The 57,671-nt window shown below is 41.0% G+C and carries 38 protein-coding genes (1 of these 38 running past the window's edge); 28 read left to right on the top strand and 10 right to left on the bottom strand.

Going from position 1 to position 57,671, the window contains the following annotated elements; genetic code table 11:
* From prpC to prpF, 3 genes are all read left to right on the top strand, one after another.
* A protein-coding gene (prpC, locus tag ACAY00_RS08410) for a 2-methylcitrate synthase (protein WP_371372413.1) crosses the window boundary here: on the top strand, positions 1-673 show its 3' portion. Its footprint begins 452 nt before the window's first position; only the last 673 of its 1,125 coding nucleotides appear in the window; the start codon falls outside the window, past its left edge; it ends in the stop codon at positions 671-673.
* A 117-nt stretch (positions 674-790) separates the two neighbouring features.
* The gene (acnD, locus tag ACAY00_RS08405; protein ID WP_371379635.1) at positions 791-3,403 is read left to right on the top strand and encodes a Fe/S-dependent 2-methylisocitrate dehydratase AcnD; all 2,613 of its coding nucleotides are present in this window, start codon (positions 791-793) and stop codon (positions 3,401-3,403) included.
* 103 nt (positions 3,404-3,506) lie between these two features.
* Positions 3,507-4,691: a 2-methylaconitate cis-trans isomerase PrpF gene (gene prpF / locus ACAY00_RS08400; RefSeq protein ID WP_371372411.1), complete on the top strand. Its 1,185-nt coding sequence runs from the start codon at positions 3,507-3,509 to the stop codon at positions 4,689-4,691.
* 94 nt (positions 4,692-4,785) lie between these two features.
* On the opposite strand, the gene fbp is transcribed toward prpF, so the two are convergent.
* Complete coding sequence (fbp, locus tag ACAY00_RS08395; RefSeq protein WP_371372409.1) at positions 4,786-5,793, bottom strand: class 1 fructose-bisphosphatase; 1,008 nt, start codon at positions 5,791-5,793, stop codon at positions 4,786-4,788.
* Positions 5,794-6,487: 694 nt separating this feature from the next.
* Between fbp and ACAY00_RS08390 the strand changes: the two genes are divergently transcribed.
* From ACAY00_RS08390 to pyrD, 12 genes are all read left to right on the top strand, one after another.
* On the top strand, positions 6,488-6,943 hold the full coding sequence (locus tag ACAY00_RS08390) for a GAF domain-containing protein (RefSeq protein WP_371372407.1): 456 nt from the start codon (positions 6,488-6,490) through the stop codon (positions 6,941-6,943).
* A gap of 3 nt (positions 6,944-6,946) precedes the next feature.
* Complete coding sequence (locus tag ACAY00_RS08385) at positions 6,947-7,234, top strand: hypothetical protein (protein WP_371372405.1); 288 nt, start codon at positions 6,947-6,949, stop codon at positions 7,232-7,234.
* A gap of 14 nt (positions 7,235-7,248) precedes the next feature.
* A complete protein-coding gene (gene proQ / locus ACAY00_RS08380) occupies positions 7,249-7,884 on the top strand; it encodes an RNA chaperone ProQ (protein ID WP_371372403.1) in 636 nt (211 codons plus the stop codon).
* A gap of 18 nt (positions 7,885-7,902) precedes the next feature.
* The gene (prc, locus tag ACAY00_RS08375; protein ID WP_371372401.1) at positions 7,903-9,945 is read left to right on the top strand and encodes a carboxy terminal-processing peptidase; all 2,043 of its coding nucleotides are present in this window, start codon (positions 7,903-7,905) and stop codon (positions 9,943-9,945) included.
* A gap of 403 nt (positions 9,946-10,348) precedes the next feature.
* Positions 10,349-11,800 carry a Na+/H+ antiporter NhaC gene (gene nhaC / locus ACAY00_RS08370; RefSeq protein ID WP_371372399.1) on the top strand — a complete coding sequence of 484 codons (1,452 nt, stop codon included), beginning with the start codon at positions 10,349-10,351 and terminating at the stop codon, positions 11,798-11,800.
* A gap of 77 nt (positions 11,801-11,877) precedes the next feature.
* Complete coding sequence (gene pepN, locus ACAY00_RS08365) at positions 11,878-14,457, top strand: aminopeptidase N (RefSeq protein WP_371372397.1); 2,580 nt, start codon at positions 11,878-11,880, stop codon at positions 14,455-14,457.
* Positions 14,458-14,872: 415 nt separating this feature from the next.
* Entirely contained in the window at positions 14,873-16,912 is a 2,040-nt protein-coding gene (locus ACAY00_RS08360; protein ID WP_371372395.1) for a DUF1302 domain-containing protein, read from the top strand.
* An 11-nt stretch (positions 16,913-16,923) separates the two neighbouring features.
* Entirely contained in the window at positions 16,924-18,288 is a 1,365-nt protein-coding gene (locus ACAY00_RS08355) for a DUF1329 domain-containing protein (RefSeq protein WP_371372393.1), read from the top strand.
* Positions 18,289-18,497: 209 nt separating this feature from the next.
* Positions 18,498-19,535, top strand: coding sequence for a WD40/YVTN/BNR-like repeat-containing protein (locus tag ACAY00_RS08350; protein WP_371372391.1), 1,038 nt, complete (start codon positions 18,498-18,500; stop codon positions 19,533-19,535).
* Between the two features lie 5 nt (positions 19,536-19,540).
* The gene (locus ACAY00_RS08345; protein ID WP_371372389.1) at positions 19,541-21,865 is read left to right on the top strand and encodes an RND family transporter; all 2,325 of its coding nucleotides are present in this window, start codon (positions 19,541-19,543) and stop codon (positions 21,863-21,865) included.
* A gap of 423 nt (positions 21,866-22,288) precedes the next feature.
* Positions 22,289-27,112: an NAD-glutamate dehydrogenase gene (locus tag ACAY00_RS08340; RefSeq protein WP_371372387.1), complete on the top strand. Its 4,824-nt coding sequence runs from the start codon at positions 22,289-22,291 to the stop codon at positions 27,110-27,112.
* A 253-nt stretch (positions 27,113-27,365) separates the two neighbouring features.
* Positions 27,366-28,376 (top strand): quinone-dependent dihydroorotate dehydrogenase, encoded by a 1,011-nt coding sequence (gene pyrD, locus ACAY00_RS08335; RefSeq protein ID WP_371372385.1) that lies wholly within the window; start codon positions 27,366-27,368, stop codon positions 28,374-28,376.
* A 132-nt stretch (positions 28,377-28,508) separates the two neighbouring features.
* Here the strand turns inward: pyrD and ACAY00_RS08330 are convergent, their stop codons facing one another.
* The 3 genes from ACAY00_RS08330 to gloB all read right to left on the bottom strand — a co-directional run bounded on the left by ACAY00_RS08330 (position 28,509) and on the right by gloB (position 32,419).
* Positions 28,509-29,798 (bottom strand): dipeptidase, encoded by a 1,290-nt coding sequence (locus tag ACAY00_RS08330; protein WP_371372383.1) that lies wholly within the window; start codon positions 29,796-29,798, stop codon positions 28,509-28,511.
* Between the two features lie 169 nt (positions 29,799-29,967).
* Positions 29,968-31,584: a LysM peptidoglycan-binding domain-containing protein gene (locus tag ACAY00_RS08325; protein WP_371372381.1), complete on the bottom strand. Its 1,617-nt coding sequence runs from the start codon at positions 31,582-31,584 to the stop codon at positions 29,968-29,970.
* 49 nt (positions 31,585-31,633) lie between these two features.
* On the bottom strand, positions 31,634-32,419 hold the full coding sequence (gene gloB, locus ACAY00_RS08320; protein ID WP_371372379.1) for a hydroxyacylglutathione hydrolase: 786 nt from the start codon (positions 32,417-32,419) through the stop codon (positions 31,634-31,636).
* 347 nt (positions 32,420-32,766) lie between these two features.
* Between gloB and ACAY00_RS08315 the strand changes: the two genes are divergently transcribed.
* From ACAY00_RS08315 to ACAY00_RS08305, 3 genes are all read left to right on the top strand, one after another.
* Entirely contained in the window at positions 32,767-33,540 is a 774-nt protein-coding gene (locus ACAY00_RS08315; RefSeq protein WP_371379632.1) for a methyltransferase domain-containing protein, read from the top strand.
* On the top strand, positions 33,540-35,024 hold the full coding sequence (locus tag ACAY00_RS08310) for an FGGY family carbohydrate kinase (RefSeq protein ID WP_371372377.1): 1,485 nt from the start codon (positions 33,540-33,542) through the stop codon (positions 35,022-35,024). Before ACAY00_RS08315 ends, ACAY00_RS08310 begins: the two co-directional genes overlap by 1 nt.
* Before the next feature lie 62 nt (positions 35,025-35,086).
* Complete coding sequence (locus tag ACAY00_RS08305; RefSeq protein WP_371372375.1) at positions 35,087-35,845, top strand: Nif3-like dinuclear metal center hexameric protein; 759 nt, start codon at positions 35,087-35,089, stop codon at positions 35,843-35,845.
* 122 nt (positions 35,846-35,967) lie between these two features.
* Here the strand turns inward: ACAY00_RS08305 and ACAY00_RS08300 are convergent, their stop codons facing one another.
* Positions 35,968-36,726, bottom strand: coding sequence for an ElyC/SanA/YdcF family protein (locus tag ACAY00_RS08300; protein ID WP_371372373.1), 759 nt, complete (start codon positions 36,724-36,726; stop codon positions 35,968-35,970).
* Positions 36,727-36,992: 266 nt separating this feature from the next.
* Between ACAY00_RS08300 and lysC the strand changes: the two genes are divergently transcribed.
* Positions 36,993-38,372, top strand: a complete 1,380-nt coding sequence (gene lysC, locus ACAY00_RS08295; protein WP_371372371.1) for a lysine-sensitive aspartokinase 3 — start codon at positions 36,993-36,995, stop codon at positions 38,370-38,372.
* Between the two features lie 71 nt (positions 38,373-38,443).
* Here lysC and ACAY00_RS08290 read toward each other — a convergent pair whose 3' ends face one another.
* The gene (locus tag ACAY00_RS08290) at positions 38,444-38,923 is read right to left on the bottom strand and encodes a glutathione peroxidase (RefSeq protein ID WP_371372369.1); all 480 of its coding nucleotides are present in this window, start codon (positions 38,921-38,923) and stop codon (positions 38,444-38,446) included.
* 85 nt (positions 38,924-39,008) lie between these two features.
* Between ACAY00_RS08290 and ACAY00_RS08285 the strand changes: the two genes are divergently transcribed.
* Both ACAY00_RS08285 and ACAY00_RS08280 read left to right on the top strand, forming a co-directional pair.
* The gene (locus ACAY00_RS08285) at positions 39,009-39,872 is read left to right on the top strand and encodes an NAD(P)-dependent oxidoreductase (protein WP_371372367.1); all 864 of its coding nucleotides are present in this window, start codon (positions 39,009-39,011) and stop codon (positions 39,870-39,872) included.
* Positions 39,873-39,985: 113 nt separating this feature from the next.
* Positions 39,986-40,249 (top strand): DUF3081 family protein, encoded by a 264-nt coding sequence (locus ACAY00_RS08280; protein WP_371372365.1) that lies wholly within the window; start codon positions 39,986-39,988, stop codon positions 40,247-40,249.
* A gap of 212 nt (positions 40,250-40,461) precedes the next feature.
* On the opposite strand, the gene sbcB is transcribed toward ACAY00_RS08280, so the two are convergent.
* Together sbcB and ACAY00_RS08270 are read right to left on the bottom strand one after the other, a co-directional pair.
* On the bottom strand, positions 40,462-41,916 hold the full coding sequence (sbcB, locus tag ACAY00_RS08275) for an exodeoxyribonuclease I (protein ID WP_371372363.1): 1,455 nt from the start codon (positions 41,914-41,916) through the stop codon (positions 40,462-40,464).
* Between the two features lie 357 nt (positions 41,917-42,273).
* Complete coding sequence (locus tag ACAY00_RS08270; RefSeq protein ID WP_371372361.1) at positions 42,274-43,458, bottom strand: M14 family zinc carboxypeptidase; 1,185 nt, start codon at positions 43,456-43,458, stop codon at positions 42,274-42,276.
* 497 nt (positions 43,459-43,955) lie between these two features.
* On the opposite strand from ACAY00_RS08270, the gene ACAY00_RS08265 reads away from it, so the two are divergent.
* Positions 43,956-44,993, top strand: a complete 1,038-nt coding sequence (locus tag ACAY00_RS08265) for a glycosyl hydrolase (protein ID WP_371372359.1) — start codon at positions 43,956-43,958, stop codon at positions 44,991-44,993.
* A gap of 11 nt (positions 44,994-45,004) precedes the next feature.
* Here the strand turns inward: ACAY00_RS08265 and ACAY00_RS08260 are convergent, their stop codons facing one another.
* The gene (locus tag ACAY00_RS08260; RefSeq protein ID WP_371372357.1) at positions 45,005-45,619 is read right to left on the bottom strand and encodes a DUF2982 domain-containing protein; all 615 of its coding nucleotides are present in this window, start codon (positions 45,617-45,619) and stop codon (positions 45,005-45,007) included.
* A 173-nt stretch (positions 45,620-45,792) separates the two neighbouring features.
* Here ACAY00_RS08260 and ACAY00_RS08255 point away from each other — a divergent pair, with 173 nt between their 5' ends.
* The 6 genes from ACAY00_RS08255 to ACAY00_RS08230 all read left to right on the top strand — a co-directional run bounded on the left by ACAY00_RS08255 (position 45,793) and on the right by ACAY00_RS08230 (position 56,539).
* Positions 45,793-46,125, top strand: a complete 333-nt coding sequence (locus tag ACAY00_RS08255; protein WP_371372355.1) for a DUF4870 domain-containing protein — start codon at positions 45,793-45,795, stop codon at positions 46,123-46,125.
* 78 nt (positions 46,126-46,203) lie between these two features.
* Complete coding sequence (recC, locus tag ACAY00_RS08250; protein WP_371372353.1) at positions 46,204-49,716, top strand: exodeoxyribonuclease V subunit gamma; 3,513 nt, start codon at positions 46,204-46,206, stop codon at positions 49,714-49,716.
* Positions 49,716-53,474, top strand: coding sequence for an exodeoxyribonuclease V subunit beta (gene recB, locus ACAY00_RS08245; RefSeq protein ID WP_371372351.1), 3,759 nt, complete (start codon positions 49,716-49,718; stop codon positions 53,472-53,474). The genes recC and recB overlap by 1 nt, the downstream gene beginning before the upstream one ends.
* Positions 53,474-55,396, top strand: coding sequence for an exodeoxyribonuclease V subunit alpha (gene recD / locus ACAY00_RS08240; protein ID WP_371372349.1), 1,923 nt, complete (start codon positions 53,474-53,476; stop codon positions 55,394-55,396). The genes recB and recD overlap by 1 nt, the downstream gene beginning before the upstream one ends.
* Before the next feature lie 30 nt (positions 55,397-55,426).
* Entirely contained in the window at positions 55,427-55,936 is a 510-nt protein-coding gene (locus ACAY00_RS08235; RefSeq protein ID WP_371372347.1) for a DUF3087 family protein, read from the top strand.
* A 117-nt stretch (positions 55,937-56,053) separates the two neighbouring features.
* Positions 56,054-56,539, top strand: coding sequence for a transcriptional regulator (locus ACAY00_RS08230; protein ID WP_371372345.1), 486 nt, complete (start codon positions 56,054-56,056; stop codon positions 56,537-56,539).
* Positions 56,540-56,890: 351 nt separating this feature from the next.
* Here the strand turns inward: ACAY00_RS08230 and ACAY00_RS08225 are convergent, their stop codons facing one another.
* The gene (locus tag ACAY00_RS08225; RefSeq protein ID WP_371372343.1) at positions 56,891-57,244 is read right to left on the bottom strand and encodes a DUF3718 domain-containing protein; all 354 of its coding nucleotides are present in this window, start codon (positions 57,242-57,244) and stop codon (positions 56,891-56,893) included.
* Between the last annotated feature and the right edge of the window lie 427 nt (positions 57,245-57,671).

The following is a 57,671-nucleotide window of genomic DNA, read 5'->3' as shown; positions in this document are numbered from 1 at the left end:
TGAAGAATCCTTAGGGGCACATTTTCTTAAGCTATTAACCGGCAAAAGTCCCAGTGAGTTACATCGTCGGGTTATGGATGTTTCACTTATTCTCTATGCTGAGCATGAATTTAACGCGTCAACCTTTACTGCGCGGGTCTGTGCATCCACGCTTTCCGATATGTATTCCTGTATTACCGCAGCTATAGGGAGCTTACGCGGACCATTACATGGCGGGGCCAATGAAGCTGCGATGGCGATGATCGAAAAGTTTCAATCACCTGAGGATGCAAAAGTGCAAATGGCTGCCATGTTAGCTCGTAAAGAAAAAATTATGGGATTTGGTCACGCGGTCTATCGAACCCGTGACCCACGTAACGACATCATAAAAAAGTGGTCACAGAAACTGGCGACAGAATTTGGCGACACATCACTTTATGACATTTCTGTCGCTTGTGAGCAATATATGTGGGAGAGCAAAAAATTGTTTTGTAACGCCGACTTCTTCCATGCTTCTGCTTACCATTTTATGGCGATACCAACCAAGCTGTTCACCCCCATTTTTGTCTGCTCACGTGTGACGGGGTGGGCTGCGCATGTCATGGAACAACGACAAAATAACCGCATCATCCGTCCAAACGCTGATTATATCGGACCAAAACCAAGAACAGTAACGCCTATTAGTGAGCGTTAGTGTCTCCAATTTACTCTTTGTGCTACGACACAAGAGTTTCCTGTGTTTTAACTGAGTTGGCTGTAGTACTTGAGCCAACTCAGGTTGATGTAATATAACCATGAGATGGACTTGATGATGAATTATCAATACCGAAAACCTTTGCCCAATAGTCAATTTGATTACTTTGATACCCGTGCAGCCGTTAATGCGCTTGAGCCTGGGGCCTATAAAAGTTTACCCTACACTTCCCGAGTCTTAGCCGAGCAATTGGTACGTCGATGCCCACCTGAACAACGTGACAACGCTCTGTTACAAATCATCCATCGAAAACGGGATCATGACTTTCCTTGGTATCCTGCCAGAGTTGTGTGTCATGATATTTTAGGCCAAACCGCGTTAGTTGATTTAGCCGGCTTGCGCGATGCGATTGCACTGCAAGGGGGCGATCCTGCAGAAGTCAATCCCGTTGTACCAACCCAACTTATTGTTGATCACTCACTCGCCGTTGAAGCGCCAGGGTATGATAAAGATGCTTTTGCTAAAAACCGGGCAATAGAAGACAGACGTAATGAAGACCGATTCCATTTTATTGAGTGGACTAAAACGGCGTTTAAAAACGTCGACGTGATCCCTGCGGGGAATGGCATTATGCATCAAATTAATTTGGAAAAAATGTCTCCGGTCATTCAATGCCAAGATGGCGTTGCTTATCCTGACACTTGTGTCGGGACTGACAGTCATACCCCGCATGTCGATGCGCTTGGCGTTATTGGCATTGGCGTTGGTGGACTAGAAGCCGAAACGGTAATGCTTGGTAGACCATCGATGATGCGACTACCTAAAATTATTGCGGTTGAATTAACAGGCAACAGACAAGCTGGGATCACTGCCACGGATATCGTTTTAGCCTTAACCGAATTTTTACGAAATGAAAGAGTTGTGTCTTGTTATCTTGAATTTATAGGGGAAGGGGTCCGTGACTTAACCATTGGTGATCGTGCAACAATCTCCAATATGACGCCAGAGTTTGGAGCATCCGCTGGCCTATTTCATATCGACCAACAAACCATTGATTATTTAACCCTGACCGGGCGAGAGACCGAGCAGGTTAAATTGGTAAAAACCTATGCTAGGCATACCGGTCTGTGGGCGGATGATTTTACCCAGGCAAAATATGACCGAACTTTAACGTTTGACTTATCTTCTGTTGGTCGCAATATGGCAGGTCCATCTAACCCGCATCGACGTTTGCCTACTAACGAGTTAACCACACAAGGGATCGCCAAAGATTGGCAACAAAGGGAAGGTGAATTACCCGATGGCGCGGTGATCATTGCTGCCATTACCAGTTGTACAAATACTTCCAACCCTCGTAATGTGGTGGCAGCAGGATTAATCGCCCAAAAAGCGAACGCACTGGGTTTAGTACGTAAACCTTGGGTTAAAACATCGTTTGCTCCAGGATCTAAGGTCGCCAAGTTGTATCTTGAAGAAGCCGGTTTATTAACCGAACTTGAGCAATTGGGCTTTGGAATTGTCGGCTATGCGTGCACCACATGTAATGGCATGAGTGGGGCATTAGAGCCTAACATTGAGCAACACATCATAGAACGAGATTTATATACCACCGCCGTTTTATCTGGAAATCGCAACTTCGATGGTCGCATCCACCCTTATGCTAAACAAGCCTTTTTAGCGTCGCCTCCATTAGTTGTTGCTTATGCCATTGCCGGTACCATTCGCTTTGACATTGAACAAGACGTGCTTGGTGTCGACCATCAAGGTAAACCCATTAAACTAAAGGATATTTGGCCAAGTGATGAGGAAATTGACGCCATTGTACAATGCCATGTGAAACCAGAGCAGTTTAAAAAAGTCTATACCCCAATGTTTGCGCTAAAACAAACGGAACAATTTTCGTCACCCTTGTATCAATGGCGAGAACAGAGTACCTATATTAGGCAACCACCGTATTGGCAAGGTGCCCTAGCCAATGAACGCACAATGAAAGGGATGCGGGCTCTAGCCGTGTTGGGAGACAACATTACAACCGATCACCTGTCACCATCTAACGCCATCATGTTAGACAGTGCTGCGGGCGCATATTTACAAAAAATGGGGGTGCCTGAAGAAGATTTTAACTCGTATGCTACTCATCGTGGCGATCATTTGACTGCGCAACGAGCAACCTTGGCAAACCCCAAATTATTCAATGAAATGTGTAAAGATAAGCAAGGCAACATTAAACAAGGGTCACTGACTAGAATTGAGCCGGAAGGGGTTGAAAGTCGAATGTGGGAAGCGATTGAAACCTATATGAAGCGAAAGCAACCGTTGATCATTATTGCTGGCGCCGACTACGGTCAAGGTTCTTCTCGTGATTGGGCTGCAAAAGGCGTTCGCTTAGCCGGGGTCGAAGTGATTGTAGCGGAAGGGTTTGAGCGCATTCATCGGACCAACTTAGTTGGCATGGGCATTTTACCTGTTGAATTTAAATTGGATGAAAATAGACACTTGTATCAAATTGATGGTAGTGAAACTTTTGACTTGGTTGGCGAGCCTAAACCGAACAATCCATTAACGCTACTGATCCATCGAAAAACAGGGGAAACAATTCGGGTCCCGGTTATCTGTCGTTTAGATACCGCCGAAGAAGTGTCGGTGTATCAGGCGGGCGGCGTATTACAGCGATTTGCACAAGATTTTTTAGCCACGTCTAAACCGCGGTCCAAACAAACGGCTAAATAAGAGCTTCATGGTGTTGAAAATCATGGCCAGTGACCAAGCGCTTTATCGCTAGTCACACTCGAAAGGCCAATAATAACGTGTCGTTATGCGACCAGGATGAAAAATGAGTTCAAATAAACACAGCGTCCAACAACTGAAAATACCTGCAACCTATATGCGCGGTGGTACCTCTAAAGGGGTGTTTTTTAAGCTAACAGACTTACCTTTAAGGGCTCAGCAACCTGGTCTATATCGTGATCAGTTATTGCTTCGAGTACTAGGCAGTCCCGACCCCTATGGTAAACAAACTGATGGGATGGGAGGAGCGACCTCAAGTACCAGCAAAGCGGTCATTGTTTCGGCTAGTGACAAACCAGATCATGATATAAATTATCTATTTGGTCAGGTCGCCATCGATAAACCCTTTGTTGATTGGAGTGGGAATTGTGGCAATTTAACCGCCGCCGTGGCTTCTTTTGCCATTCTCAGTGGTCTTGTACCGAAATCGCGTATTCCATTAAATGGCAGCGCCAAAGTGCGGATATGGCAAGCCAACATCGGTAAAACCATCATCGTGCATATTCCAATTATCGAAGGTGAAGTACAAGAGCTTGGTGACTTTGAGCTTGATGGGGTGACATTTCCTAGTGCCGAAGTTGTGGTTGACTTTTTACACCCAGCAGCCGAAGGCGAAGCTTTATTTCCGACGGGGAACTTAACCGATACCCTAGATGTGCCCGATATAGGAGTATTTAATGCAACGTTAATTCGAGCCGGTATCGCAACCATTTTTTTACACGCCAAAGATTTTGGTTACAACGGCTGCGAATTACAACAAGACATAAATAACGACCCGAAAGCGTTACAAAAGTTTGAACACATTAGACGTTATGGGGCATTAAAAATGGGGTTGATTGACTCGCTTGACGATCCTACCTTAACCGCGCATACCCCAAAAATAGCCTTTATTGCACCGGCTCAAGGTTTTATCACCTCAAGTGGTAAGCAAATAACCGCTGAGCAAATGGACTTACAAGTTCGAGCGCTATCTATGGGCAAGCTTCATCATGCCATGATGGGCACCGCCGCGGTCGCTATTGGCGCTGCGGCAGCCGTACCAGGTACCCTTGTCAATTTAATCGCCGGTGGTGGTGAACGTGAACGTGTCTGTTTTGGTCACCCCTCTGGAACTCTGTCAGTTGGTGCGTCTGTGTGTTTTGAAAACCAACAATGGCAAGTGCAAAAAGTCAGCATGAGTCGAAGTGCGCGGGTTCTGATGGAAGGCTGGGTTAGGGTTCCAGCTATTTAAGAACGATTTAAATTTAAAGAATAAACGCAACCTTGTGGTTGCGTTTATTTATCTTAAGACTGGCGCTGCTGCGCGTTAGTGTAACAGCATTTGATTATTGTTGTTGCGAATGTTCCCTCATCAAAGCTTCTACATCGGCAACCATTTCTTTGCTGCCACAAAAGAATGGCACTCGTTGGTGTAATTCCTCGGGTTTGGTCTCTAAGGTACGGGTAAAGCCATCACTGGCTCGACCGCCAGCTTGTTCAGCCAAAAATGCCATCGGGTTACATTCATACAACAGTCTTAACTTTCCGGTTGGTGCTGAGGCTGTTGATGGGTAGATATAAATTCCGCCTTTGAGTAAATTGCGGTGAAAATCCGATACCAAAGAGCCAATATAACGAGAGGTATAGGGTCTGTTGGTGTTAGGATCAATTTCCTGACAATATTTTAGGTATTTTTTAACCCCCATCGGAAATTTTAAATAGTTACCTTCGTTAATCGAATAAATATTGCCTTGCTCGGGAAAACGCATGTTTTCATGTGACAGATAAAAGACCCCAAGGGAAGGGTCACACGTAAAACCATGCACACCATGGCCTGTGGTATATACCAACATGGTGGATGAGCCATAAATTACATAACCTGCAGCAACCTGTTCGGTACCTGGTTGAAGAAAATCTTCTAACGTGACGGGTTGTCCAACCGGGCTAATGCGACGATAAATTGAAAAAATAGTACCGACAGAGACATTCACATCAATATTAGAAGAACCATCTAGTGGATCCATTAAAACGATGTATTTGCTATTGATGCTGCGCTCGTCATTAAAAGCCACAAAGTCATCTTCTTCTTCAGATGCGAGACCACAAATCTCACCTCGAGCTTCTAGTGCGGCTTTAAATTTTTCGTTAGCAAAAAGATCTAATTTTTGCTGGCTTTCCCCTTGGACATTTTCAGTACCCGTCGTTCCGATAATATCGGCAAGACCTGCTTTGTTAATTTCTCGGTTTACAACTTTTGTTGCTAATCGAATAGCTCCTAAAAGCGCGGACAGTTCGCCACTGGCTTCTGGAAATTCGTGTTGTTTTTTTATAATGTATTCACCTAAAGTGATCATTTTTAATCCCTTTTGTTGTTTTGATTTAGGGCGATTATTTGCGTCTGTTATTTTAGTATTTCGCCTTATCTAACAAGGCTCTAACAGAGCTTGCTAAGACAGCTGAGACACTATCATAAATGCACAAATATTACATGTTTACAAAGCATTGCGGGAGATATTAAGGCGTTAATAGCATCCGTTTTTAAACCTGTTTTTAAACATATAAATCTTAAAAATAGCTTAAAATATAGCATAAGATATTGAATTTAATGGTTTTGTTTGTGTGTAATGAAAAGTTAACAAGCAACAAAAAACGCATTGTGCTTTAATGGCATCGAATCTCAAGCAAAAAACACTTTACAATAAGTGTGATCACACTTTTGTTGTAAGCATCATTTTACTAGGGCGTAGCGCATTTCGTTCGTTTGGCAACGGCGTTGTTTATTAAGCTCAGTTAGAATGAATAATATCTGCTCTGATTCAAATATTGTCATATAGTTAATAAAGTGATCCGTTTGCGCTTAATTTTGCGACAACTTACTTATCGTTGTTTTCTTGAGCAATAAGCACAGGATAAAACTAACATTGATATAATATCCATCAAAGAAATTGAATTTTTTATGAAAAACGGCAGGTAAAGCTTTAACTTCGTTTAGTTAACAGGTATGTTATGCGCTTTTTCATGTAACAAAAAAACGTGATAGTGGATACAATGAATAAAACTGATTTTTACCAAAGCATGTTAGGCCAAGTTGAAGCGGTGATTGCCGGTGAAACCGATGCCATTGCTAATATGGCAAATATAAGCGCCATTTTGTTTCATGCCTTTGACGATGTGAATTGGGCAGGATTTTATCGGGTTAAAAATAACGAGTTGATATTAGGCCCATTTCAAGGCCAAGTGGCTTGTATTCACATTCCAATTGGCCGTGGTGTTTGCGGAACAGCGGTAGCCACTAAGCAAACCCAACTGGTGACGAATGTCCACGAGTTTGAAGGGCATATTGCCTGTGATGCAAGTAGTAATTCGGAAATTGTGATCCCAGTGTATAAAGACAATGACATTATTGCCGTACTCGACATAGACAGTACGCGTATAGGTCGTTTTGATGAACAAGATAAACAAGGACTCGAGCGAATAGTAAAAGCACTAGAAGCTCAGCTATAAGCGATGAAAGAATCTATTGTTATTCATGATTTTCTGGTTTCAGAAGCGGTAGTAGGCGACTGGGACGGGGAAGAAGAAGTTGTTGCCGAAAAGATAAATGAGATTTATCACACCATTTATCAGATGGCAGAAGATGATATCGAGCCAGAGCAGTTAACCGATTTATTGGAGCTGGTTTGGGAACATTGGATAGGTAATGAAGACCTACCAGAAATTGAATATGATGATATATATGATTGGTGTCAACATCTACTTGATAACCGTGATCAATATCTCGACCAACAAAATTAATTGAAGTAATTATTATGGAAACTAAACGAATCACCAGCAAAGAAATTATCGCACACTTAGCAGAGAAGTTCCCTGCATGCTTTAGTCTAGAAGGTGCGGTAAAACCGTTAAAGGTAGGTATTTTTCAAGATCTAGCCGAAGCCTTAGTAGATGACGAAAAAGTCAGTAAAACCCAATTACGTCAAGCCTTGCGTCATTACACCTCGAGCTGGCGTTACCTTAAGTCAATCAAAGCGGGTAACCACCGTATTGATCTTGCTGGCGAGCAGGTTGAGCTTATTGATGAAGAGCAAGCAAGTTTTGCGGCTAAGACCTTAAAAGAGAGCCAAGAAAAATTTGCTAACAAAAAAACTCAAGACAAAAAAGAAAATAGACCGTATAAAGGAACTAAAGGGGCTGTAAAAGGCTCTACTATTACAAGTAAACCAAAAAGCAAAGCGGTTAAAGCGAAAAAAGCACCCGCTAAACAGAAAGTTAATTTAACTCAGTTGGACGCAGATACCTTATCAGTTGGTATGAATATTATGGTCCAAGTGGGTAATTCCCCGTTAAATGCTACTATTACAGAAGTAGCGGGTAAAGATGTGACGGTTCAATTGTCTTCAGGCATGGTAGTTAAAACCCAAGCAGATAAAATCTTTACCAAATAAACCATTTGGAGTAGTTACATGCAGAAATTATGTCGATTAGCACTGGCCGTTTCTTTATCATTTTCCTTTAATGCCTTTGCCGAGACAGACGCAGAGGTTGCAAGCGAAAGTGCGCTTCCGGTACTTACACAACAAGTACAGCACAAAACAGCTAGTAAGCGCATATCGGCAACATATTCTCGCCAACACTACAAAAAATTCCGATTTGATGATGCGCTTTCAACGGACGTTTTTGACAATTATTTAAAGCAACTGGATTACTCGCGTAATGTTTTTTTACAGTCAGATATTGACCATTTAACTCAGTACCGTACCAAGTTCGATGACATGATTGCCTCAGGCAAGTTAGATCTTGCTTATGACATTTACAATCTTAATTTAAAGCGTCGTCTTGAACGCTATAAGTATGCTTTGTCTTTGCTTGAGCAAGAGTTCGATTTCACTGTAAAAGAAAACTATACCTTTGACCGTGAAGATGCACCATACGCCAAATCGACAGCCGAATTAGACGAACTGTGGCGCAAAAAAGTTAAATACGATGCATTAAACTTAAAGCTTGCAGACAAAGAATGGAAAGACATCCAAGAATTACTCAGCAAACGATACAACTACGCAATTAAACGCTTAGTTCAAAGTGAAAGTGAAGATGTGTTTCAGGTTGTGATGAATGCGTTCTCTCGTACTGTCGAACCACACACTTCGTATTTGTCGCCACGAAACGCTGAACGCTTTCAAATGGAAATGAATCTATCATTAGAAGGCATTGGAGCGGTTTTAAGAGCCGAAGATGACTTCACCGTGATTCAGTCTGTGGTTAAAGGCGGACCGGCCGATAAAAGCAATAAGCTAAAAGCCAAAGACAAAGTCGTTGCTGTGGCGCAAGGTGATAGCGAATTTGTTGATGTTGTAGGCTGGCGTTTAGATGATGTCGTTGATTTAATCAAAGGTCCCAAAGGCACCACGGTACGCTTGCAAATTCAAAAAGGTGAAAGTTCAAGCCTAGAGGTGGTTTCTATTGTTCGTGAAACCATTAAATTAGAAGATAGACAAGCAAAGTCGGATATATACTACGAAAAATCTGCCGACCAACAAAGCCCTGCGACGGCTAAGAAATTAGGGGTGATAACCATCCCAAGTTTCTACAACAAGCTTTCACACGATGTGGCCAAAGAAATTGCTCATCTAAAAGAGCAAAACGTTCAAGGCATTATTGTGGATCTGCGAGGTAATGGCGGTGGCTCTTTAACCGAGGCAACGTTATTAACCGGGCTATTTATTGACCGAGGACCTGTTGTGCAAGTTCGTGGTGGTGACGACAGAGTGGATGTTAACAAAGACACCGATGGTCTGAGTTATTACGAGGGCCCGTTAACGGTCTTAGTTGATCGCTATTCCGCTTCCGCGTCAGAAATTTTTGCTGCTGCTCTGCAAGATTATGGTCGCGCTATCATTGTTGGTGAAAACACCTTTGGTAAGGGCACGGTTCAGCAACACAGAGGTTTAGGTCGTATATATGACTTGTACGATAATCCCCTTGGTAGTATTCAATTTACCATCGCTAAGTTTTATCGTATAAATGGTGGCAGTACTCAGCACAAAGGTGTGATCCCTGATATTCAATACCCGACAGCAATTGACCCTAAAGAGTGGGGTGAAAGTCGCGAAGAAAACGCCTTAGAGTGGGATAAAATTGAACCGGCAGAGTATCGTCGTTTAAATGATTTTAGCCAAGACATTCAATACCTTTCATCGATGCATGCAGAGCGTATTAAGAAAAACCCAGAATTCGCTTATATTTATGAAGATATCGCATATTATAACGAACACAAGGACAAAAAGTCGGCATCTTTAAACTACGAGGTGCGCAAAGCAGAACGCGATGAAAGAAAAAATCGACGTTTAGAGCGTGCCAACAAAAGACTGATTGCCTTAGGCAAAGAAAAGGTTGCTTCGCTTGATGACATTCCAGACGACCTGAATGAACTTGATGCTTTATTAGACGAAACGGCCAACATTACCTTTGATTTAGTCAACATAGGTCAAATTGCCAAAAATAAATAACTGAATATTTACCCACCTTTGGCAGGGGGATAAAACAGTCCAATATAAAACCGCTCAGCTGAGCGGTTTTTTTACACCTTTCATATCCTAGGTATTTTTCCCTTTACTACAGTCAAATCTTCAATGTGATTGATTATCAGGCTTATTTCTTAACTTGAGCGCTAACTTAACCAAGCAAGCTTTTTATCTTAATGTTATTTATAGAAAAAAGTCTAATCTGTAATCAGTTGTTGTAGAATTGTAATTGGCGTGATTATTTATTCGCTTTTGATGCATAATTTTAGTTATACTGGCTTTCGTTAGAATTTTGGTTAAATTAATACGATACATTCTTGTTAAAAAATAATAGAATCTTTAACAATTAATTAACCAAATAAGAAGTAAAAATAGGTAAAACCTGGTTATGTCGAAATTTGCTACAACTAAAATGCCAAGCTTAATGGATGCTCTGATCCCCGTCATTGTGATGGTTTTCATGTTAACTGGAGCTGTTTTCTATTTTGGCGACAATTCTTCCTACGGCCCAAATCAAATCGCGTTATTGATAGCTTCTGGTGTTTCTTTGGCGATAGGTTTTAAAAACGGTCATGATTGGCATGATATGGAAAAAGCCATTATTAACGGTATATCCATTTCCTTAGGTGCCATTTTAATTTTACTGGCCGTAGGCTCTCTAATTGGTACCTGGCTTTTGGCGGGTACGGTTCCTACGATGATTTATTACGGCCTCAATTTGCTTAACCCGCAATGGTTTTATCCTGCCGCCTGTCTGATCTGTGGTTTAGTGTCGATGTCAATTGGCAGTTCTTGGACGACCGCAGCCACTATTGGTGTTGCGTTACTCGCCGTAGCCGATGGTTTGGGGTTATCACCTGCGATCACCGCAGGGGCTGTGATTTCTGGCGCATACTTTGGCGACAAGATCTCACCTTTATCAGAAACCACCAACTTAGCGCCAGCTGTTGCTGGCAGTGAGTTGTTTAACCACATTCGTTACATGCTTTGGACCACAATCCCATCAATTTTTACGGCCTTGTTATTATTCGTTCTATTGGGGTTAACCGAAGATGTCAGTCAAAGTTCTGAAAATGTCCTTAAAATAAATAACCTGTTAGAAAGCAATTTTGATATCAGCGTGGTCAATCTGATCCCTCTTGTGGTGTTATTGGTTTTAGCGATTCGCAAAGTACCGGCATTTTTAGCCGTATCTATTGGTGCTTTAGTGGGCGCTTTATGGGCAATTTTGTTTCAACAAGACTTTATTATGAAACTTGCCAGCGAAGGGCTGGATTCATTAACCGCGAATATTACCGTTGTGTGGACAGCGTTCTTTGATGGCGTGACAGTGGCAACAGGGGATGAAACCCTTGATAGTCTTTTAAGCCGTGGTGGCATGTCGAGTATGTTAAATACCGTTTGGTTGATTGTCTGTGCCTTAACCTTTGGTTCGATATTAGAGCATTTGGGTTTGTTAAGAAAATTAATGAGTGTGATATTGGCGAAAGTAGAAAGTACTGGTGGCTTAATTTTTTCTACCGTTAGTACCTGTATTGGTACCAATGTCGTAACAGCCGATCAATACATGGCGATTGTTATGCCTGGTCGCATGTTTAAAGAAGAATATGAGCGCCAACAATTGGATCCATTAGTATTAAGTCGAACACTTGAAGATTCAGGTACCTTAACGTCGCCATTGATCCCTTGGAATACTTGTGGTGCTTATATGTATGGTGTATTAGCAGTAAATCCGTTGGATTATATTTTTTACTGTTTCTTTAACTTGATTAACCCCGTACTTGCCGTTTTCTATGGCTACATTGGCTTTAATATCAAAAAGTTAGTTGTTAAAGATTAAAATACCGTAAGCGCTTAAATCGGTTGCATATAACTGAGGTCAGGTTAAAATCATTTTATTTTACCTGGCCTTATTTTATGAGCGATATCTCTCCCCGTTATTTAAAAGACTACCAAGCACCAGATTATCTGATTGAATCGGTTGAGCTTACTGTTGAGCTTGACGACACTGCGACTCTTGTTACCAATAAAATGCACCTGCGTGTTAATGGTTGTCATCAACGTCCTCTTATTCTTGATGGTGAACATTTAACCCTGTTATCTGTTGAACTAGACGGTACAACATTAAGCCCTGAGCAATATCAGTTGTCAAAAAGCCAACTGGTGCTTAATAGCGATTTCAGTAATAAAACGTTCACCTTATCAATTCAAACACAGATTGACCCGAAAGCGAATACGGCGCTTGAAGGTATTTATAAGTCGGGTGATGTGTACTGCAGTCAATGTGAAGCAGAGGGTTTTAGACGCATCAGTTATTTTCTAGACCGCCCCGATGTGATGGCGGTTTATACCACAAAAATCATTGCTAATAAGCAACAATATCCGTACTTACTTGCTAATGGTAATGCCATTGCACGTGGTGATTTAAGCGATGGTAAACATTTTGTCACTTGGCACGATCCGTTTCCTAAACCAAGTTACTTGTTTGCGCTGGTCGCCGGCAATTTTGATTTACTTGCTGATACATTTACAACCCGATCAGGTCGTGAAGTAACTCTAGAATTATTTGTTGATCAAGGCAATCTAAGCAAAGCTGAGCATGCTATGACGTCGTTGAAAAAGTCGATGCAATGGGATGAGCAAGAATTTAATCTTGAGTATGACTTAGATGTTTATATGATTGTCGCGGTCGACTTTTTTAATATGGGCGCGATGGAAAACAAAGGGCTTAATATTTTCAACTCAAAATATGTTTTAGCCGATGACAGCAGTGCAACCGACGATGATTTTTTCAATGTTGAAGCGGTTATTGCGCACGAATATTTTCATAATTGGACCGGCAATCGTGTGACCTGTCGTGATTGGTTTCAATTGAGTTTGAAAGAGGGCTTGACCGTATTTCGCGATCAGCAATTTAGTGCTGACATGCATTCTAAAGCGGTTACACGAATTAAAAATGTTCGTGTTTTACGCTCACAACAATTCGCTGAAGATGCCGGACCAATGGCCCATCCGATACGCCCTGAAAAGGTGTTGGAAATGAATAATTTCTATACCTTAACGGTTTACGAAAAGGGCGCCGAAGTGATCAGAATGTTGCATACTTTACTCGGTGATAAGGCTTTTAAAGCCGGTATTGCATTGTACTTTGAACGCCATGATGGCCAAGCCGTAACCTGTGATGAATTTGTCAACGCTTTAAGTGATGCGAGTGGGCGCGATCTCAGCCAATTTAAGTTATGGTATAGCCAATCTGGCACCCCAAAAATAGAGGTAACCGACAGTTTTGACCCTAAGAGCAAGCGCTATCAGATCACCCTCACTCAGTTGCATGCCAAAACTCATGATCAAGAGCACAAAAAAAATCTTCATATACCGGTCAATTACGAGTTAATCAACCCAATGGATAAAAGCATCATTGCCAGTGGCATGTGGGAGTTGACTGAGCAAACGCACACTTTTGTCTTTGACAACATGAGTTCAGCTCCGGTACCAGCATTACTTGCTAACTTTTCAGCCCCGGTTAAATTGAGTTACCCTTACACCGAAGAACAAACTGAAACCTTGATTTTTGCCGCCGAAGATGAGTTTATTCGCTGGGAGGCTTCACAACAGTTTTATCGTCAATGCATTCGTCAGTTGGTTAATGAGCCAAACGCGAGTATCCCAAGGTCGTTAGTGACTATGGTCGAAACGGTATTAAATAGCGATGCCGATCGAGCTTTTAAAGCCGAGCAAATAAAACTACCAAGCTTTGATGAAATGGCGGATTGTATTGACTTTGTGGTACCAGCCGATTTATTAACCGCGTTAGAAAAGGTTAAGGTGTTTATTGCTAACAAACTGCAACCGGTATTTATTAAAGTATACCAAGACTGTCAACTTGACACCTTTAGTAAAGATGCCACAGCCATTGGTAAACGGGCTTTAAAGAATGCCTGCCTTGAGTATTTGGCAACCAGCCAAATGGGTAATGAGATAGTCCTAAAGCAATTTCAACAAGCTGATAATATGACCGACCAATTGGCTGCATTTCGATTCGCATCGGTTAATGATTTAGCCTGTTTTGAACACATCAACGCAGCCTTTGAACAACAATGGCAGGATAACAGCCTCGTCATGGATAAGTGGTTTACGGTCAATGCCATGCATCAACATGAGCAAGTCATCGAGCGTGTTAGAGGCTTATTATCGCATCCTAAATTCAGTCTGGAAAATCCGAATAAGGCCAGATCATTAATTGGTGCATTTGCTTTTTACAACCCTAAGTATTTCCATCAAGAAGACGGGCAGGGATATGCGTTTTTACAACAACAAATAGCGATCCTAAATGGGTTAAATCCCCAAGTCGCATCCCGGATCATTACGCCTTTGATTCAATTTAAGTCGTTCTCTAAAACCCATCAAAAATTAATGAAAAGTCAATTAGAACTGTTGGCCAACTTAGATGATTTATCAAACGATCTACAAGAAAAGCTGAGCTCTGCTTTAAATTAACAAAAAGAACAGCTTACAATCGATTAAAAAATGTCATTTGAGGCACTCAGATGGCATTTTTTTTTATTATTTTTTTTATACTTAGGCAAGTTTAGAGTAACAGCTTTAAACATTGGTTTAACGGGGATTTTAACCCAAGTAATGCATGAGTTTGTGTATACACCTTATAAAACGACTACTAATGCATGTTCAAACCCGTTTAAAACACGTGTTTTAAACGTGTCTTTAGTGATCTCAAGATCAAGTAGTTAAAGGGAAGAAAGACAAACACTTTTCCTCTTCACAATTACTGTTGCCTAGTTGTAAAAATGATGTAATCATGTTGCCAGTAGCATTAGTTTGTAATTAATGCCGGACTATAAAAAATAATTAAGAACTAAAAAACTAATAAATAGTTAATTTCTGGGGATAAAACATGAAGCCAAGCTCCACGGTGAAGTTTAGAAAAAATCCACTGGCTAATGGGATCGCAGTAGGATTACTGGCGTTGGCCAGTGCGCAGGCACACGCGGTAAATTTCGAAGTAGGTGATTTTGAAATCAGCTTCGACTCTACGTTCTCTTATGGTGAATCATATCGTATTGAAAACCGTAATTGGACTGACCTAACCGGTAAATCAAACAACCTTAATAACAACCTTGATTGGATGAACAATGCCTATTCGCAAGGGCAGATTTGGGCATTGCCCGGTTCTTATTCTACGAATGGGGATTTAGGTAATTTAAATTATGACGCCGGTGAAGCGTTTTCAAAAACCTTAAAAGGCAGTCACGAACTTGATATTCGTTACGCCAACGATCATGGCGATTTTGGTTTGTTCGCCCGTGGCATGTATTTTTACGACTTTGAGATGATGGACAGTGACCGCCCATATGTGAATTCTTTAACGGGCAAAAGCACCAGTCCTTGTGATGATGAGCAAGCCAAAGACGAAGTTTGTCGTGACATACGTCTGCTCGACGCTTTTTTCTATGCTGACTTTTACGCCGATAACACTCCTATCAGTATTCGCATAGGTGATCAGGTGATCAGCTGGGGTGAGAGTACCTTAATTGCCCACGGGATCAGTGAAATTAACCCAGTGGATATCGCACGTTTACGAGCACCAGGGGCCGAATTAAAAGAAGCGTTTATTCCCTTCGGTGCTGTTTGGGCTTCGGTTGGGGTAACTGAAAACTTTAATATTGAAGCGTTCTATCAATATCGTTGGGAGCAATCCATATTACCGGCAGCAGGCAGTTATTTTGCCACCAATGATTTTGCCGGTTCAGGTGGTTATTTAAATAATATACAACTTGGTTTTGGTGGTACAGCCGATATCAATCTCGACCAGTTGATGACCGAGCTAAATGAACTTGGTGCTCAAGTTCGCGCCAATCCTGCAGCTGCCGCGTCTTATTTAACCGATTATGTCGGATTAGCAAGAAAAGCGACCCTGACGGAGAAAAACGATAGGGCGAAAGATGAGCCAGAAGATGGTGGTCAGTATGGTGTTCGTTTCTCATACTACTTCCCAGAGCTTAACGAGACAGAGCTAAGCCTTTATTACATGAATTACCATTCTCGTCGTCCGGTCATTTCAGGTTATACGGCAAACTTTAATCAACAAGCTTTAGTCTCTGATTTAGGTCTGTTAGCGCAAGGCATTAATGAAGATAATGTGACCGATTTGCAAGCTTATGCCAAAGCACGATTTGAATTCACCGAGGACATAAAGCTATATGGTTTAAGCTTTAATACTAATGTTGGTTTGACCTCACTGGCCGGTGAAGTGAGCTATCGCGAAGATGAACCACTGCAAATTGATGATGTTGAATTGTTGTTTGCTGCAGTACCACAACAATTAGCAAATTCTGATTTGGCTTTGGCACCATTCTTAGACGGTATTTCGCAAATGCCTGTATTTGAATCTGGTTCGAAAGCGCAAGGTTATGTTGAATCGGATACTATCCAAGCACAATTTACCTTAACCCATTTATTCGGTCCTACCCTTGGGGCAAGCCAATTCACCGGTTTATTTGAAATGGGTGGTATTAGTATTCAAGACATGCCAGATGAAGATGAAATTCGCCTAAATGGACCCGGTGGCGCCCGTTCGGGTACCGTAGGCAACCCATATGTAAATTTACTGTTTGGTGGCACTGAAACCAATCCATTCCCAGATGACTTTGCTTGGGGTTACCGAGTCTTAGCCAAGTTAGACTACAACGACGTATTTTGGGGCATTAACATGTCACCAAGAGTGGTATTTTCTCACGACGTAGAGGGTATTACACCAGATCCATTATTCTTATTTGTTGAAGAGCGTAAATCGGTCGCTGCAGGTATCAGCTTTGATTATCAAAGCCGTTGGTCAGCTGACATTAACTACAATGCTTTCTTTGATGGTGTTGGTACCACCAACCGAATTGAAGATCGAGACTTCATCTCTTTCAACATTAAGTATTCAATCTAAAGGTTAAACACATGAAAAAAATAACAGGATTATCTTTAGCCATTTCTTTAGCCTTAGCATCAACGGCCACGTTTGCCAAAGTTGATGCCGAGCAAGCGGCCAAACTTGGCACAGAATTAACCCCTATGGGAGCGGTAAAAGGACCTAATGCAGATGGTTCTATTCCTGCTTGGACGGGTGGCATTACAACCCCACCAGCCAATTATAAAGTGGGCGATCATCACCCAGATCCATACCCAGCAGATAAAGTTTTATACACCATTACAAAAGATAACTATAAGCAATATCAGGCGTTGTTATCACCGGGTCAAATGAAGTTATTTGAGACCTACCCAGAAACCTACAAAATGAATGTGTATCAAACCCATCGTAGTGCTTCTTATCCACAGCACGTTTATGATGAGACCATTAAGAATGCAACCCGTGCCGAGCTTATTCGAGAGGGTAATGGTATTCGCAATGCGGCGGTAGGGGTACCATTCCCAATCCCGCAAAATGGTTTGGAAGCGATTTGGAACCATACCTTGCGCTATCGTGGTGAGGCCTTGACTCGTGAAGGTGGGCAAGCGGCTCCGACAAGATCTGGTGACTACACGTACATCGGTTTTGATGAGTCTTTGCTGTTACCATATGGGGTGAAAGGTGCATCACCAGAAGAGCTCGAACAGACCAATATTTTGTTTAAGTTTAAACAAAAGGTGTCAGAGCCTGCACGCTTAGCCGGTACCGCTTTATTGGTACATGAAACCATGGATCAAATTAAAACCCCTCGCCAAGCTTGGACCTATAACACCGGCCAACGCCGAGTACGCCGAGCGCCAAATGTCGCGTATGATGCACCAGGTACGGCGTCCGACGGTTTGCGTACAACCGACGACTTCGATATGTTTAACGGTGCTCCAGACCGTTACACATGGGAATTAAAAGGTAAGCAAGAACTATTGATCCCATATAACGACTATCGCCTACACAGCGACAGCGTTAAGTACTCTGAGATCTTAAAACCAGGCCATATTAATCCTGAGTTGGTACGTTATGAGAAACATCGTGTTTGGGTCGTTGAAGCGACGCTAAAAGGCGACACCGATCATTTATACAAAAAACGTCGTTTTTACCTAGACGAAGACAGCTGGCAAATAGCGGTAACCGATATTTACGATCAACGTGATGAGCTTTACCGCGTCGGTCAGGCCCACGGTATTAACTATTATGAAGTACCAACTCAGTGGTCTACTCTAGACGTTTACCACGATTTACAGTCGCGTCGATACATCGCGATTGGTCTGGATAACGAACATAAAATGTATGACTTTAACGCTGAGTTAAGAGAGCGTGACTTCAACTCTTCGGCCCTGCGTCGAGAAGGCAAACGATAATATTATCGAGCCATAAAAACGGTTGGCAATGCCAACCGTTTTTGATTGCAAACAATTTACTATAATACAAACAGTTTATTTAAGCGCGACTTCATTTATTTGCACATTTTTTTATTAATTTAGAAATATCTTAGCTTAGTAATTGACGATTTCACTCGATTACCAACAGTTATAACGAATAAGTTGTGCGCCACTACATTTGGACAGTTATGAAGCATTACGTCTTTTTTTCTTATTTTCTCTTTCTTTTTATGAGTTTGTCATTACCCGCGATTGCATCGATTGAAACCGCGCAGACAAACCCGATTGGTCAATACAGTGATATTCAACCATTAGCACGTCAGTCTCTGTTATTAGATATTGTTAACATAAATAATAGTCGGTTAGTCGCTGTTGGGGAACGTGGTCATATTCTAACCTCGAATGATGGTCAAGGCTGGGTGCAACGACCGGTAAATACGCGCTCTACGTTAACCAAGGTCTATTTCTTTAATCAGCAATTGGGTTGGGCAGTTGGTCATGACTCGGTTATTGTGCATACCCAAGATGGGGGAGACACTTGGGCAGTGCAACAATTTTTACCCAATAAGCAACGACCTTTATTTGATATCCACTTCTTTAGCCCAACTCATGGTCTGGCTATTGGTGCCTATGGCACCAGTTTTCGTACTGAAGATGGTGGTAAAAGCTGGCATGAGGAATTTCATCTAGAGTTATTAACCGAAGATGATCAGCTATACCTTGAAGATATTAAAGCCGAAGACGAAGAATTTTACCAACAAGAAATTGCCAGTATTTTACCGCATTTCAATCGTTTATTAAAAACCGACGACGCCTTATATATGGTCGGTGAAATTGGCTTAATTGCCAAGAGTGTCGACCAGGGAAGAACGTTCACATTACTAGATGAAATATACGCAGGCTCATTTTTTGATGTTTTCCAAGCTTCCAATAACGTGCTTTATGTCGCCGGTTTACGGGGCAATTTATTTTATCGTGCCAATAGCACAAGTCACTGGCAAAAAGTCGACACCCATACCACGGCGTTGCTAAATGATATCATTGAAACGCCAAACCATAAGCTTATCGTTATTGCTAATGCGGGCAATATTTTAATCAGTGATGACGGCAAAAATTTCGACCTGCATACGCAAGCCGATGGCAAAGCATTATTGGCTGCCGTCTGGTTTAATAACACATTAATCGCTGCCTCAGAAGTTGGCATTAAAGTAATAGAAGTGAAGTAAAGGCGATGAAGAATATTTTTAATCATTTGGAACGTAATCTGTTCCGTTTTCGTTTTACCGTGGTTGCTCTGTTTGCCATTGTTACCGCCGTACTTTTTTATTTTGCAACGCAGATCAAACTGGATGCATCTTTTGAAAAAAACATTCCTTTAGAGCACGGTTATATGAAAACCTATCTAAAGCATCAAAATGACTTTGGTGGGGCTAATAACGTATTGATTTCTGTTTGTAATAAAGACTCAGACATATTTACTGAAGACTTTTTTAACAGTTTAAAAGGTGTTCATGATCAATTGTTTTTTATTCCGGGGGTTAATCGTATTTTGGTGAATTCGTTGTATTCACCATCAACCCGCTTTGTTGAAGTTGTCGAAGATGGCTTTGCTGGCGGCCCAGTTATCCCAGCAGACTTTGTACCCAATGCAGATGGCCTAGCCATTGTTAAAGCCAATATCGAAAAGGCCGGTATCGTTGGCAGTATGGTATCGGATGATTATACCTGTTCGATGGTTAAAACATCGCTTATGGAGTTTGATCCACAAACCGGTGAAAAACTCGATACCCTAAAATTGGCCAAGCAACTAGAACAAGAAATTAGAGAAAAATATGAGTCAGAGAGCTTGTCGATTCATATCATTGGTTTTTCTAAAATGGTGGGGGACATCGCTGATGGGGCTAAAGGGGTGGTTGCCTTTTTCGGTATCGCCATCGTCATTACCGCTATTATGGTGTATTTCTTTTGTCATTCTGTGACTTTAACCTTGTTGCCAATATTATGTTCTTTGGTTGCCGTGGTATGGCAACTTGGGATGTTAACGGTTCTTGGCTTTGGCCTTGATCCCATGTCGATTCTTGTCCCCTTTTTAGTCTTTGCCATTGGGGTCAGTCATGGGGTACAGATGATCAATGCGATTTCAAAAGAAGTGGCTAAAGGTCATCATGCAAAAACGGCGGCGCAGCAAAGTTTTCGTCGCTTATTGATCCCAGGCGGTATCGCACTATTGTCAGATACCGTCGGTTTTATGACTCTTCTGACCATTGACATCGGGATCATTCGTGAATTGGCGATCACCGCTTCTTTAGGTGTTGGGTTGATTATTTTCACTAACTTAGTGTTGTTACCTGTGTTGGTATCGTTTGTACGTTTTGATCCTAAAGAACAAAAACACATTGTTGATACGGCCGAACACAAATGGATGAACAGAATGTTATGGCGTAAAGCCGATTATGTCAGTTCACCAAAAGTCGCGGCTGGGATTTTGCTGGTGACTGCCATACTGTTTGTTTGGGGGCAATATCAGGGAGACAAACTCAAAATAGGCGAATTACATGCAGGTGCGCCTGCCTTGCATGAAGACTCGCGCTATAACCAAGATACGTTTTTAATCACCAATAAGTACGCCATCAGTGTGGATTATATGTCGGTCGTGGTTGAAACATATGAAGACTCTTGCATTAACCATGAGGTGTTAGACGCCATTGATACCATGCAATGGCGCCTTGAAAATGTTGAAGGCGTACAGTCAGCGGTTTCATTAGCAACCATCGCCAAACGAGTCAATTCTGGATATAACGAAGGTAATAAGCGCTGGCAAGTATTGCCTCGAAATCAATCATCATTGGTGCAGTCAATAGCTAGGGTTCCGACCACCAGTGGTTTGTTGAATCGAAATTGTTCGGCGATGCCTATCATTTTATTTATGGAAGACCATAAAGCCGAAACCATCAATAGGGTAGTGGATGCGGTCAAGAAAAATGCGGCTTTGCTTAACACCGACGATATTCAATTTAAATTAGCGTCAGGTCCCGTTGGTGTTATGGCGGCGACTAACGAAGCGGTAGCAAAAGCTCAAACTCCGATGATGATGTATGTATATGGCGCCGTTATTTTATTATGTTTGATCAGCTTTCGCTCTATTCGAGCCACCATTGCGGTAGTGGTTCCGCTTTATGTTGTTTCAACCTTAGCGCAAGCATTGATGACCTACCTTGATATTGGCTTAACCGTGTCTACCTTACCGGTTATCGCCCTAGGTGTTGGTATTGGTGTTGATTACGGTATTTATATCTTGTCGACCATGTCGGCTCGGATCAAAGCCGGCGAAGCGATGAGTGAAGCTTATTTAAATGCCCTTAAAGAGCGTGGTAGCGCAGTATTAATTACCGGTGTGACTTTAGCGATAGGGGTATCTACTTGGTTCTTCTCTGACTTAAAATTTCAAGTCGATATGGGGATTTTGTTAACCTTTATGTTTTTAGTGAACATGTTGGCGGCAATATTGGTTCTGCCGGCATTATCAACTTTCTTATGGCGACATAAAGCCAAGTAGTCAGATTAATTTTTTTGATGATAGCCCTGAAAAATTTCAGGGCTTTTTTTTATTTAATCCTTTATTCACTTTTTTGCATAATTAATCAGTAAAAACAGCAAAAATTCAGTTTCTATTTAACCCGACTGAATAATCAATTACAACTTTGTTACCAAATCGAAAAAGTTTGTACTTTTACTCTAATAAAGTACTTTCATTATGATTCAAATAGCTCTAGAATCGCCGAAAATAAACGAATTAAAATTAGTTATTTAGCAATGCGAACTAGAATATGAAAGTTGCTATGTAAGTTTTAATTGGTTGCAACATAACAAAGAAATATGTAAACGAGAGAACCGTCAATACATCGTATTATTGTTCATTCTTTGCGTGTTTATTTGAGTTATTATCAACACCATTCGCCTAGAACCAGAGGGTAATAAAATGGCGTCAATAGAAAATAAATCTTCTGTGCTTTTAAAAAATGTCAGCAAGTTGATCCATCAGAAAGTACCAGCAGACACCGCTCCTATATTAGAAAAATTTACCGAATACTTATACAGTCATGTTTCCAAAGATGATTTAGCCGCGCGTAACGACAGTGATGTCTACGGTGCAACGCTCAGTTTGTTTAAAGCCTTCAATCAGCAACAGCACAAAAAAGCATTTATTCGCGTGCTTAACCCTGAAGTTTCAAAACATGGTTGGAAATCCAGCCATACCGTTATTGAAGTGATCATAAAAGACATGCCATTTTTGGTTGACTCGACTCGCATTGCATTAAATCGTTTAGGTTTGTCTCCACACCTTATTCTTAATTGCCCATTAAAAGTTGTTCGTAATGACCAAGGCAATATTGTTGATATGGCTCGTTCAACCGAAGAACTTAAAGGTAGCTTCTGTGAAACCGTATTTTTTATTGAGATCGACCGTTTAACGGAACAATCGCAACTTGACGAGTTAACCGAAGAGCTGTATTCAGTGTATGAAGATGTGATGCTTACGGTATCAGACTGGAAACCGCTTTGTGATAAGTTTCAGCAAACGATCGATGGTTTGAAAGATTACAAAAAGCATGTCAGTGATCTTGAGTTTCAAGAATCGAAAGAGTTTTTGCAATGGATGGCCAACAATAACTTTACCTTTATGGGCTATCGCTCATATCAAGTTGAAGAAGTAAAAGGCGATGTGATTTTAACCGCAGACTTAGATTCTAGTTTGGGCTTAATGCGTAATTCAACGGGCAATGTTCGTCGTTCATTATCGGCTTATTCAGAGTCCGCGCGAGAAGTCGCTTTTGGTCCGAACTTATTGATTTTAACCAAAACCAATTCACGTTCACGAGTGCATCGCCCAGCTCATATGGATTACATTGGGATTAAACGTTTTGATAACAATGGTAAAATTGTGGGTGAAGATCGCTTTATTGGCTTATTTGGTTCGTCGTTTTATAACTCCAGTGCCCTTAATCTGCCAATTATTCGCAATAAAGTACAACGGGTTTGTGATAATTCAGGTTTTGCACAAGGTTCGCACGCATACAAAACGCTAATTAACATTCTTGAAACTTTCCCCCGCGATGAAATTCTACAGTCAAAGGAACAAGAATTAAGTAATACTGTGAAAGGTGTATTGCAGATGCAAGAAAGGGATACCACAGGGCTCTTTGTTCGTCCTGATGCGTTTAATCGTTTCTTCTCTTGCATGGTTTATGTGCCTCGTGAACGTTATAACACCCAGTTACGAATCGAAACCCAAGAAATTTTACAAGATGCCTTTGGCACCGATAAAGAAGTTGAGTTTAATACTTTTTTCTCTGAGTCCGTACAAGCAAGAACCCATTACATAGTCCGAGTTAATTCAACAAAAGCAGATATTAATGTGAAGGAAATAGAACGTAATCTAAATCAAGCAGCAAGAAGCTGGGACGATAAATTATCTGACGCCCTTAACATGAACAAGGGTGAAGTTGTCGGTAAGAAACTAAGCCGTAAATACGCCAGTTTCCCACAATCATACAAAGATGAAGTACTGCCAGGTACGGCCATCGTTGATATTGAAAAGTTAGAAGCGGTGAGTGCATCCAATCCTCTAGAAATGTTGTTTTATCAACCTCTAGAAGAGAAGTACGACAGCAAATACGTGAAGTTGAAACTTTTCCATAAAGGCGAGCCTTTACATTTATCCGATGTTTTACCAATGTTAGAAAACTTCGGTTTACGCGTTATTGGCGAGAGCCCATACATGGTGCGTAACAGTGACGGCGAAATGTGTTGGATTTTAGACTTTTCAATGTTGTTGACTTCGAATAAAGAATTTAACCTAAATCAGGTCCAATCGTTGTTTCAGGATGCGTTTGCCAAAGTATGGCATGGTGTCTTAGAAGATGATGGCTTTAATAAACTGATTTTAGGAGCTGGCCTAGCCGGACGAGAAGTCTCTATCTTACGTGCCATTGCAAAGTATCAGCAACAAATTGGCAGCACATTCTCGCAAGCTTACATTGAATCTACGTTTACCCGCTACCCTGCGTTTGCTGAACTTTTGGTTAATTTATTTGAGCTGAAGTTTAGCCCAGATGAGAAAGATCACACAAAAGCGATCAATAAGGTGTTAGCGAATATCGAAAGTGATTTAGATAACGTAGCAAGCCTTGATGATGATCGTATTATTCGACGTTATGTTGAGATCATCAATGCCACGGTGCGTACCAATTACTTCCAACCAGATGAAAATGGCAATATTAAGCCATACATCTCGTTTAAATTAATGCCTGAAAGCATCCCTGAGATGCCAAAGCCTTTACCTAAATATGAAATTTTCGTTTACTCTCCTCAAGTAGAAGGGGTGCATTTACGAGGCGGTAAAGTTGCTCGTGGTGGTCTACGTTGGTCAGATCGACGCGAAGATTTTCGCACCGAAGTACTGGGCTTAGTAAAAGCACAACAAGTTAAAAATACGGTTATTGTTCCGGTCGGAGCAAAAGGTGGGTTCTTCTGTAAGCAATTGCCAGAAGAAGGAAGCCGACAAGAAATATTTGAAGCAGGCCGAGAGTGTTATAAAACCTTTATCCGTGGTTTGCTTGATATCACCGATAATATTGTTGGCGGAGAGATTGTTCACCCAGAAAACGTTGTACGTTTAGATGAGGACGATACATACCTTGTCGTTGCTGCCGATAAAGGTACCGCCACCTTCTCAGATACGGCCAATGAAATCGCTGAAGAATACAATTTCTGGCTTGGCGATGCCTTTGCCTCCGGTGGCAGTGTCGGCTATGACCACAAAAAGATGGGGATCACAGCAAAGGGCGCTTGGGAGTCCGTTAAACGCCATTTCCGCGAAATTGGCATTAATTGTCAAACCACTGATTTTAGTTGTTTAGCCATTGGTGATATGGCCGGTGATGTATTTGGTAACGGTATGTTGTTATCAAAGCATATTTGTTTGCAAGTAGCGTTTAACCACCTGCATATATTCATTGACCCAACGCCTGATTCAAAAACCAGTTATGTTGAACGTGAGCGTTTATTTAACTTAGCGGGTTCAAGTTGGGATGACTATAATCGTGAGTTGATTTCTGAAGGTGGTGGGATATTTTCACGCGCTGCCAAGTCGATTAAATTAACCCCGCAAATTAAACAGATGTTGGGTACCAAGAAACAGTCGATGGCCCCGAACGAATTAATCCAAGCTGCACTTAAAATGAAAGTGGATTTAATTTGGAATGGTGGTATTGGTACGTACATCAAAAGTAGCAAAGAAAGCCATTTAGAAGTGGGCGATCGTGCAAACGATGTACTTCGCGTTGATGGCAAAGACGTACAGGCCAAAATCATTGGTGAAGGTGGTAACTTAGGTTGTACCCAATTAGGGCGCATCGAATACACCGCCACTGGCGGTCGTATGAACACCGACTTTGTCGATAATGTCGGCGGAGTAGATTGTTCTGATAATGAAGTTAATATTAAAATTTTACTGAATTCATTAGTCGCAAACGGCGATTTAACCCTGAAACAACGAAATAAATTGTTGTATGACATGACCAGTGAAGTCGAAGAGATTGTGCTTGAAGACTGTTATCGTCAAACCAAATCGATCTCCATTTCAGAGTCTCGTGGTGCCAGTAAGTTAAAAGAGCAAACACGCTTTATTCAATATCTAGAGCGAGAAGACAAACTCGATAGAGCACTTGAATTTATGCCCAACGACGAAGAAATCGCTGAACGTTTGGCAAACAATCGTGGCTTGACTCGTCCGGAGCTATCGGTTTTGGTCGCTTATGGCAAAATGATGCTCAAAGAGCAGTTATTGTTAGACCAAATAACCCAAGATGATTACTTGGGGCGCTTATTAGTTAAAGCGTTCCCTAAACAGTTACAGCAAGCATATCAACAACAAATGCAAAGCCACCCTTTGCGTGGTGAAATTATTGCGACTCGATTAGCCAATAATATCTGTAACTTTATGGGCGCGAACTTCGTTTATCGTATGGAAGAAGAAACTGGCGCTGATATTGCTGAAATTGTTAAGTGTTACACCATTGCCAGCACTATTTTTCAACTTGAAGATGTATGGGAACAAGTTGAAGCATTGGATAATAAGATTTCAGCCAATGTGCAAACTCAAATGTTATTCCAACTTCGTCGTATTGTGCGTCGCGCTACGCGTTGGTTCTTACGTCATCGCAATAAGTCGTTCTCAATTGCCCAATCCATTGATTTTTACCAACCAACCTTTAACGTATTGGCCAAGAAACTAGATACCTTCTTAGTCGAAGCGGAAGCGAAAGAGTTGGCGGTGGTGAAAACGAAATTATTAGAGCAAAATGTGCCAGAAAAATTGGCAAGCCGAATTTCGCAATTATCAACCTTGTTCTCATCGTTAGATATTGCCCAAGTGGCTTGTCAAGATACTCGTCAAATTGAGTTAGTGGCAGAGCTTTACTTTACCATTGGGGTGCGATTAGATTTGCATTGGTTCTTATCTCAAATAACCAAACAACCTGTCGACAATCACTGGCAAGCATTGGCCAGAGCGTCATTTAGAGAAGAGTTAGACTGGCAACAACGCGCTATTGTCTCTTCCATATTAACCGCCAACAGTGATGAAACCGATATCGTTGAATTGATCACAAGTTGGGAAGCAACCAAAGTACAGCCGCTAGGGCGCTGGAAGCAAGTGTTAACAGATTTTCGTTCAACTAAAACCCACGAATTTGCGAAGTTTTCGGTTGCTTTACGAGAGTTAATGTTGTTATCACAGTAACTTATAGGATTGCCTTGGCATTGATTTAGGTTAATGAAAAAGCAAAATATATTTGTGATTAACTTATACCGAACTGCAAAATAATGTTAAACTCCCCGCTCAGGGGAGTTTTTTATGCCCGATGTTTTATCAGCGTCGCCTTCCAATTTGCCCAAACGCTCAGGTTATGGTTATTTTGGCCTATAACACAGATATGGGTGGGTAAAACGTGGTGAAAAAATTCGATTTCTGAACCTAATCTACTTGAGATAACATGCTTTATTCAATTGCTCGTAATATTCTATTTAAATTCAGCGCAGAACAAGCGCACGATTTCACTATTAACATGCTTAAATCTCCAGCATCTTTTGCTTTAAAAGGTTGCTATGGTGCTAAAGTGGCTGCCAAACCGGTTGAAGTTATGGGGATCACTTTTCCTAATCCGGTGGGCCTAGCCGCAGGCCTTGATAAAAATGGTGAGTGTATTAATGGTTTTAGTGCCATGGGCTTTGGTCACATTGAAGTGGGTACGGTGACCCCAAGACCGCAACCAGGAAACCCAAAACCCCGGTTGTTTCGTTTACCGCAAGCTAATGCGGTGATCAATCGTATGGGCTTTAATAACCGTGGTGTTGATTATTTAGTGTCACAAGTAAAAAAAGCTAACTTTAATGGCGTTCTTGGTATTAACATTGGTAAGAATAAAGATACCCCAGAAGAAAATGCCAAAGATGATTATATTATTTGTATGCGCAAAGTTTACGAGCACGCATCTTATATTACCGTGAACATTTCATCTCCTAACACCCCAGGTTTGCGTAACTTGCAATACGGTGACGCGCTAAACGATTTACTGCAAGCGTTAAAGCAGGAGCAAGCTGAACTCGCCAAGCAACATGGTAAATATGTACCTTTAGCCGTAAAAATTGCACCAGATTCAACCGAAGATGAAATCAAATCTATTGCACAATGTCTTGTGAAAAATAATATTGATGCGGTCATTGCGACCAATACGACCTTAGCTCGTGATGGTGTAGAACATTTAGAACACGGTGATGAAGCTGGTGGTCTAAGCGGTGTTCCTGTGCAAGCTAAGAGTACCGAAGTGATCAAAATGTTGGCTAAAGAGTTAGACTCCAAGATGCCAATTATTGGTGTTGGTGGTATCAATAGTGCGGCATCGGCTAAAGAAAAACTCGATGCTGGTGCCTCATTAGTGCAGGTTTACACAGGCTTCATTTATGAAGGGCCACAATTGATAAAAGATATTGTTGACGCAGTGTAAGTAAGACCTTAAAAGTGCTTGTTAATATCGCGATAATTGAAACCTTGATTAAAGCGCTGGTTTTAGCAAGATAGGCTTTTACGGTAATACAAAAGTGTTAAAAGATGGGGAGCTGAGCTCCCCATCTTTATTTTAATCAGCAATAACCTTGTCGGTTTGCGATTTAATTTGCGCTTTTGCTAATTTCACATCATTTGCATAAGCTTCCACTTCGGACCACACACGTAGCACATTGTTAGATAAGATTTTTTCTATGTCTTGTTCGCTGTAACCACGTGCTAATAAACCATCTATCAAGTTTGGATAACTGGCCACATCTTTTAAATTGGTTGGTAAACTATCGCCAACCCCGTCATAGTCAGAACCGATGCCGACATGGTCGATACCAATGAGATTAACCACGTGATCAAAATGATCAAGCACATCGTCTAAGCCCGCAAACACGTAAGGGTTTTCTTTACGATAGGCTTGTCTGAACGCTTTGGCTTGTTCAGATTCTGCAGTGACTTCATTTTCTTGCAAAAACGCAGCAAAGTCGGCTCTTGCTTTCGCGCTGTAATCACGTGTTGCCTGTGAAATAAAACTTGAGCCAAAATTAATTTGGATCACACCGCCGTTTTCAGCCAACTTCAATAGCATGTCATCACTCATATTGCGTTCAAAACCTGGGGTAAAATGGCGAGCCGAAGAATGTGAGGCGATCACGGGGGCTTTACTGATTTCCATAACTTGATAAAAAGCATCATCGGAAATATGAGATACGTCGATCATAACCCCGATGTTGTTCATTTCGGTGATCAAGGTCTTACCAAATTCAGTTAAGCCCTTAGCTGGACGATTTTCATCGTAGGATGAGTCGGAAATATGATTGGTTTTTGAATGTGTTAAGGTGATATAACGGATGCCGCGATCGTAAAAATGTTGAAGATTTTCCATTTTCCCTTCAATCGGGCTGCCGTTTTCCATGCCCAGCGGTAAGGAAATTAAACCTTGTTTAAAATGCTCGAGTACATCGTCGACGCTAGTAGCAATAGCAAATTTATCGGGGGCATTCTCAACCATGGTTTCAATAGAATCAATTAGCTTGTCGGCTAATTCTTTACTGCCACCTTGTTGTTGAAGCTTTGCGGGAATATAAATCGACATAAACGGTGCATTTAAGCCACCAGCAACGGCCCGAGGAAAGTCAAAGTCACCACTTTCAGTTCGTTTGCTGACATCTTCCCATTGCCTTTCAAGGCGGTAGGGCACATCGATATGGCCATCAATAATGATGTATTTCTCTGCTAATTGCTGACCCGTTAAGATGCTGCTTGTTGTTGATTGGTTATTTGACGAGGTTGATTGCGGTGCATTATCGCAACCCGTTAATAGTAACGCCGAGGTGATCACACTGGCAATGATTGAATATTTAAATGACATCTTTCTCATACTTCTTATTACATTTTGAACAAATAGCTTACTTGGTTTTTAACCTAAGGTGCAATAGCAATGTTGCTGCAATGTTAAAAATAAACTCGAATGAACTTAGGAGATCAAGGAAGAAAAACTTGAACAATAAAAAAGGACCTTTAGTAGGTCCTTTTGGAGATTAAATTCGGGTGATATTAACCGACAGTTTTATTAACTGACCCGGTTGCAGGTAATTCGACCGGTTGATGTTGTTCCAACGTTCAATATCTTTAACGCTTACGTTAAACTTACTGGCGATGCGGGCAAGTGAATCACCGTTTTTCACTTTGTAATTAATGTTGCGCATCACAGAGTTACCACTTGCTAAAGGTGTATCACTGGCTTCACTAAGTGAAGACTCGGTCCAGATGGTGAGCTTTTGCCCAAGTCTTAAAGTATCTTTTGGCGCAAAACCATTCCACTTAGCAATACTTTTACTTGATACATCATATAAGCGACCGATATCCCATAACGTATCGCCTTTTTGCACGGTATAAATAACTTTATTACCATTGCCTTTTTTAGCGATCTTGTTTTTACGAACTTTTTCATAAGACTTGTAACGATCCAATGATTGAGTCGCTGTTGGGATCAGCAAATATTTACCTGTTCGAATATCGTTCGATTGCAATTGGTTAACGTCTTTGATTTGGGTGATCGTGGTGTTAAAGCGATTTGCAATCACACTTAAACTGTCACCTGATTTTATCTTATAACGTTGCCATGCTAAACGATCGTTATCATTAAGCTTTTCTAACTCAGCCGTAAATTGCTCTACTTTATTTAAGGGTAACAACAATTTATGTGGCCCTTCTGGCGCCGTAGCCCAACGGTTAAAACCAGGGTTTAAGGCATGCAACTCGTCAATGGTTAAACCCGACATGTCGGCAGCCAATGCTAGGTCAAGTTGCGCACTAATATCTACTAAGCTCACAACTGGCTTATTTGAGATTGCGTATAAACTGACATTAAAATCAGCTGGGCGTTTTACAATATCCGCTAGGGCCAATAATTTAGGCACGTAGTCACGAGTCTCTTTTGGTAATTTTAAATTCCAAAAATCTGTTGGTTTACCTTTACGCGCATTATTTCTAATCGCACGGGCAACACGACCTTCACCTGAATTGTAGGCGGCCAAAGCCAATAACCAATCGCCATCGAACCGTTTGTTCAAATAGGTTAAAAATTTGATTGCCGCTTGGGTTGAATCAACGATGTCGCGACGACCGTCATACCACCAGTTTTGTTTGACCCCGAACTGTTTTGCCGTGCCAGATAAAAACTGCCACATACCCGATGCACTACCGTGTGAGTAGGCAAATGGGTCGAAAGCACTTTCGACGATAGGAAGTAACACCAACTCCATTGGCAAGTCGTGTTTTTCGATTTCTTCGACTATGTAAAAAATAAAAGGCTCAGCACGTTTCGCCACACGATCAAGATAGGCATCGTGTTTTGTATACCAGTTGCGCTGGGCAATCACTTTATCATTTTGTGGAATATCAAAATGTAAATTATTGCGAATTCGGTCCCAAATATTATCAGACACGACTAGTTCGTCCTGATCAGACAAAGGAATTTCCACATCGTCTTTTGGGTGAATGACCTGCGCCGACTCATCAATTAATAACGCTTGATAAATCTCGACAGCCTCTGCACCATTTTTTAATTCGTGGTTAGGCTCATTTTTTAACTCGCTAAATGTTTGGCAACCAGCCAAAATAGAAAGCGATAGGGGAATTAATAACTTTTTCATGAAGTCCTTGTGATATCAATACGCACTAGGTGCTTAGATATACTTATACTTAAAATTTGTCTTTCAGTTGGCGGATATTAGCAAACACTGCAACTTGATTCGGTAACAAATTGCTTGTTTTTTGTTCAGTTTTGTTTTTAATCTCTTCTAAGTTACTGCGTAAGAAAGGATTTATTTGTTTTTCTAATCCGATGGAGGAGGGAATAGTAGACCGTCCTTTAGCCCTTAATTTCACAACTTTATCATAATATGCTTTTAATTGACTGTTATTTTCGTCAATAGTTCGGGCAAACTCTAGATTTGCCAAAGTATATTCGTGTGCACAATAAACTTTGGTATCGTCTGGCAGACTCGCAAGTTTTGTTAAAGACTCAAGCATTTGGTCAGGGCTGCCTTCAAATAAACGGCCACATCCACCTGAAAACAAGGTATCACCACAAAATAACATCCCTTTGCTGTAATAGGCTATATGATCAAGGGTATGGCCAGGTATTGCAAAGATTTCAAATTCTAAACTGTTATCAAATAACGCAACCCTGTGCGTTTCATTAAGAGTGACATCAATGCCCTGAATGGCCTGGTTGTCGGGTCCAAATACCGTCAATGGCATCCGCTGTTGCTGACAATATTGGCTTAGCTCTGTTAAACCGCCGACATGATCACTGTGGTGATGGGTAACCAAGATGGCATCAAGGGTTAATTGATGCTCAGAAATATAGTCGATGCAAACAGTGGCATCGCCTGGGTCAACCAGAACACAATGCTTGGTTTGTGGGTGGATAATGCACCAAATGTAATTGTCATTAAATGCTGGGATGGCAACGATATTAAACATAGTTATTTTTCTGTACGTCTTTTTAGCCCATTATAACGAGATTTTAACCTCAGTCAAAAGAGCCCTATTATCCTCTTAAGGAACTTCGCTATATTTATCAACCCAGTCATTATGAGAGGATCAATTATTTTATCCCGACTTTGTGTTGTTAACCGACCTCTAAAGGGTAAAAAAAATAGCCCCAAATAACTGCGCAAAGCTCAATTTTAAAGTAAAGTTTGATTTCAAATTTAACTTTATTTGAGCCCTAATGTAGCCTCACTTTGGCCTTTTGCCTTGAATTTATTAAGGCGATACATTAGCTTAGGATAAAGTGATTTTATTTAGGATTAACTCTCTTGCAATTTATGAAACCTGCTCTGGCATATAATGAACCTTGGTTGCCCAAAGGTTGGCGAGATTTGCCAAACGGACATTTAATTGCTCAAGCGATAGAGGAGCATCTAGAGCCTTGCTGGCCGCGCATTTTTGGTTATCATTTATTAAAGCTTGGCGCGTTAAGTGGCAAGATATGTTCTATAAACTCGCTTATTTCTCATCAGGTGGTGGTCACAAAATCGAGTGAATCGGCAGATGTCATAGCCGAAATAGACGATTTACCTTTTCTACAACAGTGTGTTGATGCCTGTATGCTTAACCATTGTCTGGAATTTAGTGTCGATCCTCATCATGTTTTAAGGGAAGCGGACAGGGTATTGATCCCGAACGGCTATATGATCATCAGCGGTTATAACCCTTTTAGCTTGGCAGGCTTGAACCAGTTGATCCCATTTCGCCGCCAACAAGTACCTTGGCAAGGTCGGTTTTTTACCCCAATGCGAGTAAAAGATTGGTTGCACTTGCTAGGGTATGAAATTGTCATCGATACCCGTTTTTTACATGCAGGGCTTCACAGTGAAATCAATCCCGATACTTGGTGGTTTAAATCTTGGCAAAATTTTGCGGGTAAATTCCTATCGCCAATGGGCTCAATCTATTTGATCGTTGCCAAAAAACGGGTACTTCCTCTTACCCCCATTAGGCCAAAATGGAAAATGCGGCCCAATTTTAGCCCGATAAAAGTCTCAACCAAAAACACATCGAGTGTTATCAAGTCTTTATCGAAACCGGCTCAAAGTTAATGCATAGTAAAACGCGTTATTATTTGGCCATCGATTTTGGCAGTCAGTCGATTCGAACCGCCATAATCAATCATTTAGGCCAATTTGTCTTTTGTTATAAGCACCCAATAGCCAAGACCGCATTAAGCAACATGGGCGAATCTGAACAGCCAGCTCAATGGTATCAACAGCAATTAGACAATGTCTTTCAAGCGCTTGCACACGCATTAAGTGAAGATAAAATAGCGAGCGAGGATATCGTCTCGATAAGCGTTACGACAATAAGAAATACCTTGTGCTTTTACGATCAGAACCTAGATATCATTCGGCCCATAATAAGTTGGCAGGATCAAAGGGATAATGAACAGGTTCCTAGGTTCAATTTGTTCTGGCGCAGTCTGTTCAATCTTATCAACTTGTTTTATCCAATAAACAGCACTTTAAAAAAAATGCAACAAGCGGCAATAACCAATTGGCTTTGGGCAAAGGAACCTAAGTGCTATGAAAAAGTGAGCAAAGTCAGTTTGATATCCGGTTATTTGCACCATTACTTAAGTGGACATTTGGTTGAATCCGATGCCAGTGTTATTGGTTATTTGCCGTTTAATTTTGGCAAAAGAAGGTGGCATGCAAAAATGAATTGGCAATACCAAGCGTTGGCATTTAAACCCAATTGGCGTATTCCGATAGTGCCTGTAGGCACGAAAATTGGTAATTTAAAGCCTGAGTTTTTTCATCAACTTTTTAATCGACAAAAGCCGATGAACAAAGCACAACAGCATTTAGGGAATAAAGGGCACAGGAACAGTGCTTCCATAGCATTAATCGCATCGGCTTCAGATAAAGCCTGTGAAATATTGGGCACGGGGTGTGTGTTACCTGGTCAGGTGCATATTAGTTTGGCAACAGCCATCACGGTTAGCCAATTATCTAAGCGCTGTGTGGGGAGCAAAGCATTTTATCCGGGTTACCCAAGTGCTCAACCGGAACTCTTCATTTGTGAGGCCATGAGTAAGCATTCAATGACGGTTTTTAGCACGTTTATTGACCAGAATAAACGTCAGTTTAAAACATTATTTGGTGAGCGTTCGGTACACGAATTACAAAAATCGATTGAACAAGCACTACTGGTTAAAAACGACAAGGCACTAGCGAGTATGTCAAAATCGCAAGCCAAGTTATTAAATCAATACAATCAACTTGCCGAGTCGTTGGTGACAGAGTTAGCCAACGCCATTGCCCTTTTGCAAACCCGAGTTAAGATAAACGCCAAGGCTATCTATATTAGTGGCGGCGGGGCGCGCTCTACATGGTTATTAGAAAAGCTAGCGCGAGTGTGCTCTTTACCCGTGTATGTTACGACCGCACCAGAAACAGGTTTATTAGGTGTGGCTATGATCGAAAGTGTCAGTTGTGGTGATTACGCCAATTATGTTGAAGCGGCTAGGGCCATGGCCTGGCCTTATACCAAGATACAAGCAGATGGTACCAACAATATTGCGTGAGCGTATTGAGTAAAAATGGCGAACATCGTACACTTTGACAAATTTTAACAACGGAATATTTCATGCAACGTCAGCAATTTCAATCTCTCTTAACTCAGTTGTTACAGCCTGAGAATATCAAAGACTACTGTCCAAATGGCTTGCAGGTGCAAGGTAGCGACAAGGTACATCGTATTGTCACAGGTGTGACCGCCAGTCAGGCTTTACTTGATGCAGCCGTAGCCAAAGGCGCTGATACCATCGTGGTGCATCATGGCTATTTCTGGAAAAATGAAGCGTATCCACTGACTGGCATAAAATATAATCGAATCAAAACTTTAATCGAAAATAATATCAATTTATTTGCTTATCATTTGCCATTGGATATACACCCAACTTTGGGCAATAATGCCCAATTAGCCAAGTTATTAGGGATCAATGTGACTGGACCTTTAGAGCTTGGCAATGAGTTTTCGGTTGCCATTCAAGGCGAGCTTTCACAGCCTACAACAGGTGCTGCGCTCGCACAGCACATCAACAAAGTGCTTAACCGCGATTGTTTACATATTGCACCACCGTCTAATAAACCGATTAAAACAATAGCTTGGTGTACTGGAGGAGGGCAAGGGTATGTAGAACTTGCCGCAACGCAAGGCATTGACGGCTTTATTACTGGTGAAGTATCGGAGCAAACAACGCATATCGCCAGAGAAATGGATATACATTTTTTTGCCGCAGGCCATCATGCCACTGAACGTTACGGCGCCAAAGCCTTGGGTGAGCACTTAGCTAGAGTTCATGGCTTAGATGTTGAATTTGTTGATATTGACAATCCAGTATAGCGAACTTGCAACGATAAATTAGGGGTTACCCTAACCAAGTTTATTTGTTGATTTTTAATCTGCCTTGCGAAATTAGGGAAATGTTTAAAACACCACAAAACGTAAGGCGTATGATCTTTATATTACGACTTTATCCATTGCCACAACTGGCCTAAATATTCATAAATGGCTAACTCCGTTGTGGTCATGTAACCCGAACGGGGGATATGCAACATCCAACTCTCTGCTTGCTTGCCTTGCTTTACCGTAAAACCGGTAGGCGCTGGAATGGGGGTGCTATTTTGTTGCTCAAAGTAAAACAAAGCTCTGCTCATGTGGTTTGCATTGGTGACAAGCACTGAAGGTTCACCAGCAATTAATGGCGCAATAACTTTTGCTTCGGCTTCTGTATCCATTGGCTGATTGAATGAAATTATGCGTCTGGGGTTAACACCATAACTAATCAACGCCTCTTTAACTGCGGTTGCATTGGATTTACTATCCCCAAAAGCCGCGCCAGATGTGATGATGGTGGCGTTTGGGTGTAAATTCGCAATTCTTAGGCCTTCAACACTGCGTTGTAAAGAGCATATTTTCAATTGTTGTGAAACCACAAGACGAGGATCCGATGTATGCCCACAACCTAAGATCACAATAAATTTAATGGCGGTGTCTTGCTGTTGAAAAACCGGATATTTTTGTTCAAGTGGGCTTATTAATGCCTTTGAACCAAGCGCTGAGCCGCTGATAAATAAGATGCAAGTGGCGATGAGCAAAGAGCCTCGCGCAACCATAGGCTTGGTATAAAAGCAAAAAAAGGCAATGAGCATAAATACCAATGACAGTGGCAAAGGCATGATGATAAAAGATACCAGTTTTTTAAATAAGAAAAAAAGATCCACTCGCTCACCTCTATTTTGATGATTTAAATAATGTTAACTAGAGCAAAACTCAAAGCGGGTATTGAAAACCTTAACATAAAATGGCCTAAAGCCAAGGTCTAATTTTTGCCTCTATATCCCTTTTCTTACAATAAATATTAACTATTTTAATAAGGTATATTGCATTTGCGGTTTGCATCAGGCGTAATGAAGAGAGCGTATTTCGTTAGATTTTTTTAACTAAGATTATAGCGCATTCTATTTCGGCCATATGAAGAGAAGATAAAATGTTAAATGTTGCCAAATTTGGGGGGACCAGTGTCGCGGACTTTGATGCGATGCAACGATGCGTTAATATTATAAAATCTCAACCCCAAACCAAGCTCGTTATTGTTTCTGCCAGTGCCGGGGTTACCAATCATTTGGTGTCTTTAGCACAAGACTTGTTAGATGATATTGAGTGTCAACAAATCATCGAACGAATTCGCCAAATTCAATACCGAATCATTAATCGATTACCAAACCAACAAGAACTGAAAAAACATATTGAACAAATACTTACTGAACTTCAATATTTGTCTAAGCAACAAAACACCTTACAAACGGCTAAAAATACTGACGCCATATTAGCCTGTGGCGAACTGATGAGTTCGTATTTATTTAGCAAGGTGTTGCAATGTCATGATCTTGCTAGTATCTGCTTTGATGTAAGAACGGTGATGCGCACCAATAGCGTGTTTGGTAAAGCCAATATTGACCTTAGCGAGCTAAGTACATTGGCTAAGCAATATTTAATTCCCTTATTAGACAATAAGTTAAATGATAAAATAAATAATGAGGCAGATAATAACGTCGTCGTTACTCAAGGGTTCATTGGCGCTGATGAGCAAGGAAGCACCACAACGTTAGGGCGAGGCGGTTCGGATTATTCCGCTGCATTATTAGCCGAGGCGTGTGGCGCTACCTCGTTAGCTATTTGGACTGATGTGGTTGGTATATTCACCACCGATCCTAGAATTGCACCTGATGCAAAAGCGATCAAAGAAATAAGCTTTGGCGAAGCGGCGGAAATGGCAACGTTTGGCGCCAAAATTTTACACCCAGCAACGTTAATTCCAGCCATTCGTAGCGCTATTCCAGTGTTTGTTGGTTCTAGCCGTGAGCCCGAAGCTGGTGGTACTCAAATATTGCAAGAGGTGGACTCACGGCCAACGTATCGCTCAGTTGCGTTACGAAAAGCCCAAACCTTGGTGACCGTAAAAAGCCCAGCGATGCTGCACGCCAGTGGCTTTATGGCGAAGGTGTTTACAATACTAGCGAAACATCAACTGAGTGTCGATTTGATCACGACTTCAGAAATCTCAGTTGCCTTAACCTTTGATAATCCAGCCGGTTCTACCCAGGCTTTAATTACGCAAACTGTGGTCGACGAACTTGAACAATTGTGTGAAGTGACGGTAGAAACCGGCTTGAGTTTAATCGCCGTTGTCGGTAACGATTTACATCAAAGTAAAGGGCTGGGGCGCGATATATTTGATCATATTGAAGAGGTTAATATTCGCCTTATATGTCATGGCGCCAGTGCCAATAACCTCTGTTTTTTAGTGCCAGAAGAGCATGCAGAAGACGTGGTTAAGACCCTACACGATAAGCTCTTTAAACATTAACGTCATTTTTTCAAAGTTTATCAACACCAAAGAGCAGGGTGGTAATTTTAGCGCACCCTGTCGCTAAGCTATTAAAGCAAGCTTAAAATATCGTTTTCAAGTTGCTCTGGTTTGGTCATTGAACCATATCGTTTAACCACTTGACCTTGTTTATTGACTAAAAACTTGGTGAAGTTCCATTTGATTTTTTTACTGCCTAACAAGCCTCTGGCTTGATCCGATAAGTAGACAAATAAAGGGTCCGCATTGTTACCGTTAACGTCTATTTTGGCAAACAGCTCAAAACTGATTTGAAAATTAAGATCACAAAAATGTTTAATTTCACTATCACTGCCTTTTTCTTGCTGGCCAAATTGATTGCAAGGAAAGGCTAATATACGCAACCCTTTATCTTGGTATTTTTGATAAAGTGACTCTAACCCTTGATATTGCGGGGTAAAGCCACATGCGCTGGCGGTGTTCACAATTAACACCACTTGATCTTCATATTGGCTTAAAGAAACCGATTCACCACTATTCTTGGTCACATTGAATTGATATATATTTGTCATGATATATTGATTTCGCTGTATTTTATAAGACAGACCATTACAATATCATGCAAAGAATTAATCCGCTAAATAATTGAGAGAAAATATGAAAAAGGTAGCGTTTATAGGCCTTGGTGTTATGGGTTATCCGATGGCAGGACATTTGGTAAAGGCTGGTTTTGAGGTTTCGGTGTTTAATCGAACGCAAGCAAAAGCTGAAATGTGGGTAACAGAATTTGGTCAACATTTTGCCAAAACGCCAAAACTTGCCGCTAAAGATGCTGATATTGTTTTTGTCTGTGTCGGTAATGATGATGATGTCAAAGCTGTGGTGTTAGGAGATGACGGCGTTCTAGCTGGAATGAAAGCAGGGGCGATATTAGTTGATCACACGACAGCATCCGCCGAGCTTGCAAGAGAACTTGAACAGCACGCAAATAATGTGCAAGTAGGTTTTCTCGATGCCCCTGTAAGCGGTGGCCAAGCTGGCGCTGAAAATGGTCAACTTACGGTTATGTGTGGCGGTCATGATGATGTGTTTGCCAAGGTTCAACCGGTATTCACTGCTTATGCAAAATTCAGTCAGTTAATGGGGCCTTCTGGTTACGGTCAAATTGCCAAGATGGCCAATCAAATTTGTATTGCTGGTGTGGTGCAAGGTTTAAGTGAAGCCCTGAATTTTGCTCAAAAAGCTGGATTGGATGCTGACACGCTTGTACAAACTATTTCTAAAGGCGCGGCCGGTTCATGGCAAATGGAAAATCGTTACAAAACCATGTACGCCGGTGAGTATGATTTTGGTTTTGCCGTAGATTGGATGCGCAAAGACTTGGCAATAGCCTTTAACGAAGCAAAGAAATACCAGGCAAAATTACCAATGACCCAAATGGTCGATGAGTTTTATCAACAAATTCAACAAAATGGTGGTAATCGTTACGACACCTCAAGTTTGATTTCTCTGTTAAAGTAAAGCTCATTTAGCCTCTTTCTTTAAGGGGCTTTCGGCTGAGAAATAAAGACCAATTGATCTTTCGTTTGTTCTTGGTCGTTATTTAGCAAAGGGCTAAATTTAATGGAAATCAGATGAAAAACAAACTCGATTCTTTATTGTACTTAAATGTGTTTAACCTTGTTTGTCGACAAGGGGACAAACGTGATGGCTATTATGATTATAACGGCTTAACCGCTTGGCAAGATTTTGACGGTTATACTTGTTTCTTATCTGATGGCACGGTCACGATGACGTTAATGTTTCACGGTAGATATGATATTGACTACCCAAATAAAGACGCTCTTGAGTTCTTTCATAAACGCGTACAAAAAATAAGCTTATTTGAACAAGCCTAGCCTCAATTACACCTTCAACAATTACAGTCCGTTGGTCAAATAATCCATTGCAAATCACGCCGGGGTTATCTTTGCTTTGCATCCATGTTAGCTCATTCCAATAGGTCAATGAGCGAGGTCGTTTGCGTTATAGGGTGGATGTTATTTTGCTGCCATTTCTCACTCTAGCGATTAAGGCCAAAGGAAGCTGCGCAAAGAGCAATGACATCAGCCTAGGCAGTGCCCTGAATGTAATGATACAAAGCTTTTAATACCCGCATTTTACTTTCGTTATGTTCATATTGATGAGCAAGGTTTTCGATTTCCATCATAAATTCGTCATAACTTAAACCGTTCTCACCTACGCTCAGTTTATTCTGACAATAACTTTGCCATTTTTGTTGCTCACTGCTGGTTAAGGTCAGAGGGTAATTGCGTGCGCGATAACGAAATAATAAAGTATCAAGTCGCTCATCAACAAAGTTAAACGGATAACTGCCAAGTTTTTCAGGTTCTAATTGTTGCACCATTTTCATTTTTTCTTTATCCGCAAAAGAAAAGAAATCACCACTATAAAGTGCGTGCTCAGGATCTTCTTTGCTAAATTCTCGGTCTTGTTCAAATACTCGCAACAGTTTTTGTTTGATGTTGGTCGAATCCGTTTTAAGTTTTTGCCAATTGGCTAAGCATTGTTCACGATTTATGTTGATCAATGCCGCTCGCTCAGGTGTTAATACTTTGGCTGGCGCAACAACAGGGCATTTATTTATATGGACATGCTTTAGAGGAATAGCTCGTTTACCTTCCGCCTCTAGTTCTTGATGGCGAGTGTAAAGGCGTTGTTTAATCTCGTCAGCTTCTAAGTCAAACAGTGGGCTGATATCTTTAGATAAATCGATACAAATAATCGCATTTTTATTTATTGGATCAATATCGATGGGCATAAGCCAACTTGTATTGCGTTGCTCTGGGCTTATTTTTGACGAAGTGTGCACGAAAGGCGCCATGTCAAAAACGTTGATCAGCTTTGCTACTTCTTGTTTGGTTCGAATATTGAATACAAAGTTATATAACTTGGGTTGCTTTTCTTTGATTAATTTAGCTAATGCAATGGTCGCATAAACATCACTCATGGCGTCATGCGCGGCTTCGTGACTAATACCATTTGCAGCGGTTAATAATTCCAAACGAAAGCTCACTCGGCCTTCTTCATTAACGGGCCAGTTAATCCCGTCAGGGCTTAAAGCATGGCACAATCGGGCCATATCGATAATATCCCAGCGACTGTTACCATTTTTGTATTCACGTTCATACGGGTCAAAAAAATTGCGATAAAGTAGGTAACGCGTAACCTCATCGTCAAAGCGAATCGAGTTATAACCGGCCACACAAGTATTTGGGGTGGAAAATAATTGATGAATACGGCGAGCAAATTCTGCTTCGCTTAACCCTTCTCGTTGAGCTTTTTGTGGGGTGATACCAGTCACCATACACGCCCCTGGATGCGGCAAATAATCTTGTGGTGGTTGACAATAAAACACCTCTGGCTCACCAATAATGTTTAAATCAAGATCAGTACGGATGGCGGCAAATTGCGAAGGCTTGTCGTATTTTGGTGATACCCCCCAAGTCTCATAATCGTGCCAAAGAATGGTGGGTTGGTTAGTCGAGTGTGCGTTATTGACCATAGATGAGGGTACTTATTGTTATGACGTTAAATATTTAAATACGATAGGCTATTATATCGACCTTTACTTTAGGTACAAGATCTTACGCTAAAAACCTCTTGGTAAGTGAAATAGCAACGCGCAACAAAATAGTGCTCAATCAGGTGAATCTTGTTAAAGGCCAATGAGGAAAAAAATTCTTTTAAAAGGACAACAGATCAAAGCAAATACCCAAGAAAAGGTATGAATTCATTGAATACGATTGCTGCATTTTTGCATCTACACAGCGGCAACGTTAAGGTCGATGTAGCTTGATTAATTAGCTCTATTGCGTCAATTCGATTAAATCAGTTAGCATCAATTTAAACTTTTTATCGCTTAGTTCGCGTCGTAACGAATGTACCTCGGTTGTTTTGGTTGTTGTAACATTGAACGCATCATTGAATTCGCCGCATCTACTGCTAATGTTTTAATAAATTTACGATTGCCGTTATTGGCTAAATCAACACTGACTGCTTGACTGTCAAATTGTCTGGCAAAATAGGTCATAAAACTGCCAGGCACTTGTTGGGCTTTTTGTGTCGGCAAAGGGAAATTGGGGTGTAATTGGTCTAAATCTGATAACCAACGAGTGATCATTTTACTCGGCTGCTCTTTGTTTATTCCTGGCATGATTTTAATACGGTGTTTATTGGCGGCATGAAAATCAATGGCTAAAGTAAATCTGGCGCCTTTTCTGGCCAATCTTTTTAAGTATTGGCTGATGGATTGCACCTCAGGTTGGCTTTGTTGTTGCCAGTCTCTATCGAGGTCGACTAAATTAGCATTTAAGCGCCAATAACCTAAATCAACCCCATCAGGATTCACATTGGGCAAAACGATGACATTGTATCGTTGTCGAAATTGATTGGCTAAAGGCGAGTTTGACAAAATGGTAGAAACAAAAGGGACCATAGCTAACACACCCGTTAATTCCGGCGGGTGCTGTCGGCCAATAATAACCAACCAATCGTTGTTGTTCCGCTTAGAAGCTTCTATTTTATAAATTGGCCGTTGTTGCACTGACTCGCCAATCATACTAAATCGAACATATTTATTTTGTGCCAGTTGTTCGCCCCATATTTTATAGTCATTGCTGGTGATCATCTCCTGCGCCGATATCCACACTAGCTGCTGAGTTAACGAAACCGAAAAATTGAGTACATTAGACACCCACCAGTGGCTGGTTTCACGCCACACTAGACCATCTGCACTGACTCTCGGGGCGTACTGATGACCGTCGGCGTTCACTTTAATGGCCAGATTTAATTGAGTTGGGGCATTCGCTGACAATTTAAATGCGTACCAAGGATTGCCCGTTATATCGGAGCGTTCACCCGTTAATGTGATGTTTAACACCTTATCATTGGGATTGTAGTGACAATCTTTGATGTTGCGTTTAGAACTGCCGGCAAAATCATCATAAAGGATTAACCCCGAAGACTCGGGTAAGGTGCAAGAGAAGATGGGCATTGCGATTAAGGACAATGAACTTATGATAGCAAACCAATAACGTCGGTACATAAAAGCCCCTTTAAAGTCATGAGTCATAATGACAACAAACAAAATTGACCAGATAAACCCACAACCTATTTTGGCTTTTTATTGTTGTTGGTGCTTTATATAACAACGAGAAAAATACCTGATGTCATCATTAAATATAGCAATAACCGCAGATTTTCTTGGTTCAAATTGTTACAAAATTCGTCATTAGAGTCTTTTCTCAAACCATCGTCAGCGCCGAAAAATTGTGAGGAGATTTTCTTTATCCTCAGAAGATGCTTTTAGGTTTATGTTTTGACTCTACTTTCTATTCTAATTTTCAGAAATCTGGTGTGTGGCGAGGGCAATATTTCACTTGGTCAACAGATATCCTTGAACCAGGAAAATGAGCAGATAATTTTGTCAATTTATCCATTTTGACCATTTTGTCGAGACATTATACCTTTATGTCTCATGATATTGGCATTACGATTAAAAATCGATTATCAATGGCTTAAGTATTTCAACGAGTAAACAATATGAATCATTTTTTCTCTAAAATTTCAGCCTTTCAAAAAGGTTTTATTAAGGGGCTATCAACGGTAGCTGCCACGTTAGTATGTTTGTCACCATTTCAGACCATGGCTCAATCGAGTGATGTTCAAGAATTGTTAGTGGGCGAACCCATGGCGATAGCCTATTCAGGTTTTCGAGAAGGTCAACACCCAGACCGAGGACAAGGCGCTAATAACCCATCCGATGCCGAAATATTAGAAGACTTACATATCTTAAAAAAACACGGTTTTAACTTGATTCGTTTATATGATGCAGGTGAAAACTCGGCGAGTGTATTAAAACTTATCAAACAGCACAAACTTGATATCAAGGTTTTGTTAGGAATTTGGCTAGACGCTGAAATCAGTAACCATGAAGGTTGCCCATGGTTAGACGAGCCGATCCCAGCACCAAAGTTAGAAGCGAATAAACTAAAGAATTTAGCAGAAATTGAACGTGGGATTGAACTGGCTAACCAATACGCCAGCGTTGTTGCAGTCAATGTAGGCAATGAAGCTTTGGTTGACTGGAATGATCATATGGTGCCAGTCGAAAAAGTGATTGACTACGTTAAGTTGGTTAAATCACGCATCAAACAACCGGTGACGGTTGCAGATAACTACGAATGGTGGATTAGAGACGGTGCTGAGCTTGCCCAAGTAGTCGACTTTTTAGGTGTTCACAGCTATCCAGTTTGGGAAGGTAAGAGCATTGATGAAGGTCTATCTTACACCATCGAAAACATCGAAGCGGTTGCTAAGGCCTTACCGGGTAAAAACATTGCTATCTTAGAAGCGGGATGGGCAACTGAAGCGGTAGAATTTCCAGAACAAGCCTCTGAGGAGAATCAGCAACGTTACTACCAAGAGTTGTTGGATTATGCGAAAAAGTCGAACACAACGTTCTTCTTCTTTGAAGCCTTTGATGAGCCTTGGAAAGGCAATCCGAACAACCCAAAAGGTGCGGAAAAGCACTGGGGAGTGTTTAATGTTGACCGCACACCTAAAGCGGTAATGAAATAACCCAACGGTTTTTATATCCCCCTACTGCTCCTTGGTGGGGGATGTCTGTTCACATGTTCCTTGCACTGATTAAGCAAAGCCAAAAATTCCCCACGGGTTCGATCAAAACTGTCCTCAGGTAAAAATAAATGAAAGCCATAAGCTTGAGCTAATATTTCGGCTCGGTGTAACCAAGCGGCTATTGGCCCTTTAAACGTTTGTCGTCCTCTCACATAAGGGCTGAAATTAATCATACCTTGCTCTAATGTAATAAAACCATTTTGTACGGCTAATTGAACTAGAGGTTGTTGTTCATGAATCAGTTTATTGGCTAGGCGAGGGGTAATATTAGTGGCCATGTAAGATACATCTCTTAATTTTATGCCCACATAAGGCAAGGTCGTTCTTTGCCCAGAAACATCGGCGATAGGAAGGGCAATGCGAACAATATTTTGCCAACTCAGTTGCCATTTACCAGCACGATGGCGATAACTAAGCGTTTCTTTGGTTAATTGATAACTGGTTGCAGGTTCTAAAAATTTTAAAATACCAATAAAAAACACCACAAAACTGGCCAGTAAAAGAACCATCATGGGTAATTTAAACGGATCCCAAAGAAACTGGGCTAAAGTCAAGCTTATTAGCATGAGCAAAGCCCCAAGATATATCAAAAACTTCTGATTGTTCTTAGACTTAGGTGAAATTTTGATACAACTTTTTACCTCTGCCACGTTGTTAAACCTCGTTATTTTACTGGATAATTTTTAAAATTATTACCATATTTATAGCCACACTTCACGCGCGCACCTAAGAGGATTTTATGTCATCACCTGATTTAATGCATAAATTAACCCGAGCTGATGGCAGAACCATTGCGGTTATTTGCTATCTGTCGATTATTGGTTGGGTTATTGCTTTGATCATGCATGGAAATAATCCATCGCGTTTGAGTGCCTTTCATTTACGCCAAATGTTGGGGTTAATTTTAACTTGGGTACTATTGAGTTTTATTCCCTTTATTGGTTGGATTTTAGCGTTACCCGTCGCTCTGTTATGGCTCATAGGGCTTTTTGATGCGATCAAAGGACGATTATATCCCATCCCCATTTTAGGCGAATTTTATCAACAAAGTTTTAATACGCTTATTGAATGATCAAAGTTCATAGACCCTGATTCTTGTTTGTGATTAAATTATTGCTTGATAACAATAACCGCATAAACGGATCTGGCCTTGATTTATATTTACCCTGCCAATCGAATGGAAGATTTGCTTACCCTGTTTGATAAGGTTCAGCAAAGCAGTCATTTAGCGCCGCTCGCACAAGAAGTTGTGTTAGTGCAAAACCCTGGAATGCAACATTGGTTGAACATGCAACAAGCACAAATCAGTGGCATTTCAATGAATGCGTCGTTTGTTTTACCCGCACAGTTTTTATGGCAGCAATTAAAAGTTCTTTCAGGTCAGCAAGATAGCGATCAAACGCCGTATTCAAGAGAAGTTTTAGCATGGCGTATAGATAAAATATTACAATCTAATGCAATGTTAAGTCATCCCGACTGTGAACCTGCTAATCGTTATTGGCAAACAGCGGAGCAGCAAGATCCCTTAAAACGTTTTCAACTTGCTGTACAGGTTGCTGATTTATTTGAACAATACCTTATTTATCGTCCTGAGTGGATCAATGATTGGGCAAGCGCTGAACAAAGTGCAGATTTTGACTCGCAATCAATTACCCATGCAAAATGGCAAGGGGTTATCTGGCAATTGTTAACCGCTGATATTCCCTACGATCCGAACGAATTAATGGCACTTGCAAAAACCAATCTGCAACACAATAAACATTTATTACCAGAGCGCATATCCATATTTGGGATCAATACCTTAGCACCGATGTGGGTGGACTTTTTAGGCCTTATCTCAACGGTAACCGATGTTCATTTTTATCATTTAAATCCATGTATCGAATATTGGGGCGATATTCAAACCGACAAAAGTAAAAGCAAGCAAGCTTATTTAGCTCAAGTCAATAAATGGCCAGATGATGGCACCCAAGAAGAAAGTGTTAACCCATTATTGGCCAATTTAGGCCAACAAGGCAAAGCGTTTTTAACCCAGTTACATGGCTTAAATAATATTGAAATACCACTGTATGATTTAATCTTTGAGCAAGAGTCATCGCAGTCAAGCGTCAAGCCTACAGCATTAATGCAATTGCAAAAAGACATCCTAACACTGACCGATAGACGTCAACAACCAAGCACTCTAATTGACTCATCTATCACCATTACTTCGGGTCATAGTGCGCTTAGGGAAGTCCAAGGTTTGCACGATTACTTACTGCATTTATTCAACCAAGACCCAACACTAACCCCAAAAGATGTGTTGGTAATGTGCCCTCAAATAGAACAATATGCTCCTTATATTGATTCTGTTTTTGTCCGTGGATGGGATGATTTATCAGAGTCGGTGCCACCACTGCCATGTTCTATTGCTGATCGAGTAAGTAAAGACTCTGAGCCTTTGGTTGTGGCCTTTAGTGAGCTGTTAAATTTGCCAGACGCACGCTTTCAAATTAGCAGCATATTGTCGTATTTGCGTTTATTACCCTTGCAAATGCGGTTTGATTTAACCGAATCTGATGTCGAGCTATTAACCGACTGGTTGCAAAAAGCCAATGTTCATTGGGGTTTAAATGCTGAACATAAAAATTCGCTATTAAACATTGATAATGCATCTGCTCAATATACTTGGCAACAAGGATTGAATCGCTTATTACAAGGTTTTGCCTATGGCGATCATCTGGCCTTATTTGAAGATGATATGGTATTGCCATGGGTAGAAGGCACAGATGGGGTATTACTTGGAAAATTACTCCTATTGTGTCAACAACTTGAGCAGATGCGTGCGGATATGATGAGTCCCAAAACGCCGGCAAAATGGCAAAGTTGTTTGCAAGAATTTGTTGATAATTTATTTGCCGAACAAGAATACAGCCAAGGGTTGATGATCATCCAACAGGCGATTGATTCTTTGCATGAGTATTGTGAACAAGCCGATTATCGTGATGAAATTGAACTGTCTGTTGTTCGTGATTTTTTAAATCACCATTTTTCACAGCCAGATCCTGGTCGCCAATTTATGATCGGGCAAATTACCTTTTGTTCGATGTTACCGATGCGTTCCATTCCATTTAAAACCATTGCTATTTTAGGTTTAAACGATGGTGATTTTCCGCGTCAGCGCCAACCTATGGGATTTGATTTAATGGCGATGACAGCCGCCAAAATGGGTGACCGCTCTCGTAAAAATGACGATCGTTATTTATTCCTAGAGGCACTAATTTCGGCACGCCAGCACTTGTATCTTAGTTATCAAGGCCATGACGTTAAAAACAATAATGAACGCCAACCTTCGATTGTCTTGCGCGAACTGATGGAATATTTAACCACAGCCTATAACTGGAACTTTACCGGCGACAAACAACTTCGGCAATTGCCATTGCAGGTGTTTGCAGCAGATAACTTTTTGTTATCCAATCGGTACCAAAGTTTTGATCAAAAGTGGCTTAATTTGTTGCAAACAAGTCGGTTAACCGCTTTAAGTGATGATCATAATAATGACTCAAGTCAGGCGGTACTGTCAGGCAAGGATGAAACACTCGAACATGGCGAGTACACAAACCTTAGCTTAAAAGAACTGGTGCAGTTTTTCTTACATCCGTCAAAGTATTTTGCGCGTGCACGGTTAAAGCTTTATTTTGACCAAGATCTTGATGTGGTCAGTGATACCGAACCATTTCAACCAGATCATTTAAACAAATACTTGTTTAAAAGAGATATTTTAGAGTGTTTAACTGAAGCCGAACAACATGAACAAGCTGAAAAAGATCGTAAAACCGCTAAATCAGAGCAACTAGCGCGCATTCAAACAATGGCCATTCGTAGCGGGCAATTTCCTGACAACCCTGATACAAAAGATAATTTGGCGCAGTGGCAAAGCCTGATCGAAGATTTTGCCACTACGGTTAATCAACAACGCCACGTGTTAACCCAAGACATGTCGGAGCTTAATGCACATATTAGCACCCTTGTTACGTTAGATGATCAAAATAGCAATGAGGCGATAGAGATAACGTTAGAGCAAGGGGTGAGCTTTTTTGAAGCAGATACGGCGCTTTGTCTGATTAAAAATCGCCATGCCAAAGCAAAAGGTAAAGACTTGTTTGATTTGTATTGTCACCATTTACTTCTTTGTGTCTTTGCAAAAGAGCAACATGCAATAACGTCAGTAACCAGTGTGGGCTATTATTTGGATGAAAAAGCTCATAAACTACACGCTTATCGTTTCGATTATTTGGCCAATGCAAAAGACATATTACAACATATGCTAGCCCTTTTTGTTCGAGGCCAAGATACCCCGTTACTGTTAAATAGTGAGCTTGCCCACCATTTATTTTGGGATAAAAAGGGCGCCATTGAGCCCGAATTCTCGCAACAAGAACTGCGCAAGGTTTGGCAAGATGGATTCAGTACCAAAGGCCTTGGTAGCGATCCCTATTTGCAGTACTTTTGGCCACAACTTCCCGAATTAAAAGAGTACGCTGATGCTTTGCAAAAGGTGTATCAACCCTTGTATCAAGCCGTGCAATACGTTGAATCAGGGCTGTTAACCCAGGTCGAATCCTGCACCGAACCAAAAAATAATTTAGCGCAAACAACAGCATCACTTAAGGATGAAAACTAATGGCTTCAACTCATTTCGAACCGCAACTATTGCGTGCAGAACAATTGCCATTAACTGGATGTCATCTTATAGAAGCCAGTGCCGGCACCGGTAAAACCTACAATATTACCCGTATCTATTTACGCATGTTATTGGAGCAAAAGGTCGCCGTCGAAAATATTTTAGTGATGACTTTTACCAAAGCGGCTACCGAAGAAATACGCGGTCGAATCGATGAGTTTTTGCGACAAGCATTAAATAACTGGGATACCTTAGTCGCGGACAAATCCGATCCGTTTTTTTACCAACTTGGTCAGAGCATCGAACAAAAACAAGCCAAGATACTGTTAAAACATGCGTTATTGTCGTTAGACGATGCCGCCATCTTTACCATACACAGCTTTTGTAAGCGAGTTTTATCGCAGCAAGCTTTTGCCAGTAAAATGACTTTTAACGCTAACATGGAAGCAGATGACAGCACCTTAGTGTTAGAAGCCGTGCAAGATCATTATCGTTTATTGGCTAAAGCAGACGATATTAAGGCGTATCAAACTTTTGTTGCTAAGTGGGATACCCCGAGCAAATTTTTATCAACATTTAGGGGGCTCATTGCCACCAATACGCTGATTGAATACACCACCCAAGATGGCCTAAATCAACAAATTCAAGCATCAGCGAAAGAATCTGTAGATATGCTTGATCAACACGAAGCATTGATTTTTAATGAATTAATTAACAATAAAAGCGGTAAAATCAAACAAAATCGAATCGATGAGTTTTCTATACATCGCCAATACTTTCAACAATTAGCCCATGCTACGCTTAATCAAATTGAACACCTACTCACCCAGCAACCGGACTTTAAGTTTTTTTCAGCTAATCGATTACCCAAAAGCAAAGACAAAGCAGAGATTAAAAATGCGCTAAAGTGTGCGTTTAGCGTGTGCGAAAAGCTAAAAAATCAAATAAAGAATTACCATCTAGAAATCGAACAAGCCCAAGTCTATGGGCTTGTTCTAGAAGCCGTTGATGCGATCAAACAACGAATTGCGGTGAGTAAGTCTATGCAAAATTTGCTCAATTTTGATGATTTAATTCTACAGCTTGCCAAAGCGATTGAAAATGAGCACAACCAAGACCAACAACCGCTTACTAACGCTTTAAGACGACAATATCCCATTGCCTTAGTGGATGAGTTTCAAGACACCGATGCCGAACAATTTGCCATTTTAGATAAGGTTTATTTTGCCAAAAATTTACCTTCAGCTCCCTCAAACATTAGACCATCGGCACAACCTCTTGCACCAACCAACAATGAGCTGGCGCTTTATTTAATCGGCGATCCGAAACAGGCGATATATGGTTTTCGTGGTGGTGATATATTTACCTATTTAAAAGCCGCTGCACAGGTCGATTGTCAGTGGGTGATGGATACTAACTGGCGTTCAGCTAAAGCGATGATCAGCGGGTACAATCACTTGTTTTACGGTGGTGATTTAAACACCAAATCTAAAGATGTGTTTAAATACAACATTCAATACCTACCTGTAAAACCAGCACCAATCGCGCCTGCTGTCGGGATCAAAGATCCGAAGGATAAAAAAGCGTTGCAATTTGTCAATTTCATTGATGATGAACGTTATGCCGGTAGCAAAAATGAGATGAAAATTGAATTTCGCCATGAGATAGCTAACTGGTGTGCCAATGAAGTGGCGCGCTTATTGTCACAGGCGTCGCTAACCACTAAAGACGATGACACTAGCCAACCAATACAAGCCCATGACATTGCTATTTTGGTGCGAGACGGTAGCGAAGCTGAAGAAATTAAGCAGGCGTTGGCGCGACAAAATATTGCTTGTGTCTACAAGTCGCAACGAGCTAATTTGTTTGCCAGTGCCGCCGCTATTGACTTTATAGCGGTTTTACATGCCATTATTAACACCGATGATGAACGGGCCTTTATTGTGGCTTTGGCGGGGCCATACTTTGGTAAGACGGCGAGCGAACTTTATCAGTTGCAGCAAAACGAAGCTTATTGGGAACACCTACGCAGTGACTTTAATCAGTTAAAAGGGATCTGGTTTAAACGTGGTTTTATGGCGATGGCGTTGCATTTACTGCATCAACATTACCCTGGGGCAAAAGACAATACCGAACGCCAATTAACCAATATCATTCATTTATTTGAATTATTACAAACGGCCAGTCAGCGTTATAAACAACCGCAAGAATTGTTAGCTTATTTACAGCAACAATGTGAAAATCCGGCAGGTAGCGAGGCCGAACTGCGACTTGAATCCGATGCTAATTTAGTACAAATTGTTACCTTGCACGGTTCAAAAGGATTAGAGTATCCAGTGGTATTTGTCCCTTTTGCTAGCCGCCATAAAAGCCCGGTCAAATTTAATAGAAGAATAAAAGATGTGCTGAGTTATCATGATAAAGATGGTCAACATAAGTTACATATCGGCATGCAAAAAGTGGCATTACAGGCGATGGCTGACGAAGGTTATGCAGAAGATATTCGATTATTGTATGTCGCAATAACACGCGCTAAATATCGTTGTTATTTAGGCTGTGCAAACTTCTCTGAAGCTCACTTGTCGTCACTTGGCCAGTGTTTAGGAATGAGCAACGGGCAAGACTTTCAAACCATAGTAAGTCAGTTTCAAGCGTTAGATCCAAGTTCGATAGGTTTAGAACAGGTCATTAGTGGCGATTATCACGCTAGCCGTTTAGATTCACAAGATGAACCCGACGTGTTATCCGTGGCTAAATTTAACGGTAAAATTGAACGCGATTGGTGGTTAAGCTCGTTTACCGCATTAACCAGAAACATTCGCCATGGTGGTAAAATGGAGCCTGATCGTGATCTGGGCGAAGACAGCGAAGTGATTTTGGCGAAACATCAAATTCGTTATGCCATTGCCAAAGGCGCTCGAACGGGTAACTTTTTACACGATTTATTGGAGTGGGTTGATTTTACTGCCCCAAATTGGACAGTGACGGCCTCACGCGCTTTAGATAAATACGGTGATTTACCCTCAGGCTTTGCACGCCAAGATGTTTATGACTGGCTTGATCAGATTCTAGATTGTCATTTAAATACCCAAGGATTGAACCTACGTCAATTGCCAGTAGCCAGCACGCTAAGAGAGGCAGAGTTTTATTTCCCGATGGAAAATGTCGATATCCGGGCCTTAGAAGCTGTGGTTCTCACGTTTCGTCGACAACTCACCACAGCGGAAGACGTTAGCCAACACATTCGGTTACCAAGTGTTGGTCAATTAAAAGGGATGATGCACGGGTTTATTGATTTAATTTTTGAACATAACAACAAGTATTACGTCTGTGATTACAAATCTAGCCATTTAGGCGATGCGAGGCAATGTTATCAGCCAGCAAGGCTAGAGCAACATGTTTGTAGCCATTTTTACGACTTACAGTTTTTAATTTACTCTTTAGCGTTGCATCGCTACTTGGGCAGACGAGTTGAGAACTATCAGTTTGAACAGCACTTTGGTGGGGTCTACTACTTGTATTTACGTGGTATGCATAGACCCAGTGAAGAAGCTCTTAAGGAGCCTGATTCGACCTTGAACCCTGAGCTAAGTGGGGTGTTTTATCATAGTTTATCAGCCGATTTAATGACTCAGTTAGACGCCTGTTTTAAAGGCGCAGCGGTTGATGCTAACGCGGCTTTAAGTGTGGTAAAAGACCCCAAAGCGCAGACTCAAAAATCAAGTGGCTCAGGCGCACAACAAGGAGAGTTATTTTAATGAACCCCCAAACGGCTCAACCTTATACGAGTTTTTACCAAGCGCAGCAACAATTGGCCAATATAGAGGCGGTTGATTATTTTTTAGCTCAGACTATTTGCGCTAAGTTTGCAAACACGCTAAATGAAGATGAATATCAAGTTCTGTTTCATTTGGTCATGGCCTTGAGTGAAAGTTTACGAGATGGCCACTCTTGTATTGTGATAAATGATATGAGTGCCAAAACAGTGTTTGCACAAGATGACAGGGCAGAGCAAAATGAACTAAAAAAGCACGGTTTTTTAATGCCAAGTGCAACACAGTTATACGCTTTATTAACCCGGTTAGGGTTATCGCCAGAACATCCTAATAGCTTATTAATTGTTGATAACCAGCGATTGTACTTACGCCGTTATTGGCAATTTGAACGAGAACTTGCTGATCACATTAAACAAAGAGTCAATCAAGTTACGGTCCTATCAGAGCGCCAAATAGCTGAAAACCAAGACATTATGAAGACCCTATTTGCTTCTTCTGATGACCATATCGATTGGCAAAAAGTGGCTGTTGCTAATGCGTTAAATAAGTCGTTTTCAATTATTGCGGGCGGCCCTGGAACGGGTAAAACCTATACCGTTACCAAATTGTTGGTCGGCTTGTTACTGCAACAACCTGATGCGCACATTGCCATGGTTGCACCGACGGGTAAAGCGGCCCAACGATTGTCTGAGTCCATTGATTCAGCGGTCGCTAAATTTCGCACAGATAGCTCTATCGATGGCCGAATTTTAGATGCGATAAATTCAACGGCATCAACCATCCATCGGTTGCTTGGGGTGATCAAAAACAGCCCCAATTTTCGCCACGATCAAAAGCATCCTCTCAATATTGATGTTTTGCTTATTGACGAGGTCTCGATGGTCGACTTACCTATGATGGCTAGGGTATTTAGGGCTTTACCTAAACACTGTAAAGTCATTTTATTAGGCGATGCTGATCAATTACCGTCGGTTGCTACCGGCAGTGTGCTTGCCGATTTAGCCCCACTAAAAGAAACGAGCTACAGCGAATCAAATCGAAACTTTATTAATCAAATTTGTCATCAACAAATACCCAATCCGATTCAAAGCTCAAAGACAAGTGCAAGTTTATCTTATGAAAATGCTTCATTCGACTACTTAACCTATTTGGTTCTAAGTCGCCGTTTTGATGGCCGAGGTGGTATTGGTCTTATTGCCAAGGCGGTGATCAATGGGGAGGTTGAATCGTCTTGGCAATTATTAACCAGTCAACAACACGAACAACTGTCGTATGTTGGTGAGCTCAAGGTAAATGATTATATTCGACAAATATGCAAAGCGTATTACAGCGCTATTTTTAAAGCTGAGTCCATTGAACAAGCGTTTAAGCAATTGCATCGATTTCGCATATTAGCCCCAACTCGAACGGGAGAAATCGGGTTAGAAAGTTTGAATGCTTTAGTTGAGCAAGAATTGCAAAAGCAAGGCCATATTCCGTTTCAGCAGTCTGTTTATCGAGGTTTGCCGATTATGATTGGAGAGAACCATTATGGGGTTAACTTATTTAATGGCGATATTGGTTTAATTTGGCCTAACAGTGAAGGTAAACTGATGGCATATTTTCAAGACCAAGATGGATACAGAGCGTTATCACTGGCGCGGTTACCTAAATTTGAAACAGTGTATGCGATGACCATTCATAAGACCCAGGGGTCAGAATTTGAGCATGTAGCGTTAATGCTTCCCTCTGCGGGGGCAAATCGTTTATTATCTCGCGAATTAATATACACTGGCATCACTCGAGCTAAGTCGCACTTACAAATTTTTACGCAACAGGATGTTTGGCATCAAGGCGTAAGTCAAAAGGTGAGTCGAGCATCGGGGTTAACAGAACGTATAGTCCAGTTTAGCACCAGCCAATAATAACCCATACATGGAACTACTCAATTTATTATGCAACTTAAAGCCATCGATAAAGATCTTTATCGCCAACGTTTAAATTATTTGATCATCGCTTTTATCCTTGCTTTTGCATCCTTAGCAATTGGCCTTGGACAATTATTGATATGGGCAACAGAACGCCAAGGAGCGGATAACTTTTGGCTTAATTTTTTTGGCGTCGCTATCGCGTTGCCGATTTGCATTAGCGTGGTTAATCGTTTTAAGCATCACCCAAAGATGAGCGAGATATATTATGTTTGGCAGCTAAAGCAACAAATAAATTTTATTTACCGAAAATTGAAAAAAATTAAACAGGCAGGCTTTGAAAAAAATAATTTAACGGCATTAATTATTTTGACCTTTTATTACGAGGCTTGCTTTCAACTTTACAACCTTGATGATAACACTATCACTTTGTCTAGCTTGAAAAAAGAGCAACAAAGGCTGTTAGAACACTGCCAGTCACTTAACTATAAAACCGCTTCAAACGCTTATCATCAGCGGTTTTTAGCCGATTTTTAATTCGCGCCATAGCTGAGCATTCGCTACACTTTACTCTTAGTACATCTAAGTTGTTGCTGCTGTACGACATCAAAATATGAGCCAGCAGTAACAGTATTTAGTTAAACGGGCTTGATCGTGAGTAGCAAATCCAAAATATACATTTTCGATGGATGGCAGATTGACCCTCAGCTTTCAGAAATCACAAAGCAAGGTGTACATAGCCAATTAGAGCCCAAAATCATGAAGGTTTTGGTTTACTTAATCCATCATGCAAACCAGGTTGTAAGCCGTGAAGAGCTTATTGAATCGGTCTGGGAAACCCGCTATGCATCTGATGATGTGATCACTCGTGCGATTTCTATATTACGAAAGGAATTAGCCCAACATAAGAAAAAAGATCTTAAAAAGTACATCAAAACCATCCCTAAGCATGGTTATACATTAGAGTGGACAGAGCCTATTGATGTGATGGATGTTGAGCCTACTGTGTTAAACGATAAGTCAAAATCTGGGCTGTTACATTTTAGAAAGTTTAAGTTTAAACGTTTGCACGCCGTCGCTTTAGCCATGCTCTTAATGGCGGTTTTGGTTTCGGTTTTGGGCTTTAAAATATTCACTTAAAATAAATTTTGCCACTGAACTGCATATTACATTGGAGATCCTGGCGCGACTTGTTAAGTGCGTAAAATCGTGGCCATAATGAAAAAAGTCTAAACAGCACAAGCGCACAAACTTAATCAACCTCAACAAAACCACAACACAAGTACAACAGAAACTACAACAGAAACGGGTGGTAAGTAAGGAACAAATTATTCATTTGAAATAATTTGTCTCAGCTACCATCCATTTCCATTTTTCAACGTTTATACCTTGCTAAGGTATGTAACATGTATTCTATCTTGCATCCTATCTCTTGGGGTTCAGATGTATTGTGCTTTATTCACGTGTCGGCTCATTCACCAGTAGAATATATTAAAAATTAACAGCCCATTTTTGTTGCGCAAGATCTTGTATGCTGACATCACTGATGCTGTCAGCTAGTTTTTGCGCTGTACGATACGCCCCATGTGAAGCCGCAAAATCTTGAATGCTTTCGCCATTACAAACAACTTTTAACGCCACAGTTTCGGTATTTAAATTGAAACCACGTACAGTTTTATACAAATCAATGGTGTTGTTTGATTTAGCCGCTTGACAAACATCAACTAGAGCTTCGTGCAAATGGCTTGACATCGCCTCTGCTTTCACACCATTACTTAAACACAGACAGGTCGCTAGAGATAATGCTGCTGTTAATCCAGGTAGAGTTAATTTGTCAGTATTCATGATATGTTTCCTTTTTTAGGGTATTAAAACCATATTGTGATTTTATATGATCCTGCCATCACCACTATCGGAGAGGACCCTTTAAGTAAATGGTATATGGCCTAAAAAGACCTGAGGAAAACCTAATGAATTCACGTTTTATTTATAATTAAATCTTTTTTATCAATGACTTGATTTATTAGTTGTGTAAGTTGTGAAGAATTATCAAATATCGTAAATATTGTATCGCTAACGGCTAGCTAAATTTGCGTGCGAACCCCGCTGACGTTTAAAAGCCTTAAGCCAATGTTAGCCTCTATCTACATTGCCCAGATCAAAGGCATGTTTAATCTGTGTCTCTTGCTTTAAGCTGCAGCAGATTTAGATAAAGAAGGGGATAGGTCATGTGTTTAACGCGGCTGTAAGGATAAAACCACTAGACCTTTAG

This window comes from Thalassotalea sp. 273M-4, from assembly GCF_041410465.1.
Taxonomy (GTDB): domain Bacteria; phylum Pseudomonadota; class Gammaproteobacteria; order Enterobacterales; family Alteromonadaceae; genus Thalassotalea_A; species Thalassotalea_A aquiviva.
This window is presented reverse-complemented; position numbering and strand designations above follow the sequence as displayed.

Bases quoted from the DNA above. Each gene is read 5' to 3' on its own strand.
- acnD (WP_371379635.1), top strand. From the start codon at position 791: ATGAATTATCAATACCGAAAACCTTTGCCCAATAGTCAATTTGATTAC.
- prpF (WP_371372411.1), top strand. From the start codon at position 3,507: ATGAGTTCAAATAAACACAGCGTCCAACAACTGAAAATACCTGCAACC.
- fbp (WP_371372409.1), bottom strand. From the start codon at position 5,793: ATGATCACTTTAGGTGAATACATTATAAAAAAACAACACGAATTTCCA.
- ACAY00_RS08390 (WP_371372407.1), top strand. From the start codon at position 6,488: ATGAATAAAACTGATTTTTACCAAAGCATGTTAGGCCAAGTTGAAGCG.
- ACAY00_RS08385 (WP_371372405.1), top strand. From the start codon at position 6,947: ATGAAAGAATCTATTGTTATTCATGATTTTCTGGTTTCAGAAGCGGTA.
- proQ (WP_371372403.1), top strand. From the start codon at position 7,249: ATGGAAACTAAACGAATCACCAGCAAAGAAATTATCGCACACTTAGCA.
- prc (WP_371372401.1), top strand. From the start codon at position 7,903: ATGCAGAAATTATGTCGATTAGCACTGGCCGTTTCTTTATCATTTTCC.
- nhaC (WP_371372399.1), top strand. From the start codon at position 10,349: ATGTCGAAATTTGCTACAACTAAAATGCCAAGCTTAATGGATGCTCTG.
- pepN (WP_371372397.1), top strand. From the start codon at position 11,878: ATGAGCGATATCTCTCCCCGTTATTTAAAAGACTACCAAGCACCAGAT.
- ACAY00_RS08360 (WP_371372395.1), top strand. From the start codon at position 14,873: ATGAAGCCAAGCTCCACGGTGAAGTTTAGAAAAAATCCACTGGCTAAT.
- ACAY00_RS08355 (WP_371372393.1), top strand. From the start codon at position 16,924: ATGAAAAAAATAACAGGATTATCTTTAGCCATTTCTTTAGCCTTAGCA.
- ACAY00_RS08350 (WP_371372391.1), top strand. From the start codon at position 18,498: ATGAAGCATTACGTCTTTTTTTCTTATTTTCTCTTTCTTTTTATGAGT.
- ACAY00_RS08345 (WP_371372389.1), top strand. From the start codon at position 19,541: ATGAAGAATATTTTTAATCATTTGGAACGTAATCTGTTCCGTTTTCGT.
- ACAY00_RS08340 (WP_371372387.1), top strand. From the start codon at position 22,289: ATGGCGTCAATAGAAAATAAATCTTCTGTGCTTTTAAAAAATGTCAGC.
- pyrD (WP_371372385.1), top strand. From the start codon at position 27,366: ATGCTTTATTCAATTGCTCGTAATATTCTATTTAAATTCAGCGCAGAA.
- ACAY00_RS08330 (WP_371372383.1), bottom strand. From the start codon at position 29,798: ATGTCATTTAAATATTCAATCATTGCCAGTGTGATCACCTCGGCGTTA.
- ACAY00_RS08325 (WP_371372381.1), bottom strand. From the start codon at position 31,584: ATGAAAAAGTTATTAATTCCCCTATCGCTTTCTATTTTGGCTGGTTGC.
- gloB (WP_371372379.1), bottom strand. From the start codon at position 32,419: ATGTTTAATATCGTTGCCATCCCAGCATTTAATGACAATTACATTTGG.
- ACAY00_RS08315 (WP_371379632.1), top strand. From the start codon at position 32,767: ATGAAACCTGCTCTGGCATATAATGAACCTTGGTTGCCCAAAGGTTGG.
- ACAY00_RS08310 (WP_371372377.1), top strand. From the start codon at position 33,540: ATGCATAGTAAAACGCGTTATTATTTGGCCATCGATTTTGGCAGTCAG.
- ACAY00_RS08305 (WP_371372375.1), top strand. From the start codon at position 35,087: ATGCAACGTCAGCAATTTCAATCTCTCTTAACTCAGTTGTTACAGCCT.
- lysC (WP_371372371.1), top strand. From the start codon at position 36,993: ATGTTAAATGTTGCCAAATTTGGGGGGACCAGTGTCGCGGACTTTGAT.
- ACAY00_RS08290 (WP_371372369.1), bottom strand. From the start codon at position 38,923: ATGACAAATATATATCAATTCAATGTGACCAAGAATAGTGGTGAATCG.
- ACAY00_RS08285 (WP_371372367.1), top strand. From the start codon at position 39,009: ATGAAAAAGGTAGCGTTTATAGGCCTTGGTGTTATGGGTTATCCGATG.
- ACAY00_RS08280 (WP_371372365.1), top strand. From the start codon at position 39,986: ATGAAAAACAAACTCGATTCTTTATTGTACTTAAATGTGTTTAACCTT.
- sbcB (WP_371372363.1), bottom strand. From the start codon at position 41,916: ATGGTCAATAACGCACACTCGACTAACCAACCCACCATTCTTTGGCAC.
- ACAY00_RS08270 (WP_371372361.1), bottom strand. From the start codon at position 43,458: ATGTACCGACGTTATTGGTTTGCTATCATAAGTTCATTGTCCTTAATC.
- ACAY00_RS08265 (WP_371372359.1), top strand. From the start codon at position 43,956: ATGAATCATTTTTTCTCTAAAATTTCAGCCTTTCAAAAAGGTTTTATT.
- ACAY00_RS08260 (WP_371372357.1), bottom strand. From the start codon at position 45,619: ATGCTAATAAGCTTGACTTTAGCCCAGTTTCTTTGGGATCCGTTTAAA.
- ACAY00_RS08255 (WP_371372355.1), top strand. From the start codon at position 45,793: ATGTCATCACCTGATTTAATGCATAAATTAACCCGAGCTGATGGCAGA.
- recB (WP_371372351.1), top strand. From the start codon at position 49,716: ATGGCTTCAACTCATTTCGAACCGCAACTATTGCGTGCAGAACAATTG.
- recD (WP_371372349.1), top strand. From the start codon at position 53,474: ATGAACCCCCAAACGGCTCAACCTTATACGAGTTTTTACCAAGCGCAG.
- ACAY00_RS08235 (WP_371372347.1), top strand. From the start codon at position 55,427: ATGCAACTTAAAGCCATCGATAAAGATCTTTATCGCCAACGTTTAAAT.
- ACAY00_RS08225 (WP_371372343.1), bottom strand. From the start codon at position 57,244: ATGAATACTGACAAATTAACTCTACCTGGATTAACAGCAGCATTATCT.